The organism is Flavobacterium sp. (genome assembly GCF_030146175.1).
Taxonomy (GTDB): domain Bacteria; phylum Bacteroidota; class Bacteroidia; order Flavobacteriales; family Flavobacteriaceae; genus Flavobacterium.
The window spans coordinates 1-49,291 of sequence record NZ_JASLCE010000019.1 but is presented as its reverse complement, the minus strand read 5'-3'; the positions used below and the strand labels follow the sequence as shown (position 1 = coordinate 49,291).

Sequence of the window (49,291 nt, the reverse complement as noted above, 5' to 3'; positions counted from 1 at the left end):
CAATCAGCATTCCTACCGCTACGGATATCGCCATATCGGCTACGTTAAAAATCGCATTAAAAAAGGTAAAGTGTTTACCTCCCCAAAGCGGTAACCATTTTGGCAGGTTACCTTCCCATATTGGGAAATACAACATATCGACCACTTTTCCGTGGAACCAGGTTCCGTACGGATTGGAAGCAAATAAAGTTGCCGGTTCATGAATACTGTCGTTAAAGATCACGCCATAAAAAACCGAGTCAATAATATTGCCAAAAGCACCGGCCAGAATTAATGCCACCGCTACGATCAGGTAGTTGGAACATTTTTTCTTTACCGAATCATATAACCAGTATCCGATTCCGCAAACGGCTACAATTCGGAATAAGGTTAGAAACAGTTTACCGTAGGCTCCGGGTATTTCGACACCCCATGCCATTCCTTCATTTTCGATAAAATGAATACGGAACCACTCAAAAACATAGACTTCATCGTTGAGCGCGAAATTGGTTTTGATATAGATTTTAGAAAGCTGATCAACAACAAGGACCAGTATTACTAACAAATAAGCTTTTCGTAAAGACATTTTCAATAATTTGACAGCAAAAATAAAAGAATTATATAATAAAAACGCTCCTTACGGAGCGTTTTCGAGATATTTTGAAAAGATTAACGTTGTAAATTTTTCGCTTCGATACTCATCGTCGCATGCGGAACGAGTTTTAATCTTTCTTTACTTATTAATTTTCCGGTAACTTTACAGATACCATAGGTTTTGTTTTCAATTCGGATTAATGCATTTTTTAAATCCCTGATAAACTTTTCCTGACGGATCGCCAACTGAGAGTTTGCCTCTTTCGACATGGTCTCGCTTCCTTCCTCAAAGGCTTTGAATGTTGGTGATGTATCATCAGTACCATTATTCAGGTCATTCAGATACGCACTTTTAATCAGATCCAAATCGGCTTTTGCTTTTTCCATTTTCTTTAAGATGATCTCTCTGAACTCGGCTAAATCAGCGTCGGAATATCTTATTTTTTCATCCACCATAATTTCTTTCTATTTTGAAATTAATACTCTAGTTTTAATGTCATCAAACTCAATTTCTATACCATTGTTGAGTTGTTCTTCAAAAATTAAAGTTTCGGTTAACGTTTCTGCTTTGATATAGTCTTCATTGCTACTGACTGCATTTTCCAATTGCAGGTCTTTTTGCAGATGCACTTTAATTTTGTCCGTTACTTCTAATCCCGAATCTTTACGGATATTCTGGATACGGTTTACTAATTCTCTGGCGATACCTTCTTTTCTTAATTCATCGGAAATCGTAATATCCAATGCCACTGTAATCCCACCGGAATTTGCTACCAGCCAACCCTCGATATCCTGAGAAGAAATCTCAACATCTTCAGTTGTTAAATTAACACTTTTTTCTGATATAACAAGTGTTAACGTCCCTTCTTTCTCCAATTGATTGATTTGCTCCTGAGAAAAATTCTGTATCTCCTTAGAAATCAACCCCATATCTTTACCAAATCGCGGCCCTAAGGCTTTAAAGTTTGGCTTGATTTGTTTTACCAATACCCCGGAAGCATCGTCCAACAACTCGACTTCCTTCACGTTTACTTCCGCTTTAATCAGGTCGGAAACCGCTTCGATTTCAGCACGTTGATCATCGTCAAGCACCGGAATCATTACCTTTTGCAACGGTTGACGCACTTTAATCATTTCCTTTTTACGCAGGGATAATACCAACGATGAAATGGTTTGTGCTTTCTGCATTTTGCTTTCCAACGATTTATTAACAAAGTTTTCAACGTATACCGGAAACTCGGCCAAATGTACACTATCGTAATTTTCCGACTGTGTTGCGTGGGTTAAATCTTTGTAAAGTTTGTCCATAAAGAACGGTGCAATCGGTGCGCTTAATTTGGCTACCGTTAGCAAACAACTGTATAACGTTTGATACGCCGCAATCTTATCTTGCGCATAGTCCCCTTTCCAGAAACGTCTTCTGCAAAGACGCACATACCAGTTACTCAGGTTTTCCTGAACGAAATCGGATATAGCACGCGCCGCTTTCGTCGGTTCGTAATCGGCATAATATTCGTCTACATTTTTAATCAACGTATTTAATTCCGAAAGAATCCACTGATCAATTTCCGGTCTTTCTTCCAACGGCACTTCGGCTTCTGTATAACTAAATCCGTCGATGTTAGCGTATAACGCAAAGAAAGAATACGTATTGTATAGTGTTCCGAAGAACTTACGACGCACTTCCGCTACACCTTCGATATCAAATTTCAGGTTATCCCACGGATTTGCGTTTGCAATCATATACCATCGGGTCGCATCGGGTCCGTATTCTTTTAACGTTTCAAACGGATCGACTGCATTCCCCAATCGCTTGGACATTTTTTGTCCGTTTTTATCTAATACAAGCCCGTTCGAAACTACGTTTTTATAGGCTACTTTATCAAATACCAATGTAGCGATAGCATGTAAGGTGTAGAACCATCCACGTGTCTGATCGACTCCTTCGGCGATAAAATCGGCTGGAAACGCCAACTGATCGTCTACCAATTCTTTATTTTCAAACGGATAATGCCATTGTGCATACGGCATCGCACCACTATCGAACCAAACGTCGATCAGGTCGCTTTCGCGTTTCATCGGTTTACCACTAGCCGATACCAACGTAATGTTATCCACTACGTTTTTATGAAGATCCACCAACTCGTAGTTGGCTTCACTCATATCACCTATCACAAAGCCTTTAAACGGATTTTCATCCTGAACTCCGGCAGCGATGGCTTTTTCAATTTCAGTATATAGTTCTTCGACGGAACCGACAAGCATTTCTTCGGTTTTATCTTCCGTTCTCCAGATTGGCAACGGAATACCCCAATAACGGGAACGCGATAAATTCCAGTCGTTTGCATTTTTTAACCAGTTTCCGAAACGTCCCTCACCGGTTGCTTTTGGCTTCCAGTTGATCGTTTCGTTTAGGTCGAACATACGGTCTTTTACTTCGGTTACTTTGATAAACCAGGAATCCAACGGATAATACAGGATCGGTTTATCGGTTCTCCAACAGTGTGGATAACTGTGTACATATTTTTCGACTTTAAAGGCTTTGTTTGCTTCTTTTAAGTGGATCGCAATTTCGACATCCACCGAGCGTTCCGGCGCTTCTCCGTCGTTATAATATTCGTTTTTAACGTATTTACCACCCATTTCCGTTCCCATTTGTTTGACAAACTTACCTTGTAAGTCTACCAAAGGAACCGGATTTCCGGCATCGTCCAATACCAACATTGGCGGCACTTCCGGTGTGGCTTCTTTTGCTACCTTGGCATCGTCTGCACCAAATGTAGGCGCCGTATGTACGATTCCGGTACCGTCTTCCGTCGTTACGAAATCACCCGAAATCACGCGGAATGCATTTTCCGGATTCTGATACGGTAACGCGTAGTCCAGCAATTGTTCGTAGCGGGTTCCTACCAGCGTCGCTCCTTTTACTTCGGCTAAAACGGTATACGGTATTTTTTTATCTTCCGCTTTGTAATTCGCAAAGTCTTCTTCGTTTTCAGACAGGAAATATTTCCCGGCAAATTGTTTTGCCAATAGCGGTTTTGCCAATACCACATTGATTGGCTCGAACGTATACTGGTTAAACGTTTTCACCAATACATAATCGATTTTCGGACCAACGGTTAACGCGGTATTCGACGGTAACGTCCATGGTGTGGTTGTCCATGCTAAAAAGTGCACCACTCCGAAACCTTGTAAGGCTTCCGGCAATGTTACATCGATCGCTTTAAACTGCGCCACTATAGTCGTGTCGGTCACATCACGGTAACTTCCCGGCTGGTTCACTTCATGCGAGCTCAATCCGGTTCCGGCTTTTGGCGAGTACGGCTGAATGGTGTATCCTTTGTACAACAACTCTTTATTGTAGATCTGTTTTAAAAGCCACCAAACGGTTTCCATATATTTGGATTTGTAGGTGATATACGGATTTTCCATATCCACCCAATATCCCATTTTTTCAGTCAGGTCGTTCCATACATCCGTATAGCGCATCACGGTTCGCTTACACGCTTCGTTGTATTCGGCTACGGTGATTTTGGTTCCGATATCTTCTTTGGTAATTCCCAATTCTTTTTCGGTTCCCAACTCTACCGGCAATCCATGCGTATCCCATCCGGCCTTACGTTTTACCTGGTATCCTTTCTGAGTTTTATAACGACAAAAAATATCTTTAATGGAGCGCGCCATTACGTGGTGAATTCCGGGAAGACCATTTGCCGATGGCGGTCCTTCGAAAAACACAAACGGCTGGTTTCCTTCACGGGAAGTAATACTCTGTTCAAAGATGTTCTGTTTTTTCCAAAATTCAAGCACTTCAGATGCTACTGTTGGCAAATCAAGTCCTTTGTATTCAGTAAATTTCGTACTCATTTTATCGTTTTTTCTAATCAATTTGCGAAAGTAAGGATTTTTGAATAATTCTTAGTTAAGACAATTAGAAAATAGATGGTTTACAAAGACTTTTTGTTGTTTTTTACTGAAAAACTTCTTTGAGTACTTCCAGTGATCGTGGTTTTTTAAATCCGTCGAAATGAAAGGCGTAATAATCGAGTAGTATTTTGAGTAGTATTTGTCGTTCTTTTCCGTTAAAAATCTTTTGATTACTATCAAACTTCAGCTCCTTTAGCTTCTTAAACAACAGTGTTTCGTGTTCCGTCAGACAGGTAATTCCGTGAAAAGGCACGAACATCCCTTCAGTCATTTCAAAAAAGGCATGTTCGTCGTTGGAAACATCCGGATAAAACCCGAGGAATTTGGTGATTTCCATTAAAAGCATCAGGTGAAAATTGGCCACCTCGTCATGCGTATCCAGCCAAAGCAAAGCGGTTTCCAGAAACGCAAACAGGTTTTCGTTCTGCTCTTCTTCCCGGATACAATTATGCAACATTTCGGAGATAAAAATCACAATGGTACTTTTCACCACATCGACATTAACCGACGTATAAGGTGTTGCCAGTTTTACTTCTTTAAACCGTTCGAGAGTTCCTTTATTTTTATGACTGGCTTCAATTTCCAGTAAGGTAAGCGGTTGGAAATAGGCAATTTTCTGATTGCTCTTTTTTCCGGAAAAGGCACTTTGTACAAAATAAGATTTTAGGCCATCCGATTGGGTAAAGCATTTTACAATCAGGCTTTTTTCCTGAAATCGAATAGAACTAAGTACAATTGCTTTTGTTTTGACAAGCATCTTAATTATTGGAATTTTCCGATCGGATTAACGAATCACCATTACTTTTTTGACTTTGGTTTCGGAACCGTCTTCCGATGAGATAAAGATCATATAAACCCCGGAAGCTACTTTATATTTTCCGAATGCCCGCGTATCCCATGTAATCGTTCCACCTTGTGACGTCGTTTCGTATACCAGATTTCCTTCGATATCGGTAATTTTCACATTCGCCTTATCGATTAGTCCGCTAATGTTTACATCGCCTTCAAATCCGGGACGTACCGGATTCGGGAATACATATACATTATTCAGATTTTCATTAGCCTTCGTTGCCGTTCCCTGAAACGAAACCAATCCTTTATCGGTCGCAAAAAACACTTCCCCGGTAACACCATCAATTTCAATATCGTTGATATTATTACTCGGCAAAGGGGAATTCTCCTTTGTAAATTTATGCAATACGCTCTGTCCGTTTGGCGATACCTGAAAGACACCTCCACCGGCAATGGACAACCATTTGTTATTTGATCCGTCGACTGCAATATCCAGGATTACCTGTTGGTAAAAAAGTTCCTGCGCCAAACCGTCTTCCAAGATGATAATGGCATTTGTTGTTAAACTGGTTTCGGTTAAAAAACGATCCACACTCGGTAAAATCCGCAATCCTTTATTCGTTCCGATCCAAAGCTGATTTCGGGTATCAACCGCAACCGTTCTAACATCGTTATCGGCCAGATTTCCGCTATCGGTACCACTCTTGATTGTAATAAACTTATTTCCATAGTTTTCGTTAAACCCGATTAATCCATTACTTACCGACGGAATCCACTTGGTATTGTTTTTATCTACAATCAGCGGTCCGTAGCTATTGGTTTCCGGCTGTACGGTTACATTAGACAAGTCATAAGACACCCATTGATTATCGGCACGAAGCACTTTGAGTCCTTTTGCCACCAAACTATTGGTCATCCAAAGATTTCCTCTTCGGTCGAAAGCAGGACCATTGATACGGATATCATTATTATTAGGCGGCGGCAACGATTCCAGTCCGTTATTACCGGTATTCAGCTGTGTATAAAGTGTAACCAATGCATCATTTTCAATTTTCAAAAGCCCGGAATAATACGAACTCACAAACACCTGATTTTCATTATTCGGATTGAGTGCCACCCTACTGAGTGATTTCGCACCGCTTAACTCTTCATACGGAATCAACGACCAACCACTGCTTTCTTTAAATTTACTGATACCGTAGGCGTCCAATGGATACGGATTATAATACCGGTCGTAATCTCCGTAAAGTGCCCAAAGCGCACTAGGTGCCTTTTTTAGGGAAAAGATTTTATTCCGAACCGGTCCGTCGGGAGTATTATTCTGGAATGTCATACTGTTGGTTGTAGTCGTACTAAACATCCCTTTATCTTTAGTCCCGATAAAAATATTATTCCCCGTCGCTACGCCACAGGTAAATGTGGTAACGATATCCGGTATTTGGGTGATATGCGCCAATAAAACCATCGCCGGATCAAACACATAGACATGATTTGCCGATGTATATACCAGTCGGTCGTTAAAACTCTTAAAATCCACAGCCTGTTGCATGGTCGCATACACTTCCTGAATAGCGGCATTCGTATAACTATAAATTCGGTTATTGGTATTCGCTAACAACAGTCGGTTATTGAATGTTACCGCTCCCAACCACGTTCCGGCATCAAATTCCTGCCATTGGGAAAAATCGATCAGATTCGGATTGGCCACGCTCGCCCGACGAATTCCGTTATTCCGGGTTACCGCGTAAATCATACCATTATAAACCGTGGTTTGCAACACTTCAACTTCCTGACCTGTAGGCCCAATAAAATAGGTATCTCCGAACTCCATCGTAGCCAGATTGTACACGCAAAGTCCGAAATCGCAGGAGATATACAGCTTACCATCGCTTTCGTAAAGATGATTGATTTTTTTCTTGTTCGGTGCTATTGATGGTTTATTTACGATATCCACTACATTAAACACACTTCCGTCTGCCTCGTTAACAACCAGCAATAAACCATTATCATTTCCTACAAACGTCTTATTCTTGGTAACACTAAAATGCATAGCCGTAATGGTTTCGGCTTTAAATCCATTAATAGACGTTGTGGTTTTTAATTCATTCGTTACCAGGCTTTTTGAAAAAACCGCATTTTCTGAAGTCGCAAAAACCCTTATAGGAGTTGCCGCAATATCCGTTACCTCGGCAAACGAAAAAAAGCCTCTCCAAAGTTGGTTTTGTTGTGCAAAAAAAGGAGTTACAAACAGTAGTGCAAGGATGCTATATAATATTTTTTTCATTAACCGCAGATTGATTTACAAATATAGACTAAAACGCAATTATTTCATTTTTTGTATATCGTATATCTGTCATCATTTTAACTTTTACTGCTATTAAAAAATAAAAATTCCCTTTCATCGATTATATTTTCAATATAACGCTTTTTTTTATCACAATGAAATTATGTTTTTATATATTTGTCAGGAAAAGTTATATCTTTTAGTTAAAAATGCGAAGAAAAATTCTACTACTCCTCCTTACCATTGTGCTAGGGAGCAGCACGTCAGTTAAAGCGCAATTCGGATTTTCTCACGAAATAGGAGTTATTGCGGGCCCTGTAGCTTTCCAATCGGATTATGGGGAAAGAGATAACCTGAGCACGGATGCCGGTAATACCGGATACGGGATTGGTATTGTGCATTATCTGAATTTTTCTTACAGATCTGACTGTAGTTGTTATACTCCAGAGACTTACTTTAATGACCATTTCAAATTACGTACTGAATTATCGTACAATAAAACCAAATTAAAACATTTTGGTAAATGGGTTGAAGACAGCCGTCAATCGGTTATGGCGAATCAGCTTAGAGGTATGCGCGGATCGACTGCAGTAACCGATTTAGGAATGCAATTGGAATATTACCCGTTTAGTATTCGTGATTTTTCTGTTACACCGGGCGCCTGGGCACCATTTGTAAGTTTAGGAGCGCATTTTAATTATTTTACTACCGAAGCTTATTCTACTTTAGGTCCCAATTTAGGAACCAATCCAAATGTAACTCCTGAAAAATATATCGGAGCCGTACGTAATGACAGCGGAACTACATGGTCTGTCGTGTCGAGTGTAGGAACCCGATATAAACTAACGGAGTTATCCGATTTAATGATTGACCTTCGTATGCAATATTATTTCTCCAACTGGGTTGATGGTATGAGTCCGGATCCGACACGCTATCCGGAAAACAAACACAACGACTGGTTGGTTTGGTTAAACGTAGGTTACATCTACTATTTAAACTAGTATAAAATTATTTGATCATAAAATAAAAAAACCGGGATTTTGAATCCCGGTTTTTTTATTTATTAGGCTAATGCTTGTTTTAAATCTTCGATCAGATCTTCGATATCCTCTACCCCAACGCTCAATCGAACCAGGTCATCGGAGATACCGATTTCTTTACGTTTGTCTTCCGGAATAGAAGCATGTGTCATTAAAGCCGGGTGATTGGCCAATGACTCCACTCCTCCTAATGATTCTGCCAGTGTAAATACTTTTACTTTTTCCAGGAAGTCGATGGCGTCTTCTTTTTTACCGGATTTGAAGGTAAAGGTTACCATTCCGCCGAAACCACCAATCATTTGTTTTTTGGCAATTTCATGAAACGGATGCGACGGTAATCCCGGATAATATACTTTTTCTACTTTCGGGTGATTTAAAAGGAACTCGGCTACTTTTTCACCGTTCTCACAATGTCTTTGTACACGAAGGTGTAAGGTTTTGATTCCACGCAATACCAAAAATGAATCCTGTGGTCCTAAAGTTGCTCCGGTAGCAAACTGCTGGAAATGCAACTGATCGCCCAATTCTTTATCTTTTACGATTAACGCTCCGGCAATAACATCCGAATGTCCGCCAAGGTATTTTGTAGCCGAATGCATTACGATATCTGCGCCCAAATCCAATGGTTTTTGCAAATACGGTGTGGCAAAAGTATTATCCACTGCAAAAAGGATTTTATGCTTTTGCGTGATGGTAGCAATCGCAGCAATATCCGCCAATTTCATCAACGGGTTTGTTGGTGTTTCTACCCAAACCAATTTCGTATTGGCATTGATAAGCGATTCGAATTTATTCAGATCGTTCATATCCACAAAATGGAAAACGATTCCGGAATCCTTATAAATACGGGTAAACATACGGTAGGTTCCTCCGTATAAATCGTCCATAGCAATTACCTCATCACCGGCTTTTAACGAGCGAAGCACACAATCGGTTGCCGCAAGTCCGGAAGAGAATGCCAAACCTCGGGTTCCGTTTTCAATACTGGCCAAAGCATTTTCCAAAGCCGTTCTTGTCGGGTTTGCTGCGCGACTGTATTCGTATTCATTTAAAGGAACACCCGGGCTGGTTTGCACATAGGTCGATGTCTGATATACCGGTGGCATAACGGCTCCCGTACTCGGGTCGTGATGCTGTCCTCCGTGTATTGCTTTTGTATTAAATTTCATATCTTTTTTCTGATTTTTATCGTATAAACTAAGCAAATTTACTTTTTATTTTCTGTCAACCGCACAGAAAGCCGTACCTTTATATATTATTAACACATTTTTACCATGAAACAGATCGTTTATTTTCTACTTATCGGACTTTTCGTTGTTAGCTGCGAAAAAAAGGAATTGCAATTCGAAAATATCGCTTATGAAAAGCAGAGCAAAAAGCCGTGTGATTCTACGTGCACTCAGGTAAAAATAAATGTTCCGATAGCCGAAAACAGCCCGGTTGTCGAGGACAGTATTAATAATGCGGTATTCAATACCGTTCGTGAAATTGTCTATTTTGGAGAACAACCGTATACGGCTTCCAACTATCAGGAATTGATGGAAAATTTTGTAAAATCGTATAACGATCTGATCGCTCAGTTTCCAAACGACAAAATGCCAGCCTGGGAAGCAACCGTTGAAGGTAAAGTCGTTTACCATTCGGAAAACATTATCAACATTACCTTAAAACATTATACGTTTACCGGAGGTGCCCATGGCTATTCCGGTGTACGTTCGATAGTATTGAATGCCGAAACCGGAAAAACCATCCCTGAAGAAGGCTTTATAAAAGACAAAAAAGGTTTTCAGGCGTATGCCGAAAAGAAATTCCGGGAAAAATTCAATATTCCGGCCGGAAAACCGATTAATGAAAACGGCTTGATGTTCGAAAACGAAGTCTTTCAACTTCCGGAAACCTATATCTTTTCCGAAAAAGGATTGGTTTTATACTATAACACCTATGAAATCGCTCCGTATGTCGATGGCCCGAGAGAATTGCTATTACCGTATGATAGTATAAAACCGTACCTGATTCTTAAATAAATTTTCGGATACTCATCATAATACCGACATGAATTCCTTCGTGATAATGGTTAAATTCAATAGCCTGTTGCGCATTGGTAATCACAAAACCCGACATGGTGGTAAAATCGGTATAGTCACGGAAAATCCCGGCATTATAATCGGCTTCCGTCTGATCGATTGTTGCCGTTAGCAATTGTTTGATTGTTTCAACTTCATCGGCTGTCACATCGGCTTCCGGTTTGGTTCCGCGTTTATAGGCATCCACCATCGCATCCGAAATCTGCATTGGCAATCCCGACAATTTATAGACCAGCATTTGCTGTACCACTACGATGTGTGCTATATTCCAGATTAGGTTATTACTAAAACCTTCCGGAACTTTATTCAATTGCTCAAGCGTATTATTTTCCAATACATCCAGTAGTTTCCGACGGTTCATTCGGGTGATTTCAAAGCTTGTTTTCATGTTTTGTTTTTTCGCTAATGTAGGCAAAAGTCCTATTCGAAAAACGGCACTGTTCCTTTTTTACCAACTAAAATATAGACGGCTATATCTATTATTTCTTTCGTTTATCGTTACTTTTGCAGTTGTATTATAGTACGGAACATACCATGAGAAAAATATACTATTTAAAAACCTGCGATACCTGTAAACGCATCTTAAAAACAATTCCCAATCTGGACACGTTTGTATTGCAGGACATCAAAGAAAGCCCAATTACAGTAAAACAACTGGAGGAAATTCATGCGCTAACCGGCAGTTACGAAATGCTGTTTAGCAAAAGAGCCAAACTCTATAAAGAAATGGGACTTAAAAACGAAACCTTATCCGAACCGGATTTTAAACGGTATATCCTGGAACACTACACTTTTTTAAACCGTCCGGTTATTTTGGCCGACGGAAAAGCATTTGTAGGCAATAGTCCGAAAGTAGTCGAAGCAGCGATTGCTTTTGTAAGCTAAATGAGCAAACGAACCTATGCATTGATTGCTGCCTGGACGGTAGCTATCATTTATGGTGTGACGTTTACCATTGCCAAAGATGTGATGCCGGCGCATGTCGATGCGTTCGGTTTTATTTTTATGCGCGTTGGCGGTTCGACGGTTTTATTCTGGCTCACCGCACTCGGAATGGCACTTGCCAATCCGTCGCAAAACCAGAAAATCGACTTAAAAGATTTCCCAAGAATTATCGCTGCAGCATTTTTTGGCGTGGCTTTTAATATGCTGACATTTTTTAAAGGACTGAGTTATACTTCTCCGATTATGGGTGCCGTATTAATGGTTACCACGCCGATGATCGTACTCGTTTTATCGGCTTTTATCATGAAAGAAAAAATGCAGCGTCAAAAGATCTTCGGCATTATCCTCGGATTGGCCGGAACCTTACTTTTGATTTTATACGGTCGATCCATGATCAATGCGCCAAATGCCGCTTTGGGTAACTTTCTGGTCTTTGTCAACGCCGTTTCCTATGGTTTTTATCTGATTCTGGTTAAAAAATTGATGGATAAATACAGTGCTTATGCCTTTGTAAAATGGATTTACCTGTTTGGATTTCTGATGGTAATCCCATTTGGCTGGCAGGAATTTCGTCAAATCGACTGGCCTTCCGTTCCATTTGACATTTACTGGAAAATCGGTTTTGTAATTGTGATCTCAACGTTCTTAACCTATCTGTTAAACCTGCTATCCATGCGGGAATTAAAGCCTACTACGGTAGCCGTTTTTATTTACCTGCAGCCTTTTTTCGCTTCCGTTTTTGCGATCGGACTTGGGAAAGACGAATTAAGCTGGGTTAAAATCGGATCGTCTTTACTGATCTTTACCGGGGTTTATCTGGTCACACAGAAAAAAGTAAAACCAACGGAATCAAAAGGCTTTGATTAAGTTTTTTAACAGACTAAACTCTTTTTAGTACATTTGTAGCTATTACATTTTTATATGATACAATCGATGACGGGTTTTGGTAAAGCATCTTTGCAATTGCCAACCAAGAAAATTACCATAGAAATCAAATCCTTAAACAGCAAAGGTCTGGATCTTAATGTTCGTATGCCGTCTGTTTTCCGCGAAATGGAACTGGGTCTTCGCAACCAGATTGCACAACAGCTGGAACGCGGTAAAGTAGATTTCTCGATGTATATTGAAGTAACGGGAGAAGAGACTTCTACCAAAGTGAACGCTCCGATTGTAAAAGCGTATATCCATCAGATGCGGGACATTTTACCGGAAGCCGATGCTACGGAATTGATGAAAATGGCCGTACGGATGCCCGATGCTTTAAAAACCGAAAGAGACGAAATTGACGAAAACGAATGGCAACAAATTCAGTCGGTTATTAACGATGCATTGGTAAACATCAATAATTTCAGAAAAGACGAAGGCGCCTCTTTGGAAAAAGAATTCCGTTTGCGAATTGGCAATATCCGTTCGTTTATGGAACAGGCACTGCTATTGGATCCGGAACGAATCCAACTCATTAAAGAGCGTTTGCAAAATGCCATTACCGAATTGCAAGCCAATGTTGACGAAAATCGTTTTGAACAGGAATTAATCTACTATCTGGAAAAACTGGATATCACCGAAGAGAAAGTTCGTTTGGGTAACCATTTGGATTATTTTCTGGAAACCCTTTCAGGAAATGAAGCCAACGGACGTAAACTTGGTTTTATCACCCAGGAAATGGGACGTGAAATCAACACTATGGGTTCTAAATCCAATCATGCCGGTATGCAGAAATTGGTAGTACAGATGAAAGACGAATTAGAAAAAATTAAAGAACAAGTACTAAACGTTTTATAACTACGGTACCCAACAATACAACAATGAATACAGGAGGAAAATTAATTGTTTTCTCGGCACCATCGGGTTCGGGAAAAACAACCATTGTCAGACATTTATTAGGAAAAGACGATTTAAACCTGGAATTTTCCATATCGGCTACGTCCCGCGCACCGAGAGGTGAAGAGATCGACGGAACCGATTATTACTTTATTTCACTCGAAAATTTTAAAAAACACATCAAGGCCGAAGATTTCCTGGAATGGGAAGAAGTATACCGCGATAATTTTTACGGTACGCTAAAAGCCGAAGTGGAACGTATCTGGGCCAAAGGGAAAAATGTTATTTTCGACATCGATGTAGCCGGCGGATTGCGTATTAAGAAAAAATTCCCGGAGCAAACGTTAGCTGTTTTTGTAAAGCCGCCAAGTATTGACGAGCTTAAAATCCGTCTGAAAAAGCGCTCCACCGAAAGTGAAGACAAAATCAACATGCGTATCGCCAAAGCTTCGGTAGAACTGGCTACGGCACCACAATTTGATCGAATCATTAAAAATTACGATCTCGATACCGCCAAACAGGAGGCCTACGAGCTGGTTCGTGATTTCGTACAATAAGCAACGTAATTCCCATGAAAATAGGGCTTTATTTCGGAACCTTCAATCCCATTCATATCGGACACCTGATCATTGCCAATCATATGGCCGAAAACACCGATATGGATCAGATATGGATGGTTGTAACGCCACATAATCCGCACAAAAAGAAAAATAGTTTGCTGGACGATTACCATCGCCTGCAAATGGTTTTTCTGGCAACCGAAGACTATCCCAAAATAAAGCCTTCCGATATTGAATTCAAGCTGTCCCAACCTAATTATACGGTAAACACGCTCGCACATTTACAGGAAAAATTTCCAAATCATGAATTTTCCCTGATTATGGGTGAAGACAACCTGAATTCACTTCACAAATGGAAGAACTACGAAGTAATCCTTCAAAACCACACTATTTTTGTTTATCCGCGCATTTCATCCGAAGTAATCTCCGGTGAATTTATCAACCATCCGAAAATCCATAGGGTTGGCGCTCCGGTAATTGAATTGTCTTCCACGTTTATTCGAGACAATATCAAAAACGGTAAAAACATCAAACCAATGTTACCGATTAAAGTATGGGACTATATCGACCACAATCTTTTTTATAAAAAGTGATTGTATTAATGTTGCTCTTCATCCAGACAATTGGATTTACAAATACTAAAAAACATCGCCCAGTTACTACCCGGAAAGTTCTCCCCTTTTGCCCAGGCGGTTTCACTTTGACCCGGTCTGGACACTTCGGCATGTGCTGCAATACAAAAGCAATCGCCTAATCCAGACTTAGCAATCGTATACACCACCTGTTGTACTCCCGAAGGGTTATTTGTAGCCAATGGGAATTTCCCCGGAATCGGGTTTCCGGTTTTGGTTTGTGGAATCAGATTACAATCGCCCACATACAAATGCGTTGCCTTTATCTTCCAGTCATTTATCGCATTGTAAATTACATACACATTATTCGCATCCATTTTTACATAAACATTCCCGGCAAGGTAAAATTGACCCGCCATCAGATCGGTAGTATAACAGGCGTTGGAAACATCAAAAACAAGATTTTCTGTTTTGTTCATTTCAGAATCCGGAGTATTGGAAACAACCGGTTCGTTTTCGCAGGCAGCCATTAACAACAAGGCGCTGCAAAATAGCAGTGAGCGTACTATTGTTTTCATCATCAACTATTTAATTGGTTATACACAAATTTACACACAAACATTCAAATACTTAAAAACCAGAGCATTATATCGACAACGCTATTAAAACAACCGACAAACGGCAGTTTATTTTATCATTATATTAACGTCATTTGCTAGCGCGTTAAATACCTTTGTTAAAAAATATACTATGTTAAACTTCGAATTATATAACCCGACCAACTTAATTTTTGGGAAAGGGCAAACGGAAAAACTAGGTCAGTTGGTTCCGAAAAACAGCAAAATTTTACTGGCTTATGGTGGCGGAAGCATCTTTAAAAACGGTGTTTACGATCAGGTTAAAGCCGCTTTAGAAGGTTTTGAAATCGTAGAATTTGGCGGTATCGAACCGAATCCGCGCTACGAAACCCTGATGAAAGCCGTAACGGTAATCCGCGAACAAAAACTGGATTTTATTCTGGCTGTTGGTGGTGGTTCGGTTATCGACGGTGTAAAATTTATATCGGCTGCCGTACATTTCGACGGAAACCCAATGGAAATCCTTCACAAAAGATTATTGATCAAAGAAAATGCAATGCCGTTTGGAACGGTATTAACCTTACCGGCTACAGGAAGTGAAATGAACTCCGGAGCGGTAATCACGATTAACGAAACACAGGAAAAACTATCGTTTGGCGGTTCGGCTTTATTCCCTAAATTTTCCATCTGTGACCCTACGGTTATTGCGTCCTTACCAAAACGTCAGTTACAAAATGGTGTGGTTGATGCCTTTACCCATGTTATGGAACAATACCTTACCTATCCGCACGACGCTTTATTACAGGATCGTATCGCCGAAGGTATCTTACAAACCTTAGTCGAAATCGGACCGGATGTGGTAGAGAATCCAACCGACTATAAATTGGCAGCCAACTTTATGTGGAGCTGTACGATGGCTTTAAACGGATTAATCCAAAAAGGAGTTCCAACCGATTGGGCAACGCATATGATCGGACACGAACTAACCGCCTTATACGAAATCGATCATGCCCGAACACTGGCTATTATCGGTCCGAACCTATACCGTGTGCTGTTTGAAACCAAAAAAGAAAAATTAGCACAATACGGCGAACGCATCTGGAATGTAAGCGGCGAAACCGTAGAAGAAAAAGCCACTCAGGCAATCGAAAAAACCGTACAATTTTTCCATACGATGGGAATGGATACCAAAATTTCCAATTATACCACCGACTATGAAAAAACAGCCGATTTTATCGTAGACCGTTTTCAGGAAAGAGGATGGAAAGCCATGGGCGAACGTCAGAACATCACCCTTGAAAAAGTACGCGAAATCGTAGAAATGAGTTACTAATCCTTTCCGAATGCTAAAAAACGAAAGGCGCTCCCGAAAAATCTGGAGCGCCTTTCTTCACCAAAAACAAAAAATAGTAACTTATTTTTAACTTAACTTGAGTTCCTCCTGTTTAACACGCTTTAGTCCGCCTTCTTTAAGGTACTGGATAAATCCTCTTCCCTGAAATTCGTAGGTCGTACCCGAAGCCTGATGAAACAATCGAATTCTACTGTCATTAATAACGGTTAATCGAAACGCTTCATTGCCCCAGAAATCATAATCTAATGTTAAAGTTTTCGCATAGGCATTTCCCGGCACATTATAGATTCCGTAGCCTCCTGTAAAATCCCAATAAATGTTATTTACCGGTGTTCCGGAAGCATCCTGCGACGATCTGAAATTATTTCCACTGGATAAAAACTGAACAAAGTTTTCATGATCAAAATCGTTTAAAGCACCATACTGACTGGTATATACTTTTTCCCAGGCTTTGTATTCCTGTAGGAAATAGGTAATGTTATCGTAAAACAAACGGTTGTAATCAAATCCGTTTCGTTGGTAACCGACCAGATAATAGGACGTATTCTGATTTCGGTCGTACAAACGGATTTCATTCGCACTCAATCGGGTTACTTCCAGATTATATTGTCCGTAGACATTGTGAAAAAATCGGATGGCATCCGGATAAAAATCATAATAACCCACATTTATTCCATAGCCGTTTCCGGTAGAACCGATTCCGACCAGGTTGTTATTGGCAAAAAGATTTCCGTTGACAAACGAGATCGTAAAAGCCCGTGACAAAAACGGAATATCTCCGTTTCCGGTTGTCCGGTCATAATCCACATACCATAATTCATAACGATGCATCAGTTGTGGAAGTGTTTCATTTCCGCCAACATAACCGTCGTCATAGTTAATAGAACAAGACGATAACAGTATGGGTGCGATTAGTAAAGCTAAAAGTAATTTTATCGTTTTCATAACTTCGGGGTTTTGTTATAACACGATAACCAATTTGCGTGCCACTTTTCTTTTTCCGGATTTTCGAATCGGATTTTAACAGTGGGAAGCACTTTTGCAGCCTATACTTTGTACTTCCTATGTTTTTAAGTACATTTGGATTCATAAATTAAAATCGATAATGAGTGACCATCCAAAATTTGCAGTAATAGGCGGGGGAAGTTGGGCTACGGCCATTGCAAAGATGTTATGCGTAAACCTTTCGGAGATAGCGTGGTACATGAGAAGTACCTATGCTATCGAACATATCAAACAAAACAGACACAATCCGAATTACCTGAGTTCTGTTGAATTCGACACTACTAAATTACTTTTAACCAACGACATAAACGAGGCGGTTGCTTATGCCGATTATGTGATTTTTGCCATTCCATCGGCTTTTTTAAGTGGTGAACTGGAAAAACTAACGGTTAGCCTTGAAAACAAGATCATTTTTTCGGCGATTAAAGGAATTGTTCCGGAAACCAGTCTGATCGTTGGCGAACATTTCCATAAAACCTATAATATTCCATACGACAATATTGGCGTGATTACCGGTCCGTGTCACGCAGAAGAAGTGGCTTTGGAGCGTTTATCGTATCTGACGATTGCTTGTGGCGATATGAAAACCGCCAAGGTAATGGCTAAAAATTTGAACAGTCATTATATTAAAACCAAAATTTCGGACGACATTGTCGGTACCGAATATGCCGCGATGCTAAAAAACATCTACTCCATTGCCGCCGGAATTGCACACGGTTTGGGCTATGGTGATAACTTTCAGGCTTTATTGATGAGCAATGCCATCCGCGAGATGAAAAAGTTTATCAAGAAAGTACACAAAATGAAGCGCAACATCAACGATTCGGCTTATCTGGGCGACTTACTGGTAACCGGATATTCTGTTTTTTCCCGTAACCGGATGTTTGGAAACATGATTGGAAAAGGCTATACGGTAAAATCGGCGCAAATGGAAATGAGTATGGTTGCCGAGGGTTACTATGCGACTAAAAGTGCCCATAAATTAAACGAAGAATACAAAGCCAAAACGCCAATTATAGATGCCGTTTACGATATATTATACGAAGGAAAAGAACCTAAAAAAGTATTTAAAAAACTGACGGAAAAATTGGATTAAAAAATTTTATTTTTACCCGTTTACGCTAAAAATACCGTTCTCAGAATCCTAAAAAGACTTTAAACTGTTGACAACCAGTATTTTAAAATCTTTTTAGGATTCTTTTTTATTTGTAAACACATACAAAACAAACAGCATAACCTTTTCAAATACAACAACTTACATTCTTTTCCCTTGGGTAAAAAAAGAAGTCTTATTTTCGCAAAAACTAAAAAAAACCAACAATGGATCATTTAATCAATCATCCGGGTATTCTAACCGCTTTTTCCATTATTATTTTTGTCATGTTGCTACTCGATCTTGGTGTTTTTAACAAGAAGAGTCATGTGGTTTCCAACCGCGAAGCACTTATCTGGTCTATCGTATGGATCTCGCTGGCCATGGGCTTTAGCGGGGTTATTTATTACTTTATGGGATTGGAACAATTCACCCAGTTTCAATCGGCCTACTGGATCGAAAAGGCGCTATCGGTCGACAACCTCTTTGTGTTTATTCTCGTTTTCGGATTTTTTAATGTTCCGAAAGAACTACACCACAAAGTACTTTTTTGGGGAATCATTGGTGCGTTAGTATTCCGGGCGATTTTTATTTTCACCGGTGTGGAATTGATCAACATGACCTACTTACCGGAAATGGATCTTTTTGGTCATGCTGTCCGAATTAATGTAGTGTTGTCTATTTTTGGTATTTTCCTGGTTATTGCCGGTATCAAATCCTGGTTTGCCGAAGATGGTGACGACGGTGACAAAGATTTTACCAAAAGTCCCGGTGCCCGATTAATCCATCGCTTTTTTAAAGTGAGCGAAAACTACGATGGTGATAAGTTTTTCACGATTGAAAACGGAATCAAAATGGCGACACCGCTATTGGTAGTCGTTGCAGTAATCGAATTTACGGATCTTATTTTTGCGGTCGATAGTATTCCGGCGATCTTCGCCATTGCTCCGGACGATCCTTTTATTTTATACACGTCGAATATATTCGCGATTTTAGGCCTTAGAGCGCTTTATTTTCTTTTAGCCAACTTCATGTATATGTTTAGCCGATTAAAGTACGGATTGGCCGTTATTTTGAGTTTTATCGGTATTAAAATGCTTATCTCACCATTCTTTCATATTTCCTCGCCGGTTTCTTTACTAATCGTAGGTAGTATTTTGATTTTATCGGTTGTGGCTTCACTACTTTTCCCTGTAAAAGAGTAAAAAAAGAATTTTATATATACTATAACACCTGACAGGTTTTCGAAACCTGTCAGGTGTTTTTTATTTAGACAAGTGTTTTTATTTTATCTGAATTTCATCAATAAAAATATAGGCATCACCACCCGCACCCTGATGCCATTCCGGTAATTTCCCATAATTATAGGCTACTATTTTCACATAACGCGCCGTACTGTTTTTCAACCCTGCTTTAAACGAACGGATCGTCACGTCTGTATTTTTAGCATCGAGCGTATTAGTTACCGTAGCTACCGGTTTAAAGTTTATATTGTCGTCCGAAAGGAAATACTCCACCTTAACCGGCATTAGAATCCAGGCGCGGCTATCCTGTAAAAAACGAGCATCGATTTGCGAAACCGATTGTACTTTTTTCAGATCGATCACCGCTTCAAAATTTTGTCCCTGATAGCCTTGCCAATCCCCTTTTCTCCAGTTTTCGGTACCGAGAATTCCATCTATCAATCCATCCGGTCCGCCGGCGTGGTATTGCGGATGGTTTTTCGAAGCAATGTTCACCGTCCAATCGTTTTCTTTTTTAAAGTACGATGCTTCTACAGTCGCACTTTTCTTTCCGTTATTTTCGGCATAGGCACGAATAACCGTCGATTTTCCAATCGTAACCGGTTTGGTATACGGAACGAATTGCTTTTGCGAAGCGGAACTATCCGAATAATACAATTTATCCTCCTTATTTCCGGAACGAATCGTGATGGTTTGTTTGTCTTTAAACGCTTTGCTTTCAGCTTCAATTACCGGAACCGGCACGATCTTATCCGACGCACTGGTATTCACTACTACAACATCCGCATTCAATCCCAGATTTTCAAGGCTGTCTGCTGTTGTTTTTTTGGTAATGGTTCGTGTGGTTCCATCTTCCAGATGAATCAGTACTTTATCAAAATACGGTGTGGTTGTACTCCATACCGGTAGTCCCGGTGTAACCGCATAAATCCCCATACTACTCAAAACATACCAGGCACTCATTTGTCCGCAATCTTCATTTCCGATCAATCCGTCCGGGGTATTTTTATAGAACGTATCCAGAATGTATTTTACTTTTTCGGCGGTTTTTTCCGGCTTTCCAATCGCATTATACAAATACGCCATATGATGACTCGGCTCATTCCCATGTGCATATTGTCCGATCAAACCGGTAATATCGACCTGTTCCCTGCCGGTTGTTTCCGAAGGTGCCACAAACATCGCGTCGAGTTTTCCCTCAAACGCATCCTTCCCGCCATAGGCTTCAATCATACCCGGAACATCCTGTGGCACAAAAAAGGAATACTGCCAACTGTTTCCTTCGGTAAAATTGTTGTTCACTTCCCTCGGATCAAAAGGTTTGTCCCAACCACCGTTTTTCTTCGGACGCATAAACCCGGTCTGATTGTCAAAAATATTTTTCCAGTTTTGCGAACGCTTGATAAAATAATGATAGTCGTCTACTTTGTTTAACAACATCGCCATTTGCGCGATACACCAGTCATCGTAGGCATATTCCAGCGTTTTGGAAACACTCTCGTGTTCGTCGTCAATGCTGATAAAACCATTTTTTTTGTAGGCCTCCAATCCCAGGTGATCCAGCATCGCACTATGTTTGGCTGCCTGAAACGCTTTTTCATAATCAAACCCTTTGATTCCTTTTGCCATCGCATCGGCGAGTACCGAAACCGAATGATACCCGATCATACAATCGGTTTCATTGGAGGCCAGTTCCCAAACCGGCAAACGACCGCCCTGCTCGTATTGTTTGATAAACGTATTGCAATAATCGGCTGTTCTTTTTTTATCAATAAGCGTGTACAGCGGATGCGCACCCCTGAATGTATCCCAAAGCGAAAAGACGGTATAATACTCGAACCCTTCGGCTTTGTGTAATTCGTTGTCACGTCCGCGATACAGCCCATCCACATCCATAGCGATGTTGGGTTGCATCATGGTGTGGTATAATGCGGTATAGAAAATTGTTTTTTTGTCTTTATCGGAAGTTGTAATTTCAATTTTGGATAGCTCTTTATTCCAAAGGGTTTCCGCCTGTTTTTTTACGGCATCGAAATTCCAGTCGGGCATTTCGGCCAGCAGGTTTTTTTTAGCACCTTCATAACCCGTAGGCGATAACGCTACTTTTACCAGAATCTTTTCCCCTTTTTTTACTTCTTTCGAAAAGCTTATCGCCAGTTGGGATCCGGCAAAAAAAGTATCGGTATTTTTGGGTGGTGCGAATCCGTTATTGCGGACATTGGTAATTTGCATCGGCACGCTGAATACCATTCGTGCATACACATATTGATCCCTTGCCCAGGCTTCACTTCTGCGAAGGATTTCAATGGTTTGGTTGTCGATTATCCGAACATCGCCCATTAACAATTTGTCGCGATGGTTCAGATCCAGAATAATATTTGCCTTACCCGATTGATTAAACGTATATTCCTGTAAGCCTACACGAGTAGTAGCGGTTAAGCGGACATCAATATTGTGGTTATCGAGTTTTACGGCATAATAGCCAGCCGATGCTTTTTCATTTTTATGCGAAAAAGGCGAGCGATACTGATCACTATTTAGTTTCGGTTTCCCCATAGTAGGCATCAGCATGATATCGCCAAAATCGGAAACTCCGGTACCGTTTAAGTGGGTATGTGAAAAGCCATAGATAACCGAATCGGAATAATGGTAACCGCTACATCCGTCCCAACTACCGTCGATACGGGTATCGGGCGAAAGCTGTACCATTCCAAACGGAACCGTTGCACCGGGAAAGGTATGACCATGACCTCCGGTTCCTATAAAAGGATTTACGAATTGTGCGTAGTTATTTTTTTGCGAAAACAGCGTGGCTGTCTGTAGTAAAAGGAAGCAAAAAAGAATCTTTCTCATGCGGATGGTGCTGTAAATTTTCCATAAAGTTGAAAAATTTTCGCGAACAGACCAATTTCCACACCAAAATTACTTCCCTAAAATCCCTCTTTTTGTCAACACCGGAAGATCGACTAAAGCTTTATCATTAATCGTATTGGTACGGAAGACATAGGTTTTATCGAATAATTTCCCATCCTGAAAATAGGTTACCATAAACTCATTGTTCAATTGCAGGACATTGTTTTCCAGCAATTCGATTTTAACAGACGCGTTTGGCGCTACTTCTTTAAAAGCGTGACGGAAGGTTCCGGTTTTACGGTCTTCTCCGTTTATTTTCCCATAGGCTCTGGAAACCACCAGTGCCATTTCCAATTTTACATCGCTGTCGTTAATCAGGTGGGCATACCATGAATTTTCCATAAAGTCGTCGTTCCACTCCTGAATAGCGGCTACATAAACATTTTCAACTTTTGGGATCGTGATATCTTTTTTCATTTTTTAACGGGGTATAATAGTGTAAAAGCGAATAGTGTGACCTATTCGCTTTTTATTTTTTAAATGCTGGATTTGAATTGTTCTAAGAATCGGACGTCATTTTCGTAGAACATACGAATGTCTCCGATTTGGTATAACAACATGGCAATTCGTTCGATACCCATACCGAACGCGAATCCGTTGTATTTATCGGCGTCGATTCCGCAGTTTTTTAAAACGTTCGGATCAACCATTCCACATCCCATGATTTCCAACCAACCGGTACCTTTGGTGATACGGTAATCGGTTTCAGTTTTTAATCCCCAGTAAATATCCACTTCGGCACTTGGCTCGGTGAATGGGAAGTACGATGGACGCAGACGGATTTTCGATTTTCCGAACATCTCTTTTGTAAAATACAACAAGGTTTGTTTTAAGTCGGCAAACGAAACATTCTGATCGATATACAAACCTTCCACCTGATGAAAGATACAGTGTGAACGGGATGACACCGCTTCGTTACGGAACACTCTTCCCGGAGAAATGGTTCGGATTGGCGGTTTGTTATCTTCCATATAACGCACCTGAACGGACGATGTATGGGTACGCAATAAGATATCCGGATTGGTCTGGATAAAGAACGTATCCTGCATATCGCGCGCCGGATGGTATTCCGGTAAATTTAACGCGGTAAAGTTATGCCAGTCGTCTTCGATTTCCGGACCTTCGGAAACGTTGAATCCGATATTGGAAAAAATATCAACAATCTGATTTTTCACAATTGAAATCGGATGGCGTGATCCGATCACCAAGGGTTCACCCGGACGAGACAAATCGCCGTAAATGCCTTTGGTTTCTTCTTTGCTTTCTAAAGCATCCTGAATGGATTTTACTTTATCTTCCGCGGTTGTTTTCAGCAGGTTAATCACCTGACCGAATTCTTTTTTCTGATCGTTGGGAACATTTTTAAATTCAGCAAACAAGTCTTTAAGAAGGCCTTTGCTTCCTAAGAACTTGATACGGAATGTTTCCAGGGTTTCTTTATTATCTGTAGTAAAAGCCTGCGCTTCGCCAATGTATTCTTTTATCTTATCAATCATCGTTCTATCAATAAAGGGCAAATTTACGGATTTTGGATTCAGCTTCTACAGCTTTTGCCGATTAATTTACCGGTAAATTGTGCCTTTTGTCCATTTTTTGTTTTATTCGATCAATCCTTTTTCGAGGAAATAATTCACAATGGCCTCTTTCATCAACACCGATTGTTCGCCGGCTTTTAAGGGCGGCAATTGTTCTTTTACCGTATAATGCGGCCAGCCGTCTTCATCAAAAAAAGAAAATTCATAGTAACCATAAGGCTCCAACAGACGACAGATCGCGATATGCATCAGATTGATCTTTTCGTCTTTTTTGAATTTTGTTTTAATTTTTCCCAGTTCCTGAACGCCGATCAGGTAAATGATCGCGTCCAGATCCAACATTTCGCCATCGGCAAAACGTTCGGATAATATCTTGACCAGCGTATCCCAACGCTGTTTTAATTGTTCGTCTCTTGACACTTTTTATTTATTGAATTTTTTTATATTCTATTATCGTTTTAGTAAACTGAGTACTCGTACTTGCAAACGTTTTTATAATCTCCGTTGGAAAGCCCCCTTCATTGTATTGCATTTCATAATAAATCGTCTCGATAGGCTCCGTACTCGTTTCATTTGCATATTGTTCCTCTTTGGTGACACCGTTTTTACTATGCATATCCATGGATCTATAATTTAGCATATATTTTAAATACGGATTCATATCACTCAAAGGATTCTTTTTATCATCGTAGAAATACCTGCTCTTTATTTTATTCGTCTGACCTAAAGCAGAGGTCAGTTTTTCTATCCGATTACCATTTTGATCGAATGTAAGCTCCTGAAGAGAAGTTGCATTACCCGATGTTATTTTTATGGTTTTCAAAACGTCATTTTCATAAGAAAGCGCTGTTATTCTATTTCCTGTGGTGGAATACATATGTACCAGGTTATCCCCGCTATAACCCACTGTTGCACTGCTTCCAAGGCCAAAAACATGATTATCAGCTATATAAAATCGTTCGATTTTATTACCTGCATAGCCAAAACGTCCAACAAGTTTGTCTCCGAAATCTGTTATTTTATCCAACTCACCAGTATCTTCATCATAACTGAAATATATAATACTCGTATCAAAAATTTGAGAATTATAATATCTGAATTCTGTGATTTTTTTTATTCTGTATTTTGGCGTACCATTACCGGTATTACCATTATCACCACTAGCACTATCATCACTCGAACACCCAATTGCAGCTATACATAAAACTGCTAAAAATATTTTTTTTATCATAATTAAGGTTGTTTTTCGTTTTTTTGCAAACATAACAAATTTATATTAGCCACTATGTCTTTCTTTGATATTCTACTTGCCGCTGTTTTACTCTACGGATTTATCCAAGGCTTTCGCCAGGGATTATTCACCGCTTTTGCTTCCCTGATCTCTTTGATTGTGGGCATTATTCTGGCTATCAAATTTTCGCATTTGGTACGTTCGGTTATCGAAAATCATGTTTCCTGGAATCCGAAATATATTGAAGTAACCGCCTTCGGACTTACGTTTGTCCTCGTTGTTGTGGGCATAATCCTGCTGGCCAAATTATTTACCGGAATTGCCAGTTTTGCTCAGATGGGTTGGCTAAATACAATTGCCGGGGGACTTTTCGGAATCTTAAAAATGGCTTTAATCCTGAGTATATTACTGAATCTTTTCCAGAAAATCAACATCAATAATTATTTCCTTTCGCAGGAAACGATGGATAATTCGTTGTTTTACAATCCGATTCAGAAAACCTCACAACTGATTTTCCCAAGTGTTCAGGAATGGTATGAGGACTTTAAAACGATCGATGCCGACAAAGAGACTTCATCGGCATCGTAATCATTACTTTGACGGGTTATTTTAATTATAGCTAATAACTATTTTAGACAATAACGACTGATTTGCATCGTTAACTTTTCGGATTTCGGTTGGATATCCTGCCGGATTGTATTGTATCTGATAAGACGTTGTCCCTACAATATCATTAGATGCTGCGCTGGCATAACGTTGTTGGGTAATTCTGTTGTTTTGATCCATTGGATTAAAGCTTTCGAATTCCAATAGATATTTTAAATACGGATTCATTCCTGAGAAAGGATTTTTCTTATCATCGTGAATATATCTGCTTTTAGATACGGTAGGTGTATATTTTGAAGAAGATCGCACTTCTACCACATTGTTTTGATCAAAAGCATATTCTTCTCCTTCGTAAAAGTCCCATTGGTTATTATTGTACGTTGATACGGTGTTGGATTTTAAAACGTCATTTACATATTGGTATTCTGTTTTTTCTCCTTCGTTAGCTACCCGTATCAGTTTCGCACCATCGTATGTTACCGAACTGGCTGCAATAAGTTGATTGTTACGATATGTATTCATTTGGGTGATTTTATCGCCCGCGTAAAGAAAATCTATTTTTACATTGTCTGCTGTATAAATAAGGCTCTTTAGTATATTGCCTTCATAGACAAAATTTCCGGTTTTTGTAAGCGTTGTAGAACCTCCGTAATTTATTATTTCCGTAATGTTCTTAATTTTTAATCCGGATGATGTTCCGCTGGCGTCGCTACTGCTGTCACTTGAACAAGCCGCTAAGCTTACACATAAGACTGCAAAAAGTATTCTTTTCATTGTTTTGTTTTTGTTTGTTTATTTTTCACAAACGTATGAAATTTCACCAGTCTTCCAACAAAACTTTTAAAATTTTACTCATTCCGCTACAGCCACGAGGCTTTGTCGAATAATCATATCTTTTGTAGGACAGAAAAATATTGGGAATAAAAATGCCGGTAGTAGTACCGGCATTTTATATGATTATTTAAGTTCTTTAATAGCATCTTTTTCGATCCAGCCTTCCGTATCATCAGTCAGTTGGATTTTCCGCCAGTTATCGAGCGATTCGAGAACAAAGACTTTAGCTCCTTCATGTAATACAAAGGCATCTGAAGCAGTTGCTTTGGGCTCACTTTTTACCGGAACAACCTCAGCAAAAACAATAGCCGGTCGTTCGCTGTTATAATTATCTTTTTCCGCAATAGCCGCCGATACACTGATCAGCATCGACAATAACACAACAAACATTCCGAAGAAAAAGATTCGCTTTACCACGGTTTGACTGGCAAAATAATAGCCAATAAAACACAATAGGAAAAAAGCAGACGATCCAACGGCAATCCACGCCCATTCTTCATAATGGAATACGTCCAACAGATCGTTAATCATTTTGGAAAAACCTACTTTCGGCACGACTTTAATCTCATCGATGGTCATTTTTTGTGCAAAATGCAGGTTTGTCTGCGCCGCATGATCTTTCGGATTTAGCAACAACGCCTTTTCATAATTGTAAATAGCCGGTGCTACTTTATGCATCTTATAATAGGCATTTCCCAAGTTAAAATACAACTCGGCCGATTGTTTTCCGGATTGAACCACCTGTTCATAACTGGCAGCTGCCTCTTCGTATTTTTCTTTTTTATAGAAATCATTTCCTTTATCAAAAGCAGTCTGTGCCCAAAATACCTGGGAAACTAAAAGGACGATATACAATAGCTTTTTCATAGCGATTAGTTCGTGATTTGTTTTTCCAGTCCGGAAATTACGGTTACAGCTTTATCATAATCCTGTTGCATGGTTCCAACCGAAGCCGGCGTATAGCGTGCAAATTCGCAGCTATCCATCAATCCTAAAAAGTTTTGAACCGTTTCAGGAGTCGCTTTTCTGGATAATAGCAATTCCTGGATATTCTCTTTACTCATCTCCGAAGTCTCAATATTCAATTTTGCTTTTAAGAAATTGTGCAGGGCTTTTTCCATTGCCACATAAAAGGCTTCTTTATTACCCATTTGCTTATTGGCTTCCGACAGGAATCGTTTGGCCAGTTTATTCGACTGACGGATTTTGTTTCCAACCACATCGCCATCGATCGCTTCTTTTTTCTTACGCGCCAATACAATTATCGGAATGATCAGGAATGGTGCCATCAATAAGGAATAGAACAAACCGGAACCTAAGAATCCTTTTTGATGTATGCTGGTCAGATTGGTTTTTAGTTTGATAAACTGAAACTGATCGTTTGCCACCACATTTTGTTTTCCGGGTACCGAAGCCACCTGGTTATCACCTGAAGTTGGCGACGGTCCGTCCATCACATTGACCATTATTTCCGGCGTATTGATTGTCTTATATTTATTGGCGCTCAGATCGAAATAGGAGAAAACCATTGGTTTGATCAGATAGTTTCCTTTGTATTGCGGAATGATTGCATACGTATCCGACACTTCACCCTGCATACCGGAAAGCGGTGTGGTTACTTTTTCTTTATGCTCCGGATCGTACATTTCGAGCGCACTTGGCACTACCGGTTTTGGAAGGTTAAACAATTTCAGGTTTCCTTTTCCGGAAACACTCACCACCAGATTCAACGATTCGCCTGCTTTTAATGTGGTTTTCGACGGTGTAACTTTAAAATCGAAATCCCCCACGGCACCGGTAAAATCGATTGGTTTTCCGGCTTCCGGCAAGGTGCGTACATTGATCGATTTGGCTCCGGCCGAAACCGTTTTATTACCGCTGGCATATTCCATACGCCCGAAGAAATCACGGCGCCCGGTTGGTAAGTCGACCTCAATATCCAGTGAAAGCGGTTCTATTTCGAGTTTTCCGGCTTTTTGCGGATATAACACGGTTTTGCGCAACACCACATAACGATAGTCTTCACCATTGTATTTTCCGTTTTCCACAACCAGTTTTTTGATATCGATATTCTGGCTCCAGAAATCGTTGTATTTCGGACTGGCCATTTCGCGCCAGTTTCTCACACTGGCCGTATTGCTCACATATAATTTATACACCACCGTTATCGGTTCGTTGATATACGGATTGGTTTTGGAAATTTCGGCTACAAGATGAATTCCTTCGCCGGTTTTTTGTTGCGGATAATATGGATTTACTTCTTCCTGTACCGCATTGGTAACCGTTACTTTTACCGGATTCGTTTTATAAATTTTCCCTTCGATTTCAATAGAAGCCGATTTAATGATCGCCGGTCCTTTTTTTAACGGCATCAGAAAATAGGAAAAGGATTTATTAAATGATTTTTTTCCGTTAATCCACGAATAGCTCACCGCCTGATTCGGGCCACCTACAACCCGGAATCCTTCAAAAGCCGGTGGGCTGAAATTATCCCCGTCTTCGTTCATTGTAAAATCAATACGAAGGCGTTCGTTAATCCCAAGGGTATTCTTACTCACGGTTGCTTCAAACTGCACCTGAGCAAAAAGCCCCTGAAAGCATAATAATAGCAGAAAAATAACTCTATTCATTGTTGTTTTGTGTCACTACTTAGTTTGTCCGACAAGGTATACTTTTTTGTCCGATTACCAATCTTTTTCATTTTTAACAGGACTTCCTTTGACTTCTCTTGCCTTCACTTTGTCCTGAATTTTCTTCTCTTCGTTATTTAAAGCGTCCAACATATTTTCCATTCGTTGTTTGGAAGCGCCACTTGGTTTTGGCTGGGCGTTCTGTTTGTCTTTGTCGCCTTTATCTCCGTTTTTGTCTTTCGGATCGCCTTTATCGTCTTTTTTATCCTGACCTTTATCTTTATTCTGGTCTTTTTTATTGTCGCCTTTATCTTTGTCTTTATCCTTATCTTTCTGATCCTGCTGATCTTTATTCTTATCCTTGTTTTTGTCTTTATTATTATTTTTCGGCGGATTTTCTTTTAACTTCTGTTTGGCCAATGCATAATTATAACGGGTTTCCTCGTCATACGGATTATTCCGCAATGCGTCTTTATAGGCTTCCACCGCTCCCGAATAGTTTTTTTCCAACATAAAAACGTTACCAAGGTTGTGCATTGCTTTGTGCTTTTGCTTTTTCCCTTTGGCATTTTCAATCGCCTTCATATACGCAAACTTCGCTTCCCCGGGTTGGTTTTGCCTGTAAATGGCATTCCCGAGATTATAGGATGAAGTCGCTCGTGTTGGCACTTTAGATTGCGAGATACGATAATCCGCTTCGGCTTCCGAATAGTTTTTTTCGCCGAAAGCTTCATTGCCGCGCGGCAGGTTCCGGTCTTTGACCTGAGCCGCCATTACCAATGAAAACAACAGAAAATAACAACTAAACCACTTCTTCATTATTCTTTTTCATTAAATAAATTCAACTTTTTAACCCAGGCTGTTTTGCGTTCCAGTAGGAAAACATCCAATAATAATAGTGCAAATGCAATGCCTAAAAACCATTGGTATTGCGATTGAAAATCGGCTATCTGCTGACTTTCGAAGTCGGTTTTTTCCAGATTGTCCAATCCGTTTTTCACAAACTCCACTACTTCTTTGGTGTTTCCACCATATACATAACCGCCATTAGCGCTTTTCGCTATATTTTTTAAGGTTTCCGGGTATAATTTCGTCACCACGGTTTCCCCTTTGGAATCTTTTTTATAGCCTTCTATTTTGCCCTGATTTCGCAACGGAATCGGCCCGCCTTTTTCGGTTCCGACACCGATGGTCAGGATTTTGATTCGCTTTTCTTTGGCTTCTTCCACCGCATCTTCAAAACCTTCTCCGTGGTCTTCCCCATCGGAAATCAACACGATCAGTTTACTTGTTTGCGGATCATCAAAATAAGAGGTTGCCAGTTTAACCGCTTCCGACAAGGCGGTTCCCTGCGAGGACACCATATCGGTATTCATACTTTGCAGGTACATTTTAGCCACGCTATAATCGGTTGTAATCGGCAAAACCGGATAGGCACTTCCGGCATATCCTACAATCCCGATACGATCGCTTCCCAATTGGTTGATGATCTGAGAAACCAACTGTTTACTCTTTTCCAAACGATTGGGTGCAATATCTTCTGCCAGCATACTTTTGGAAATATCCACAGCAAAAACGATATCCACTCCTTGTCGTTTTACGGTTTCCATTTTGGTTCCGATTTTCGGGTTGATCAAGGCCAGAATGATTCCCGCCAATGCCAATAGTAACACCACCAGTTTTAATACCGGTTTAAAAATGGATTTCTCCGGGCTTAATTTTTTAATCAGTTCGAGGTCACCGAATTGTTTTTGCTTTTTCCGTTTCCAATAGAGATTGATCAGGAAAAGCAATACCAAAAACGGTATCACGCCCAACAGGTAAAAATATTTTGGTTCTTCAAATTGCCACATAATCAGATAAAACTTCTAAAAATAGTTTTTCGTAATAAAATTTCCAAAACCAGTAAGCCTAAGGCCAGGAATACAAGCGGTCTGTATTTCTCATCATAGTTGAAATAACGCATTTCTTCTATTTCGGTTTTTTCCAGTTTATTGATTTCGTTATAGATATTTTCCAGGCTCTTATTACTGGTCGCTCTAAAGTATTTTCCATCGGTGGTAGCTGCGATTTCTTTCATCAGCTTTTCATCGATTTCCACCTGCATCATGCGGAACAGGAATTGCCCGTTTGGTGCAATCGCATAGGGAAACTCCGCCATCCCGTTCGTTCCGATTCCAATGGTATAGACTTTAATGCCGTATTCTTTGGCGATTTCGGATGCCATTCTCGGATCGATAAACCCGGCATTATTCACACCATCGGTTAACAGGATCACTACTTTACTTTTGGCTTTACTATCTTTTAATCGGTTAACGGCAGTTGCCAATCCTACCCCAATTCCGGTTCCGTCCTGTAATACATTGTCGTACTTTACGCCTTTTAAGGCTTCAAGCACCACGGCTTTATCACTGGTTACCGGTGTTTTGGTATAACTTTCGGCCGCATACACCACCAATCCGATCCGGTCGTTCGGACGTTCTTTTACAAACTCGGAAGCCACACGTTTCAGTGCTTCCATTCGGTTGGGTTTTAAATCTTTGGCCAGCATACTTCCGGAAACGTCAATTGCCATTACAATATCGATTCCACTGGTGGTACGGGTTTTATTGGTTACATCGGTCGACTGCGGACGCGCTAAAGCGACAATCATCGCGCTTAACGCTAGTATGCGCAGTACAAACAACAACGGTTTTAACTTTGGTAAAATCGAGGTTGTTCCTTTAAATCCTTTTACCGAACTGATTTTTAAGGTCGCCGATTGTTTTTTTCTTTTCCAGAAATACCACGCGATTACGACCGGTATTACCAAAAACAGCCAAAAAAACTCGGGATGTAAAAAAGAGATATTCTTCATCATTCGGTTACTTTTCTAAGTTCAATGGATTTCACAATCCTGTCGGCTATTTCTTTTGCATTTTCGTCTCCCTCGCGGTATACCAGTGCAATTTCCTGTATTCCGAATTTTTGGGAGAAGATAATAATCTGGTATTCCATTCGTTCGTCTTCGTTTTTCGCCGGATTAAAGATCGTCATCGTTCCATAACCTCTTTTTCCGGTAAATCCGTCTTTGATTTCAAAATCATCCGTTTTTACGATGATTCCTTTGGCTCCGACTGTTTTTTCAAATCGGGTAATATTCTCATTCAGAATGGCATCGTTATCCGCGCGAAGTGAATCTTTAAACGTGGTTGTATTCACGGCGATACTAAAATTATCGATCAGGCTTCCGTACAGGAATTTCTGAGTTGACTTAATATTGGCCGGTAAATTCGTCTGAACGCGTTCGTCGCTAAATCGTTTTAACACTTTTGGCGTTTCGATAATCACCGACGGTTCTCCATATTCGCTTTTTACCCATTCGCCTTTTAAAAGGTCTTTGGTACTGTGACCGATTAGTTTGTCTTTAATAAAATCCAATCCGTCGGTCGACAGGAAGTAGGTAAAGGCGGCAATAAAAAGCACAAGACTTGTCGCTGTTGAAATCAGGATTCGTCGTACTTTTTGTTGTTTTAATAATCGTTCTTGTCGTAATCGTTCGTCAACAATCGCCTGTTCTACTTCTTTCGGGATGGATTTTTCGATGGTAAAGATGATCCCTTCAATGTTTTTACGGTCGGAGGCAATTTCGAAATCCAGCGGTTTGGATTTGGCGAATTTTACCAGATCGGCATTTTTAAGGATTTTTTCAAAGGTTTCGAACGTATCCTTTTTGATGCCCATTTTCTTTTTGATCACCGCTTCTTTCAAGGCGGTAAGCAATTCGGCCGTCGTACTTTCCATCGCCGGAACCTGAATGGTTTCCTCGATATAGGTACGCGTGATATCGGTCATTTCGGAATAATAGGATTTTACATCCCCATTTTGCCAAAGCTCTTTTTTCTCCAGATTTTGAAGCAGATTCGTTGCTTTTTCAATAGGTGTCGCATAAATCTCTTCTACTTTTCTGTCTTTGTTCTGATAGCGTTTTAGCAACCAGTTCACCAAAAACCCGGCACCAATTATCAAAGCCAGAATAATACTGTATTTCCAAACGTTGCTGATTGGTTTTTTAACCGTGATCACCGGTTTGATATCGTACATCTGTTGTTTGGTCGTATCGACCACCACACCCATAACCTGAATCGCCAGCGAATCGGTCAGGAACTGTTTGTTATTGATGATCACCGGTAATTGCGGTACCGTATATTTTCCGGTATCAAATTGCGTCAGGCCGTATCTTTTGATTAACTCGTAACGGTTTGCTTTTTTGATGGTATCCACCGGATAGGATTCCAGTACTTCCAGATAGCCAAATGTTTTACTATCCGGGAAATAGACCTGTGTCGTACTGTCTACTGTTGTTTTTAACGTCAGGTTAAACTGCGATCCTATTTTGATCTTTGTCGAATCTACCGTAGCCTGCACCGGTTTTTGCTGTGCGAAAACCACAGTACCGAGCATTAAAAACAGCAGTATGTAAAACTTATTCTTTATCATTTCTAGGTTCTTGCTTTAAAATAACCCAATAACTTGGTTACATAAGATTCGTCCACACGGGTACTAACCGTTCCGGAACCACAACGGGAAAACGTTTCTTTAAAATATTTTACGTTTTCCAGATAGTGTTTTTCGTATTCTGTCCGAACCGATTTCGAATTGGTATTAACCAATAAGGTTTCGCCGGTTTCGGCATCTTCCATATGTACCATTCCGATGTTTGGCATTTTTTCTTCGCGGACATCGTATACCCTTACTCCGGTTACATCGTGTTTTTTTCCGGCAATTTTCAGCGTTTGCTCGTAATCGGAAGTCATAAAATCCGAAATCACGAATACGATGGCTTTCTTCTTCATAACACCTGACAGGAATTTCAACGCCTGCGAAAAGTCGGTTTTTTTGCTTTTTGGCGTAAACTCGATCAGTTCGCGAATGATGCGCAACACGTGGGATTTCCCTTTTTTAGGCGGAATAAACAATTCGATCTGATCCGAAAACAAGATCAATCCGATTTTGTCGTTGTTTTTTGTCGCCGAAAAAGCTAAGGTTGCCGCGATTTCGGTTACCACATCCTTTTTAAGCTGGTTACGGGTTCCAAAACTTTCCGATCCACTGATGTCGACCAGCAACATCATCGTGAGTTCACGTTCTTCTTCGAAAACCTTGATATACGGTTCGTTATAACGTGCCGTTACATTCCAGTCGATCGCACGAACATCGTCGCCAAACTGATACTGGCGCACTTCCGAAAACGTCATCCCCCGTCCTTTGAAGGACGTATGGTATTCGCCCGAAAAGATATGATCGCTCAGTCTTCGGGTTTTGATTTCTATTTTTCGTACTTTTTTTAAAAGCTCTTTGGTATCCATTCTAAGAGTGATTACAGATTAACGATTCGATCCTTTTGTCTGGCAATAGGGTTAAAAATCAGTTATCTATATTCTAAGGCACTTCGATTTCGTTTACAATTTTATTGATGATCTCTACAGAAGTGATGTTTTCGGCCTCTGCTTCGTAGGTAATTCCGATTCTGTGACGCAACACATCGTGAACCACGGCGCGAACATCTTCCGGGATTACATAACCACGGCGTTTGATAAAGGCATAACATTTAGCCGCTGTAGCCAGGTTGATACTTCCCCTTGGAGAAGCTCCGAAGCTGATCAATGGTTTTAAATCGGCCAGTTTGTATTTTTCCGGATAACGGGTAGCAAAAATGATATCCAGGATGTATTTTTCAATTTTCTCGTCCATATAGACTTCGCGAACCGCTTCCTGTGCTCTTCGGATCTGATCCAAAGAAATCACCGCGTTCACTTTTTCGTAGCTTCCTTTCAGGTTTTGACGGATAACCATACGCTCGTCTTCCATTTTAGGATAGTCGATTACCGTTTTTAACATAAAACGATCGACCTGCGCTTCCGGTAACGGATAGGTTCCTTCCTGTTCCACCGGGTTTTGGGTTGCCATTACCAGGAATGGTTTGTCCAATTTAAAGGTTTCGTCGCCAATGGTTACCTGTTTTTCCTGCATGGCTTCCAGTAATGCCGATTGCACTTTTGCCGGAGCACGGTTAATCTCATCCGCTAATACGAAATTGGCGAAGATCGGTCCTTTTTTTATCGAGAAGTCATTTTGTTTGATGTTATAGATCATGGTTCCCACTACGTCCGCCGGTAAAAGATCGGGCGTAAACTGAATTCTGCTGAAAGAACCTTGAACCGCTTGCGACAGGGTATTGATGGCTAATGTTTTTGCCAATCCCGGAACTCCTTCCAAAAGGATATGTCCTTGTCCTAAAAGTCCGATTAATAATCGTTCTACCATGTGCTTCTGACCTACAATCACCTTGTTCATCTCCATTGTCAGCAGATCGATAAAAGCACTTTCTCTCTCTATTTTTTCATTAATTGCTCTAATGTCTAAAGTAGCTGTGGTGTCGTCCATTTTTATGTTTTTTTGAGCCGTGAAATTAAATAAGTTATTTTAACACTGCAAATTGAAAATTTATTTAGTGTTTTGTTGTTAACAATTGGTTAAAAGTCTTGGTAACCGTTTCTTTTTAAGCCTGAATTATGATTTTGTTTTTATATTTTTAAGATCTGAAATTTAATTACCATGAAAACAGTTCTTATCACGGGTGCTACAAGCGGAATCGGAAAAGCGACAGCTGAGCTTTTGGCCCGTCATCAATATCGTCTGATTATCTGTGGACGAAGAAAAGAAATTCTCGAAACATTAGAAAGCGATTTAGCAAAACATACACAAATTACGTCACTTGTCTTTGATGTGAAGGACAAAGATTCGGTTTTCAAAGCCATTTCGTCCCTTCCGGAGGACTTTTCAAAAATCGACATTCTGATCAATAATGCCGGAAATGCCCACGGACTGGATCCGATTCAAACCGGAAACACCGATGACTGGGATGCGATGATCGACATTAACGTAAAAGGATTGTTGTATGTTTCGAAAGCGATAGTACCACAAATGACCGAACGCAAATCCGGTCATATTATCAACATCGGATCGACCGCTGCAAAGGAAGTTTATCCCAACGGAAACGTTTATTGCGCGAGCAAACACGCTGTTGACGCGATTACGCAGGGTATGCGGATCGACCTGAATGCTTTCGGAATTAAAGTTGGCGGTATCCATCCGGGCATGGTTCACACGGCTTTTTCGGAAGTGCGTTTTAAAGGCGATACCGATCGTGCCGATAACGTATACAAAGGTTTTCAGCCTTTACTGGCCGAAGATATCGCGGATATTATCCACTTTGTAATTTCGAGACCGTATCATGTTAACATTGCCGACCTGATGGTCTTATCGACTGCTCAGGCTACGTCTACAATCGTAAATAAAAATTTATAAAGTTCGTTTCATTCGATGATTAACAAGCGCCTGCTTATCAAAAACCTATTGGCTCATAACGATGAGAGCAGCTTCTATGACAAAAAACGTCAGCTGAACCTGCATACCAAAGAAGGCAAGGCGAAGTTTTTAAAGCACATTTGTGCGTTATCGAATTCCAACCCTACGAACAATTCCTATATTGTGGTTGGTGTGGAAGATCAGGACAACGAAATTGTGGGCGACGACTTTTTCGACGACAGCCGGATTCAGAATCTGGTCAATGCTTTTTTGGATAATCCACCGCGGATTCAGTACGAAAACGTTCCGTTTCCGCATTTACCAAAAGACAAGGTTGTCGGATTGGTTACGATTCGACCCACGCATAAAATGTCCTCTTTTAAAAAAGCGATTTATACCATACCGGCCAAAGCCATTTTTATGCGACGCGGCAGCAATTCGATCCCGATTGACGAGCCGGATTTTTCACAGGAACCCGCAGCGAGTTCCAATACCGAAACCGTTATCAGTATCGAAAACAACTCCCGTAACAGCATTGAATATACGTTGGAAGGCGTTATCGATTTTATGAACAACCGGCACAAGGACATGAATCCCGAGTATAAGGTTTTTAAGGAATTCTTCATTGTTTGCTGGGCCGGAAACAAAAAGAAAATACGGGACACGACTTTTTTATCCCGGGTTGATATCGAATTAATCAACGAACAGGTCAAACTTTTTTATTCGGCATTAGACGAAGTGACGGTAGATTATTCGGACGATTGTTTTAGGATCACCGAATACCTGCTTTTAGGATTAAACGACAAAACGAGTTATTACCCGTTGGAACAAGTCAGCATCCGGTTTTATGACAATGGTTATTACAAGATCGACAACCAGATGCTTTTCGAGCCACCGGAATTTAACCGGAAAATGTTATTTCATATTTATAACTCCAATTTGGCATTAATCCGTAAATTGCAAAAAGGTTTACCGTTGTCCGAACGCGAGAACAAAGACCTGGAAAACCTGCCTTCGACCCTAATGATCTGTTATCTGAATGGATTTGACGAGGCCAAACAAAAACTTATTGATGCCAAATTGCTCCTTAAGGCGCACGATAATCCTACGGTTTATGTGTCGTTTAAAGAAGCCATGCGCATTTTACGAAAAATGAAATACGGAATGAATAATGAGTAGAACGTTAGTTATTGGAGATATACACGGCGGACTGAAAGCGTTACATCAGATTCTGGAGCGCGCCCAGGTTACTACAAACGATAAATTAGTGTTTTTAGGCGATTATATCGACGGATGGAGTGATTCGCCTCGTGTAATCGATTTTTTAATTGAACTGGACAAAACCCACGATTGTTTTTTTATCCGCGGCAACCATGAAGAAATGGTTTTACGCTGGTTAACAGCCGGCGACGACAATGCCGAATGGCGTATCCACGGTGGACAATCGACTGTAGATGCTTATCAGGATCTCGACATTCACACCAAAGACCGTCACGTAGGTTTTCTGGCGCGTTTAAACGACTATTATATCGACGAACAGAACCGACTGTATGTTCATGCCGGTTTTACGAATCAGAAAGGGGTTTATTACGAGTTTTTCCGCGGGATGTTCTGTTGGGATCGAACGTTATGGGAAACGGCCATGTCGTTAAACCCGGCGCTTTCGAAAGACGATTTGTTTTACCCAAAACGCCTTACGTTATATCACGAAATCTTTATCGGTCATACGCCGGTAACCCGAATTGGTGAAACCGTTCCGGTAAACAAAGCCAATGTTTGGAATGTCGATACCGGAGCTGCGTTTAAAGGCCGGTTAACCATTATGGATGTCGATACCAAATCCTTTTGGCAAAGTGATCCGTTACACGAACTTTACGCCAACGAAAAAGGACGTAACTAAGTGTTTCGTCCAATTTTTATACTTTTGTAAAAATTTTGAGACATGAAAAAACACATTATTCTTTTAGGCGTACTATTGAGCGGCCTTTTTGCCAATGCACAATCCAAGAACGAGGTTAAAGTTAATATTTTAAATACGCTCGTACTGGCATCAGTGGAATTAGGCTACGAGCATTTCCTGGACAACAACCAGTCTATCGGGGTTGAATTTCTGATTAACGATCGTTTTTCCTATACTACTGAAAAGAGTGGTGGTGCTAAAGAATTTAAAACCAATAGTATTCTAGCCTCTTATAATTTTTATTTAGGAGCCAATGGCGAAAGCAATTCCGGTTATTACCTATCGCCATTTTTAAAATACCGTTTTGGTGATTTTAACGAAAAAGAAGTCATCGACGATGTGGAAGTAACCCTCACTACCGATATGAACAGTTTTATCATCGGTTTTGGAACCGGATACAAATGGGCCTGGAACAATAAATTTGCGATTGCTCCGTATGCTAATATCGGACGTAACTTTAGCCGTGCGGTAAACGATCGTTTTAGCGCGCTTGAATTTAACGCCGGAGTAAGTATCGGGTATCGTTTTTAAAACTTTAAATGCTACACCTGACAGGTTTTGGAAACCTGTCAAGTGTTAGAAATCTAAATAACATATCTGGTCATCAGGTGTTAAAAATAAAAAAGGGCTGTCTATTTTTGTAGACAGCCCTTTTTCTATAAGAGATGTATCGATTAGAAATCAAACTTGATACCTTGTGCCAATGGCAACGCTGTTCCGTAGTTGATGGTATTCGTTTGTCTTCTCATATACGCTTTCCACGCATCAGATCCTGACTCACGTCCTCCTCCGGTTTCTTTTTCACCACCAAAAGCACCACCGATTTCAGCACCAGATGTTCCGATGTTTACGTTTGCGATACCACAATCAGAACCCGCCTGAGAAAGGAATAATTCCATTTCTCTCATGTTGTTGGTAAAGATCGACGAAGATAATCCCTGAGGCACTCCGTTTTGCATAGCGATCGCTTCTTCGATAGTTGAATATTTCATCACATATAAGATCGGCGCGAATGTTTCTTCCTGAACGATATGGAATTCATTTTTCGCTTCGATGATACATGGTTTTACATAGCATCCGCTTTCGTATCCTTCACCTTCTAAAACACCACCTTCAACGATAATGTTTCCTCCTTCCTGTTTTGCTTTTTCAATAGCATTCAGGTAATCGTTAACCGCACCTTTGTCGATTAGCGGTCCAACGTGGTTGTTAGAATCCAATGGATTTCCGATTTTTAATTGTCCGTATGCATTTTTCAATACACTGATTGTTTTGTCGTAAACGCTATCGTGAACGATTAAACGTCTTGTAGAGGTACAACGTTGTCCGGCAGTTCCTACCGCTCCGAATACCGCTCCAACCAATACCATGCTGATATCGGCATGTTCTGAAACGATAATGGCGTTGTTTCCTCCTAATTCCAAAATAGTATTTCCGAAACGCTCCGCTACGGTTTTAGATACGTGACGTCCGATTCTTGTAGAACCTGTGAACGATACCAATGGAATACGTTTGTCGTTATTGATTAAATCACCAGACTCATTACCTACTACTAAGCAGCTAACACCTTCCGATACATTGTTGTTGCGCAATACTTCAACAATGATATTCTGACAAGCTACCGCACACAAAGGTGTTTTTGAACTTGGTTTCCAGATACAAACGTCTCCACAAACCCAAGCCAACATTGAGTTCCAGCTCCATACGGCTACCGGGAAGTTAAAAGCAGAGATAACCCCTACTACTCCAAACGGATGCCATTGCTCGTACATTCTGTGCATTGGTCTTTCGGAATGCATGGTTAATCCGTAAAGCTGACGGGATAATCCTACTGCGAAATCACAGATATCGATCATTTCCTGAACTTCACCTAAACCTTCCTGAAGGCTTTTACCCATTTCGTAAGAAACCAGTTTCCCCAGGGGTTCTTTATATTTTCTAAGTGCTTCACCCATTTGGCGCACAATTTCTCCTCTTTTCGGAGCCGGGATCAATCGCCATTCTTTAAAAGCTTCTTCAGCCGTTTTCATGGCTGCTTCATAATCTTCTTTCGTTGATGATTTTACTTTTCCGATTAATTCTCCGGTTGCAGGAGAATACGATTCGATAATTTTACCATTTGAAAACCAGTTTGATCCGGTTGATGTTCCTTCGTTTATTTCTTTAAGCCCTAATTGCTGTAGCGCTTCCTGAATACCGAATTGGTCAATTGCTGTTGCCATTATTCTAAGTTATTTTCGTGTGTTTTTATTTTTCACAAAGTTACTGTTTTTTGTTTAGCATTATAAAGGATTAACTTTTACGCTTATGTTTCCGCAACAATAACCTTTGTATTTTTTTATTTTTTTGCGACAAAACGCGGATCGGATTCCATTACGGTTCCACATTTCTCGCAGGTTCGTAGGGTTTCTGAGTTGTAAAAATGCTGGAAATGCGGCAGGAAGTCTTTCTCGATATCATTTAATTCGAAATACACTTCGTATAATTTATGGTTACAATTGTCGCAATGCCATAGTAATCCGTCGGTAAACCCTTTTCCGGCTCTTTTCCGTTCGATTACCAATCCGATGGAACCTTCACTTCTCACCGGTGAGTGCGGTATTTTTGCCGGATGCAGGTACATATCGCCGGCTTTGAGCGGCATTTCCTTTCGCACACCTTCTTCCTGAATTACGATTTTAATATCGCCTTCCAGTTGGTAGAAGATTTCTTCCGTTTCATTATAATGATAGTCTTTTCGCGCATTAGGACCGGCTACGATCATTACAATAAAGTCGTTAGCGTCTACATATATATTTTTATTGCCAACCGGCGGTTTTAACAAATGCCGGTTCTCATTAATCCACTGATTAAGATTAAAAGGGGGTTGGATTGCCATAGGTTGAATGTTTGTACTAAAGTACAAAAAAGGAAAAAGGCAGGTTAAAAAAACCTGCCTTTATTATTACTTCACTTCTTTAATCAGATAAATGTACACCGGAAAGTGGTCACTAAATCCGACTTCACCATTGGAGTTACGCAACGGATAGCCTTTGTATTGCCCTGAACTCTGGATCAGATACGGTTTATTAAACACACCTGCTTTCCAGAAACGCAATGACGAATAATCTTTACGGATCAATGGTTCGCTAATGATGATCTGGTCGAATAAATCCCATGCATCACGGTAGGCTAATGTACCGATACCGTCTTTAGACATTTGCTCCATCGGGTTAAACATTCCGAATTCTTTAACGTCATCTTTTTTCCCTTTGGCACCTAAAGCTTCTTTTACACTCTTATTATAAGGACCATCGTTCAAGTCACCCATAGTAATTACTTTAGCATTCGGGTTGATTCGGTATAGGGAATCGATAATTTTTTTGTTTAAAGCACCGGCAGCTTCACGGAACGGGCTACTTTTTTTCTCACCTCCGGAACGCGATGGCCAGTGATTTACGATAACGCTGATTTCTTCACCGTCTAATAATCCGGTTACCAATAATTGGTCACGAGTATATATTCTTCTGGTTTTGGTATCCAGATTCACATTAACTTCTACCTTGTCATCACCTTCTTCTTTGTCTTTTTTATTCAGACCTTGCTCGTTTTCATATATATATAATGGTATATTTTTATAGCTTAACGGCTTAAAGTGTTTCTTCTGATATAAAAAGCCCACATCAATTCCCCTTTTGTCCGGAGAGTCAAAATGGATCACACCATAATCTTTTTCGATCATTCCCGGTTGCTTTACCAGGTCTTCCAATACCCCTCTGTTTTCAACTTCGGCACATCCTACGATTACCGGAGCATGTGGATTTTCACCGGTTCCGATTTCCGGAATAACACGACTTAAATTAGCCAGTTTTTTCTGATACTTTGCTCTGGTCCAGCGTTGTGTACCGTTAGGCAACCACTCCTCGTCATTGTTCGGCCCATTGATTGTATCAAACAGGTTTTCCAGGTTGTAAAACGCAACAGTGTACACTTTGAATTTTTTGTTTTGCGCGTAAATCCCATTAAATGAGAAACATACAATTAAAAGCGCGATGAAATTTCTAATTTTCATGTAAGGTATATTAAATTAACATCAAGTTTGAGACAAACTCCGGGCCAAAAGTAAATAATATTATTAAAAGATGTACATTTGCAGGCTGTTAAGTTTTTATTAAGACTTGGCAAACAAAAAATTAACTTAATTTTATTTATGAAAAAACTTGTATTTAGTATTTTATTTGTACTGCAAGCCGTTTTTGTTTGGTCACAACATTCCCCAGCACTAAAGGGAAAAGTTGTTGATTCTAAAACGCAAAAACCATTAAGAAATGTTGTTGCGACCATCTTAAGCACTAACCAGTCTGCTTTAACAGATGCAGCGGGTGTTTTCTCTTTTGATGTAGCAACAGAAGGACAACAAAAGTTAACTGTAGGAAGTACAGGGTACACTACCCAGACTTTTACACTTAGCATTGTGAAAGGGCAATCTTTGGATTTGGGTGTGGTTTTCTTGGAAGAAGACATTACATCTGAGCAACAACTAAGCTTGATCACCATCACAGAAAATGATCTTGGAGATGACAACAGTGGTTCCGAGAGTACTGCAGGTTTGCTACAGGCATCCCGCGACACTTACCAACAAGCTGCTGCTTTCAACTGGGGTCAGGCAAGATTCCGAATCAGAGGTTTGGATAACGAGTATGGTACTACTATGATTAATGGTATCGTAATGAACAAACTTTTTGACGGAAGACCACAGTGGAGTAACTGGGGAGGTCTTAATGACGCGACCAGAAACCAGGAGTTCACTATGGGATCTGCTCCTTCCGATTATACCTTTGGTAACATTTTAGGTACACAGGAGATAAACACTAGAGCTTCTTTTTACCGTCCTGGAACACGTGTTTCGTTTTCAGGAACAAACTCAAACTACAGCTGGAGAACTATGGCAACTTATGCTTCCGGAATGAACAAAGACGGATGGGCATTTGTGGTTTCAGGATCCAGAAGATGGGCTAAAGAAGGTTACTTCGAAGGAACAGATTATTCTGCTAATTCCCTTTTCGCAAGTATCGAGAAAAAATTCAATGACAAACACAGTATTAACTTTACTTCTATCTACGCTCAAAACAGCAGAGGTAAAAATTCACCAAACACTCAGGAAGTTACTGACTTAATGGGTACAGAGTACAACTCGTATTGGGGATGGCAAAATGGTAAAAAGAGAAACTCAAGAGACAAAAACGTTGATGAGCCAATCTTAATGTTGAGCCACTACTGGAAAATAAACGAGAAAAACACGTTAAACACGAATGTTTCTTACCAATCAGGAGGAATCGGGAATTCCAGATTAGACTATAACGGAGGAAACAACCCTGATCCAACGTACTACAAAAACTTACCAAGTTATTATTTAAACTTACACAATATTCCAGCTGACGGTTCTTTACCAACGCATACACCAAACTATGCACAGGCTGATATCGCAAGAACGGATTTCATCAACAACAGCCAGATCAACTGGGAAAGAATGTACCATGCAAACGAAATCAACAAACGCAGTATCTATGCTTTGTATGAAGACCGTATGGAAGATGTTACCCTGACTGCCAACTCTATCTTAAACTCTCAATTATCGGATAACATTACTTTAAATGCAGGAATTAACTTCCGTTCATTAAAATCGGAAAACTTCCAGAAAATGTTAGACCCACTTGGAGATTATGGTTTTATTGATACTGATTTATTCTACGAAGGAAACGGTTTTACAGCTGGTCAGTCTCAAAGTGACTTAAACAACCCGAACCGCGTTGTTAACGCTGGTGACCGTTACGGATACAACTACATCATGCGCGCTATCGTTGCGGATGCATTTACACAGTTTAAATTTACATACAACAAATTCGATTTCTATTTAGCACAAACATTCTCTCAGACAAGATACCAGAGAGAAGGTCTTTACAGAAACGGATTATATGCGAACAACTCATTTGGAAAAAGCGACAAGTTAGAATTCAACAACTACGGATTTAAAGGAGGACTTACGTATAAAATCACTGGAAAACACATGTTAAGTGTTAACGCTGCTTATATGACTAAAGCACCTATGTTGCGAAATGCATTCAACAACGCTCGTTTAAACAACAGTATCGTTAGTGGATTAGAAGATGAGAAAATTTCAAGTGTTGATGCAAGTTATATCATCAGAGCACCAAAATTAAAAGCACGTTTAACCGGATTCTACTCTAAAATCGAAGATGCAACTAAAGTTGGTTTCTTCTATGCAGAAGGTTTAGGAGCTATCGAAGATGGTGGTAACGACAGTGAGAATGACTTTGTGGCTGAGATCACAAAAAATATCGACAAACAAAACATCGGTTTAGAGTTAGGTTTAGAGTACCAATTGTCTAAAACAATTAAAGTTACCGGTTCTGCTTCATATGGTCAATACATCTACAGCAACAACCCAACGGTACTTCTTAACATCGATTCACGTCAGGCAGCGGGTCTTAACCCGATTGTTAACTTCGGTGATTCTTACCTTAAAAACTACAGACAAGGTGGTATGCCACAACAGGCTTACTCTCTTGGAATTGAATATAGAGATCCTAAATTCTGGTGGATCGGAGCCAATGCAAACTACTTAGATGACAGTTATGTTGAAGTAGATCCATTAATCCGTACAAACAACTTCTTTATGCAACCTGGAGGTTCTGGAGTATCGTATCCGGAAGTTACAGAAGACAGAGCACGTCAGTTATTAAGCCAGGAGAAATTCGATTCTTTCATGTTGGTTAACCTTACAGGTGGTAAATCATGGAGAATTAGCGGAAATACTTTAGGTTTCTTTGCAAGTGTTAACAACATCTTTGATGTTACTTACAAAACTGGAGGTTTCGAACAAGCTAGAAACGCGAACTACAGAGAGTTAAATATGGATTATGCCAGCGGTACCCGTTCATTCGGATCGAAATATTTCTACGGTTACGGCAGAACGTATTTCGTAAATGTTTACTTAACATTCTAATTTAAACCAGTAAAGAAGAACTCACATGAAAAATTTTAATATAAAAACACTTTGTGTTGCTTTGGTTGCCTTAGGTGCTTTGAGCAGCTGTACTAAAGAAGACGATACTAATTTGCCACCAATTGTTCCGGCTATCTATTTTGAAGATTTCCAGACTGCTGTGGCCAATACGCCATTTGATTTTGAAGGATGGACTAACTTCGCACAGGTAGGTACTAAAAAATGGATTGAAAACGGATATCAGGGTAACGGATATGCCGAGTTTACACCATTTAACAGCGGACAGGCATCGAATGTTGCCTGGATCGTAACACCGGGAATCAACATCGACGGAGCCATTAAAAAACGTTTAACTTTCGACGTGGCACAACACCACGTAACCGATTTGGTAAACAATAAATTAGAAGTTTTTATTTCTACCGATTATGATGGAACTAACGTAACGGATGCTACCTGGACTCAGGTATCCTTTACGCCACCTTTAGCGGGAAGCACACATAACTACGACTTTTTTAAAGCGGGTGCAATCAATCTTGCTAACTATTCCGGTACAATTTACATCGGATTTAAAGCAACCGGAGGTACTGCTACAGCACTTTCCGGAGCTTATATGATTGACAACGTAAAAATATTCTAAGCTAAAAAATACAACGATGAAAATTTCAATTAAATCCCTTTTATTCGCATCACTTTCAGCTGGAATATTATCCGGCTGTGTGAATGGCGATCATTATCCTAAAGCGGATAGCCCTTGTTATACCTTAACACCGACAAAAACAGTTGCTGATATTTTTACAGTTGCTACCGGTACTCCGACGCAAATTACAGCCGACGATGTTATCGAAGCTTATGTAGTATCGAGCGATGAAGGTGGTACATTTTACAAAACGGTTTCTTTAGAGACACTTGACAAATCAAGAGGTTTCAGTATTCCGGTTGATATGTATAACATCTACACCGAATTCGAACCGGGAAGAAAAGTATACGTAAGCCTAAAAAACCGTTATATCGCGATTGCACACAGTTCATTGGTAATTGGTGATTTATACCAAGGAAATGCCGTAGGACGTTTGGTACCGGAAGAATTCAGAAGAACAGCGAAAGCGTCTTGTGATTTCGTAAATGAAGATGAATTAGTATCACACATGACTATTGCTGAGGCATTAAACAACAACCACATTAACAAACTTATCGAGTTTGACAATGTTCAGTTTAACGATGCTGCAATGGGATCGACTTATTATGATGCTAACAGTACGGCTACCATCGGTGGTGCAACCAACTGGAAACTTACAGACAATACCGGTCATGAAATTATTTTCAGAACAAGTGAGTTCGCTAAGTTTGCTGCTAAAATGGTACCTAACAAAAGTGGAAAAGTACGTGGTGTATTAACAAAATACAACAGTGATTTCCAATTCCTTGCTCGTACAGAAAGAGATATTATGTTGGAAAACCCAAGATTCTATATCAGTACTGCTCAGGGAGGAACAAACATTCAGTTTAACGGATCTTTCACCGAAGATTTTACAAGTTATGCGGTTAACTTAACAGCTTTCCCTAAATATGTAAACGATCAGACTATTGGAGGAAGATACTGGCAGTTAAAACAGTTCCCGGCTAATACCGGAAACAAATACATCGAAATGACTTCTTTCGGAAGTGGTGGTGTAACAGCTAAAACGTATTTCTTTGTACCTGTTGATTTTACAGCTGCCAATACATTTGCATTCAAAACATTGGCTCGTTTTTATCAGGGTAATGTATTAAAAGTATACTATGTAACTGCTGCTAACTATACTGCTGGTGGACCAATTAACCTGGCTAACTTTGTAGATATTACCTCTTCATTCAGTATTTCTACACCGGCTACAGGACAATCGGCTTCAACATTCCAGTCTAGTGGTACCTATAACATTCCTGGTAGTTTAACAGGTAACGGTTATTTTGTTTTCGAACATTCGGGAACACCAACTATTACAACTACAATGCAGGTTGATGATATTACAGTAAACTAAAAAATAGAATCTTATATTTTTAAAGCAGCCAATTGGCTGCTTTTTTTATTTCCTCTAAATACTTCACCTCTTCGCTCTTTACACCTGACAGGTTTCCAAAAACCTGTCAGGTGTAGCTATTAATACACGGATTGCAAATCCGCGCCAACATGAAGATAAATGAGGTTTCTAAAAGTACTGGTAAAACAAAATCTGCCACCACATGATCTATACTACTTAAAACACCATTTTTAAGCCTTCTGTCGCATTATTTCACACGAAACAACAAAACTCTTATCAACAATAAAGACACCTCTAAAAAGACATCCAAAAAAGGCGACCAATTGGCCGCCTTTACTTTTTCACACCTCTTTCGCTTCTTCATCTTTTACACCTGACAGGTTTTGAAAACCTGTCAGGTGTAGTACAAATTGCACGGATTACAAATCCGCGTCAACGCGAAGATAAATGAGGCTTCTAAAAGTACTGGCAAAACAAAATCTCCACCACATGATCCACATCATTTAAAACACTATTTTTAAGCCTTCTGCCGCATTATTTCACACGCAGTAATAAAATACCTACCAACAACAAAGACACCTCTAAAAAGATAAATAAAAAAGGCGACCAATTGGTCGCCTTTACTTTTTTACACCTGACCGGTTTTTAAAAACCTGTCAGGTGTTATATTACTTCTTAACAATCAGGAATTCTGATCGTCTGTTTTTCGCGTATTCTTCTTCGGTACAGTTATCACCACAGTTTACTTTAGGCTCACTTTCTCCGTAACCTTTTCCGGAGATTCTGTCCTTAGCAATTCCTTTGGAGATAATATATTGTACTGTCGATTTTGCACGACGGTCGGATAAATTCATATTGTATTTATCGCTACCTCTGCTATCAGTGTGGGATTTAACCATAATCACCATAGCTGCGTTATTTTTCATTACCTGAACTAACTTGTCTAACTCAAAAGCACCTTGTTGGGTAATATTGCTCTTGTCGTATTCAAAGTAGATATCGTTTAAGATAACTTCTGTTTCAGTAACAATAACATCAATTGGCTGTAAGTCGGCGCTGATGTTTACAATACCACCTTTGGTTTTGCTAACCGGGAAGTTGTTGCTTTCATAACCGTCTTTCGCTACTTGAATAGTGTACGCTTTATCACACTCAACCGCATACGATACCGTACCATCGGCTTCAGTTGTTTTAGTAGAGATGATGTTGTTCTTCTCGTCTAAGATCGCTACACGAGCACCTGATAATTTAGCACCTGTTTTCGCGTCTCTAACCAAAGAAACCACTTCCACACCACAAACCGGAATCGCCATATAGATGTTGTCCACACCCG

General features: G+C 40.1%; 45 protein-coding genes. 18 read left to right on the top strand and 27 right to left on the bottom strand.

Features of this window, described 5'->3' with window-relative positions:
• The 5 genes from Q1R07_RS02195 to Q1R07_RS02175 all read right to left on the bottom strand — a co-directional run.
• Window positions 1–565 (bottom strand): lipoprotein signal peptidase (locus Q1R07_RS02195; RefSeq protein WP_300485555.1); only part of this gene is annotated, 565 nt, incomplete at its 3' end.
• Window positions 566–648: 83 nt separating this feature from the next.
• A complete protein-coding gene (locus Q1R07_RS02190; RefSeq protein WP_136404069.1) occupies window positions 649–1,029 on the bottom strand; it encodes a TraR/DksA C4-type zinc finger protein in 381 nt (126 codons plus the stop codon).
• A 9-nt stretch (window positions 1,030–1,038) separates the two neighbouring features.
• Window positions 1,039–4,443: an isoleucine--tRNA ligase gene (ileS, locus tag Q1R07_RS02185; RefSeq protein ID WP_300485550.1), complete on the bottom strand. Its 3,405-nt coding sequence runs from the start codon at window positions 4,441–4,443 to the stop codon at window positions 1,039–1,041.
• Window positions 4,444–4,546: 103 nt separating this feature from the next.
• On the bottom strand, window positions 4,547–5,260 hold the full coding sequence (gene recO / locus Q1R07_RS02180) for a DNA repair protein RecO (RefSeq protein ID WP_300485548.1): 714 nt from the start codon (window positions 5,258–5,260) through the stop codon (window positions 4,547–4,549).
• A gap of 27 nt (window positions 5,261–5,287) precedes the next feature.
• Complete coding sequence (locus Q1R07_RS02175; protein ID WP_300485545.1) at window positions 5,288–7,579, bottom strand: two-component regulator propeller domain-containing protein; 2,292 nt, start codon at window positions 7,577–7,579, stop codon at window positions 5,288–5,290.
• A 209-nt stretch (window positions 7,580–7,788) separates the two neighbouring features.
• Between Q1R07_RS02175 and Q1R07_RS02170 the strand changes: the two genes are divergently transcribed.
• Entirely contained in the window at window positions 7,789–8,580 is a 792-nt protein-coding gene (locus tag Q1R07_RS02170; RefSeq protein WP_300485541.1) for a glutamate dehydrogenase, read from the top strand.
• A 62-nt stretch (window positions 8,581–8,642) separates the two neighbouring features.
• On the opposite strand, the gene Q1R07_RS02165 is transcribed toward Q1R07_RS02170, so the two are convergent.
• The gene (locus Q1R07_RS02165; protein ID WP_300485538.1) at window positions 8,643–9,824 is read right to left on the bottom strand and encodes a cystathionine gamma-synthase; all 1,182 of its coding nucleotides are present in this window, start codon (window positions 9,822–9,824) and stop codon (window positions 8,643–8,645) included.
• A gap of 69 nt (window positions 9,825–9,893) precedes the next feature.
• Here Q1R07_RS02165 and Q1R07_RS02160 point away from each other — a divergent pair, with 69 nt between their 5' ends.
• Window positions 9,894–10,643, top strand: a complete 750-nt coding sequence (locus Q1R07_RS02160) for a DUF3298 and DUF4163 domain-containing protein (RefSeq protein ID WP_300485535.1) — start codon at window positions 9,894–9,896, stop codon at window positions 10,641–10,643.
• Here Q1R07_RS02160 and Q1R07_RS02155 read toward each other — a convergent pair.
• Window positions 10,636–11,091: a DinB family protein gene (locus Q1R07_RS02155; protein ID WP_300485533.1), complete on the bottom strand. Its 456-nt coding sequence runs from the start codon at window positions 11,089–11,091 to the stop codon at window positions 10,636–10,638. The two genes, Q1R07_RS02160 and Q1R07_RS02155, sit on opposite strands and share 8 nt — an antisense overlap.
• A gap of 146 nt (window positions 11,092–11,237) precedes the next feature.
• On the opposite strand from Q1R07_RS02155, the gene Q1R07_RS02150 reads away from it, so the two are divergent.
• The 5 genes from Q1R07_RS02150 to nadD are packed head-to-tail and all read left to right on the top strand — an operon-like array spanning window position 11,238 to window position 14,622.
• Window positions 11,238–11,588 carry an ArsC/Spx/MgsR family protein gene (locus tag Q1R07_RS02150; RefSeq protein ID WP_300485531.1) on the top strand — a complete coding sequence of 117 codons (351 nt, stop codon included), beginning with the start codon at window positions 11,238–11,240 and terminating at the stop codon, window positions 11,586–11,588.
• Window positions 11,589–12,515, top strand: a complete 927-nt coding sequence (locus Q1R07_RS02145; protein ID WP_300485528.1) for a DMT family transporter — start codon at window positions 11,589–11,591, stop codon at window positions 12,513–12,515.
• A 54-nt stretch (window positions 12,516–12,569) separates the two neighbouring features.
• Entirely contained in the window at window positions 12,570–13,430 is an 861-nt protein-coding gene (locus tag Q1R07_RS02140; protein ID WP_300485525.1) for a YicC/YloC family endoribonuclease, read from the top strand.
• Between the two features lie 23 nt (window positions 13,431–13,453).
• Complete coding sequence (gene gmk / locus Q1R07_RS02135) at window positions 13,454–14,026, top strand: guanylate kinase (protein ID WP_300485522.1); 573 nt, start codon at window positions 13,454–13,456, stop codon at window positions 14,024–14,026.
• A gap of 14 nt (window positions 14,027–14,040) precedes the next feature.
• On the top strand, window positions 14,041–14,622 hold the full coding sequence (gene nadD, locus Q1R07_RS02130) for a nicotinate (nicotinamide) nucleotide adenylyltransferase (RefSeq protein WP_300485518.1): 582 nt from the start codon (window positions 14,041–14,043) through the stop codon (window positions 14,620–14,622).
• A 5-nt stretch (window positions 14,623–14,627) separates the two neighbouring features.
• Here nadD and Q1R07_RS02125 read toward each other — a convergent pair whose 3' ends face one another.
• Complete coding sequence (locus tag Q1R07_RS02125) at window positions 14,628–15,182, bottom strand: hypothetical protein (protein WP_300485513.1); 555 nt, start codon at window positions 15,180–15,182, stop codon at window positions 14,628–14,630.
• A gap of 169 nt (window positions 15,183–15,351) precedes the next feature.
• Between Q1R07_RS02125 and Q1R07_RS02120 the strand changes: the two genes are divergently transcribed.
• Window positions 15,352–16,512, top strand: a complete 1,161-nt coding sequence (locus Q1R07_RS02120) for an iron-containing alcohol dehydrogenase (protein ID WP_300485510.1) — start codon at window positions 15,352–15,354, stop codon at window positions 16,510–16,512.
• 87 nt (window positions 16,513–16,599) lie between these two features.
• On the opposite strand, the gene Q1R07_RS02115 is transcribed toward Q1R07_RS02120, so the two are convergent.
• Window positions 16,600–17,478, bottom strand: a complete 879-nt coding sequence (locus Q1R07_RS02115) for a nicotinic acid mononucleotide adenyltransferase (protein WP_300485506.1) — start codon at window positions 17,476–17,478, stop codon at window positions 16,600–16,602.
• Window positions 17,479–17,638: 160 nt separating this feature from the next.
• Here Q1R07_RS02115 and Q1R07_RS02110 point away from each other — a divergent pair, with 160 nt between their 5' ends.
• Both Q1R07_RS02110 and Q1R07_RS02105 read left to right on the top strand, forming a co-directional pair.
• The gene (locus tag Q1R07_RS02110; RefSeq protein WP_300485503.1) at window positions 17,639–18,634 is read left to right on the top strand and encodes an NAD(P)H-dependent glycerol-3-phosphate dehydrogenase; all 996 of its coding nucleotides are present in this window, start codon (window positions 17,639–17,641) and stop codon (window positions 18,632–18,634) included.
• A 224-nt stretch (window positions 18,635–18,858) separates the two neighbouring features.
• Complete coding sequence (locus Q1R07_RS02105) at window positions 18,859–19,836, top strand: TerC/Alx family metal homeostasis membrane protein (protein WP_300485501.1); 978 nt, start codon at window positions 18,859–18,861, stop codon at window positions 19,834–19,836.
• A gap of 78 nt (window positions 19,837–19,914) precedes the next feature.
• Here the strand turns inward: Q1R07_RS02105 and Q1R07_RS02100 are convergent, their stop codons facing one another.
• The 5 genes from Q1R07_RS02100 to Q1R07_RS02080 form a co-directional block, all read right to left on the bottom strand.
• Window positions 19,915–22,728, bottom strand: coding sequence for a GH92 family glycosyl hydrolase (locus tag Q1R07_RS02100; RefSeq protein ID WP_300485498.1), 2,814 nt, complete (start codon window positions 22,726–22,728; stop codon window positions 19,915–19,917).
• Window positions 22,729–22,797: 69 nt separating this feature from the next.
• A complete protein-coding gene (locus Q1R07_RS02095) occupies window positions 22,798–23,205 on the bottom strand; it encodes a hypothetical protein (RefSeq protein WP_300485495.1) in 408 nt (135 codons plus the stop codon).
• 59 nt (window positions 23,206–23,264) lie between these two features.
• On the bottom strand, window positions 23,265–24,284 hold the full coding sequence (pheS, locus tag Q1R07_RS02090; protein ID WP_300485492.1) for a phenylalanine--tRNA ligase subunit alpha: 1,020 nt from the start codon (window positions 24,282–24,284) through the stop codon (window positions 23,265–23,267).
• A 102-nt stretch (window positions 24,285–24,386) separates the two neighbouring features.
• Complete coding sequence (locus Q1R07_RS02085) at window positions 24,387–24,743, bottom strand: hypothetical protein (protein WP_300485489.1); 357 nt, start codon at window positions 24,741–24,743, stop codon at window positions 24,387–24,389.
• A gap of 7 nt (window positions 24,744–24,750) precedes the next feature.
• The gene (locus Q1R07_RS02080; RefSeq protein WP_300485487.1) at window positions 24,751–25,587 is read right to left on the bottom strand and encodes a hypothetical protein; all 837 of its coding nucleotides are present in this window, start codon (window positions 25,585–25,587) and stop codon (window positions 24,751–24,753) included.
• A gap of 21 nt (window positions 25,588–25,608) precedes the next feature.
• On the opposite strand from Q1R07_RS02080, the gene Q1R07_RS02075 reads away from it, so the two are divergent.
• Window positions 25,609–26,142, top strand: coding sequence for a CvpA family protein (locus Q1R07_RS02075; RefSeq protein WP_300485484.1), 534 nt, complete (start codon window positions 25,609–25,611; stop codon window positions 26,140–26,142).
• A 21-nt stretch (window positions 26,143–26,163) separates the two neighbouring features.
• On the opposite strand, the gene Q1R07_RS02070 is transcribed toward Q1R07_RS02075, so the two are convergent.
• The 9 genes from Q1R07_RS02070 to Q1R07_RS02030 form a co-directional block, all read right to left on the bottom strand.
• Window positions 26,164–26,934, bottom strand: coding sequence for a hypothetical protein (locus tag Q1R07_RS02070; protein WP_300485481.1), 771 nt, complete (start codon window positions 26,932–26,934; stop codon window positions 26,164–26,166).
• 183 nt (window positions 26,935–27,117) lie between these two features.
• A complete protein-coding gene (locus Q1R07_RS02065) occupies window positions 27,118–27,861 on the bottom strand; it encodes a tetratricopeptide repeat protein (RefSeq protein ID WP_300485478.1) in 744 nt (247 codons plus the stop codon).
• 5 nt (window positions 27,862–27,866) lie between these two features.
• Complete coding sequence (locus Q1R07_RS02060) at window positions 27,867–29,624, bottom strand: BatD family protein (protein ID WP_300485475.1); 1,758 nt, start codon at window positions 29,622–29,624, stop codon at window positions 27,867–27,869.
• A 54-nt stretch (window positions 29,625–29,678) separates the two neighbouring features.
• Window positions 29,679–30,443, bottom strand: a complete 765-nt coding sequence (locus tag Q1R07_RS02055) for a tetratricopeptide repeat protein (protein ID WP_300485472.1) — start codon at window positions 30,441–30,443, stop codon at window positions 29,679–29,681.
• On the bottom strand, window positions 30,443–31,477 hold the full coding sequence (locus Q1R07_RS02050; RefSeq protein WP_300485469.1) for a VWA domain-containing protein: 1,035 nt from the start codon (window positions 31,475–31,477) through the stop codon (window positions 30,443–30,445). The genes Q1R07_RS02055 and Q1R07_RS02050 overlap by 1 nt, the downstream gene beginning before the upstream one ends.
• 2 nt (window positions 31,478–31,479) lie before the next feature.
• Window positions 31,480–32,481 (bottom strand): VWA domain-containing protein, encoded by a 1,002-nt coding sequence (locus Q1R07_RS02045; protein ID WP_300485557.1) that lies wholly within the window; start codon window positions 32,479–32,481, stop codon window positions 31,480–31,482.
• Window positions 32,481–34,103, bottom strand: coding sequence for a hypothetical protein (locus Q1R07_RS02040; protein ID WP_300485466.1), 1,623 nt, complete (start codon window positions 34,101–34,103; stop codon window positions 32,481–32,483). Before Q1R07_RS02040 ends, Q1R07_RS02045 begins: the two co-directional genes overlap by 1 nt.
• Window positions 34,104–34,105: 2 nt before the next feature.
• Window positions 34,106–34,972, bottom strand: a complete 867-nt coding sequence (locus Q1R07_RS02035) for a DUF58 domain-containing protein (protein ID WP_300485464.1) — start codon at window positions 34,970–34,972, stop codon at window positions 34,106–34,108.
• A gap of 73 nt (window positions 34,973–35,045) precedes the next feature.
• On the bottom strand, window positions 35,046–36,050 hold the full coding sequence (locus Q1R07_RS02030; protein WP_136404041.1) for a MoxR family ATPase: 1,005 nt from the start codon (window positions 36,048–36,050) through the stop codon (window positions 35,046–35,048).
• 171 nt (window positions 36,051–36,221) lie between these two features.
• Between Q1R07_RS02030 and Q1R07_RS02025 the strand changes: the two genes are divergently transcribed.
• Genes Q1R07_RS02025 through Q1R07_RS02010 form a run of 4 tightly spaced genes read left to right on the top strand, consistent with a single transcriptional unit; the run spans window position 36,222 to window position 39,465 of the window.
• Complete coding sequence (locus tag Q1R07_RS02025) at window positions 36,222–36,974, top strand: SDR family NAD(P)-dependent oxidoreductase (protein WP_300485458.1); 753 nt, start codon at window positions 36,222–36,224, stop codon at window positions 36,972–36,974.
• 15 nt (window positions 36,975–36,989) lie between these two features.
• Window positions 36,990–38,153, top strand: a complete 1,164-nt coding sequence (locus tag Q1R07_RS02020; protein WP_300485455.1) for an ATP-binding protein — start codon at window positions 36,990–36,992, stop codon at window positions 38,151–38,153.
• Complete coding sequence (locus tag Q1R07_RS02015) at window positions 38,146–38,874, top strand: metallophosphoesterase family protein (RefSeq protein ID WP_300485452.1); 729 nt, start codon at window positions 38,146–38,148, stop codon at window positions 38,872–38,874. Before Q1R07_RS02020 ends, Q1R07_RS02015 begins: the two co-directional genes overlap by 8 nt.
• A 42-nt stretch (window positions 38,875–38,916) precedes the next feature.
• Entirely contained in the window at window positions 38,917–39,465 is a 549-nt protein-coding gene (locus tag Q1R07_RS02010; RefSeq protein WP_300485449.1) for a DUF3575 domain-containing protein, read from the top strand.
• Between the two features lie 143 nt (window positions 39,466–39,608).
• Here Q1R07_RS02010 and Q1R07_RS02005 read toward each other — a convergent pair whose 3' ends face one another.
• The 3 genes from Q1R07_RS02005 to Q1R07_RS01995 form a co-directional block, all read right to left on the bottom strand.
• On the bottom strand, window positions 39,609–41,156 hold the full coding sequence (locus Q1R07_RS02005) for an aldehyde dehydrogenase family protein (RefSeq protein WP_300485446.1): 1,548 nt from the start codon (window positions 41,154–41,156) through the stop codon (window positions 39,609–39,611).
• 116 nt (window positions 41,157–41,272) lie between these two features.
• Entirely contained in the window at window positions 41,273–41,812 is a 540-nt protein-coding gene (locus tag Q1R07_RS02000) for a 3-hydroxyanthranilate 3,4-dioxygenase (RefSeq protein ID WP_300485444.1), read from the bottom strand.
• 66 nt (window positions 41,813–41,878) lie between these two features.
• A complete protein-coding gene (locus Q1R07_RS01995; protein WP_300485442.1) occupies window positions 41,879–42,985 on the bottom strand; it encodes an endonuclease/exonuclease/phosphatase family protein in 1,107 nt (368 codons plus the stop codon).
• A gap of 138 nt (window positions 42,986–43,123) precedes the next feature.
• Here Q1R07_RS01995 and Q1R07_RS01990 point away from each other — a divergent pair, with 138 nt between their 5' ends.
• Genes Q1R07_RS01990 through Q1R07_RS01980 form a run of 3 tightly spaced genes read left to right on the top strand, consistent with a single transcriptional unit; the run spans window position 43,124 to window position 47,958 of the window.
• Window positions 43,124–45,940: a TonB-dependent receptor gene (locus Q1R07_RS01990; RefSeq protein WP_300485440.1), complete on the top strand. Its 2,817-nt coding sequence runs from the start codon at window positions 43,124–43,126 to the stop codon at window positions 45,938–45,940.
• A gap of 25 nt (window positions 45,941–45,965) precedes the next feature.
• The gene (locus tag Q1R07_RS01985) at window positions 45,966–46,577 is read left to right on the top strand and encodes a DUF5017 domain-containing protein (protein ID WP_300485439.1); all 612 of its coding nucleotides are present in this window, start codon (window positions 45,966–45,968) and stop codon (window positions 46,575–46,577) included.
• A 16-nt stretch (window positions 46,578–46,593) separates the two neighbouring features.
• Complete coding sequence (locus tag Q1R07_RS01980) at window positions 46,594–47,958, top strand: DUF5689 domain-containing protein (protein ID WP_300485437.1); 1,365 nt, start codon at window positions 46,594–46,596, stop codon at window positions 47,956–47,958.
• A gap of 668 nt (window positions 47,959–48,626) precedes the next feature.
• On the opposite strand, the gene Q1R07_RS01975 is transcribed toward Q1R07_RS01980, so the two are convergent.
• Window positions 48,627–49,291, bottom strand: a 665-nt coding sequence (locus tag Q1R07_RS01975) for an OmpA family protein (protein WP_300485436.1), incomplete at its 5' end; no start/stop codon positions are given.

Coding starts and splice junctions, on each gene's coding strand:
- Q1R07_RS02190 (WP_136404069.1), bottom strand. CDS start 1,029: ATGGTGGATGAAAAAATAAGATATTCCGACGCTGATTTAGCCGAGTTC.
- ileS (WP_300485550.1), bottom strand. CDS start 4,443: ATGAGTACGAAATTTACTGAATACAAAGGACTTGATTTGCCAACAGTA.
- recO (WP_300485548.1), bottom strand. CDS start 5,260: ATGCTTGTCAAAACAAAAGCAATTGTACTTAGTTCTATTCGATTTCAG.
- Q1R07_RS02175 (WP_300485545.1), bottom strand. CDS start 7,579: ATGAAAAAAATATTATATAGCATCCTTGCACTACTGTTTGTAACTCCT.
- Q1R07_RS02170 (WP_300485541.1), top strand. CDS start 7,789: ATGCGAAGAAAAATTCTACTACTCCTCCTTACCATTGTGCTAGGGAGC.
- Q1R07_RS02160 (WP_300485535.1), top strand. CDS start 9,894: ATGAAACAGATCGTTTATTTTCTACTTATCGGACTTTTCGTTGTTAGC.
- Q1R07_RS02155 (WP_300485533.1), bottom strand. CDS start 11,091: ATGAAAACAAGCTTTGAAATCACCCGAATGAACCGTCGGAAACTACTG.
- Q1R07_RS02150 (WP_300485531.1), top strand. CDS start 11,238: ATGAGAAAAATATACTATTTAAAAACCTGCGATACCTGTAAACGCATC.
- Q1R07_RS02145 (WP_300485528.1), top strand. CDS start 11,589: ATGAGCAAACGAACCTATGCATTGATTGCTGCCTGGACGGTAGCTATC.
- Q1R07_RS02140 (WP_300485525.1), top strand. CDS start 12,570: ATGATACAATCGATGACGGGTTTTGGTAAAGCATCTTTGCAATTGCCA.
- gmk (WP_300485522.1), top strand. CDS start 13,454: ATGAATACAGGAGGAAAATTAATTGTTTTCTCGGCACCATCGGGTTCG.
- nadD (WP_300485518.1), top strand. CDS start 14,041: ATGAAAATAGGGCTTTATTTCGGAACCTTCAATCCCATTCATATCGGA.
- Q1R07_RS02125 (WP_300485513.1), bottom strand. CDS start 15,182: ATGATGAAAACAATAGTACGCTCACTGCTATTTTGCAGCGCCTTGTTG.
- Q1R07_RS02120 (WP_300485510.1), top strand. CDS start 15,352: ATGTTAAACTTCGAATTATATAACCCGACCAACTTAATTTTTGGGAAA.
- Q1R07_RS02115 (WP_300485506.1), bottom strand. CDS start 17,478: ATGAAAACGATAAAATTACTTTTAGCTTTACTAATCGCACCCATACTG.
- Q1R07_RS02110 (WP_300485503.1), top strand. CDS start 17,639: ATGAGTGACCATCCAAAATTTGCAGTAATAGGCGGGGGAAGTTGGGCT.
- Q1R07_RS02105 (WP_300485501.1), top strand. CDS start 18,859: ATGGATCATTTAATCAATCATCCGGGTATTCTAACCGCTTTTTCCATT.
- Q1R07_RS02100 (WP_300485498.1), bottom strand. CDS start 22,728: ATGAGAAAGATTCTTTTTTGCTTCCTTTTACTACAGACAGCCACGCTG.
- Q1R07_RS02095 (WP_300485495.1), bottom strand. CDS start 23,205: ATGAAAAAAGATATCACGATCCCAAAAGTTGAAAATGTTTATGTAGCC.
- pheS (WP_300485492.1), bottom strand. CDS start 24,284: ATGATTGATAAGATAAAAGAATACATTGGCGAAGCGCAGGCTTTTACT.
- Q1R07_RS02080 (WP_300485487.1), bottom strand. CDS start 25,587: ATGTTTGCAAAAAAACGAAAAACAACCTTAATTATGATAAAAAAAATA.
- Q1R07_RS02075 (WP_300485484.1), top strand. CDS start 25,609: ATGTCTTTCTTTGATATTCTACTTGCCGCTGTTTTACTCTACGGATTT.
- Q1R07_RS02070 (WP_300485481.1), bottom strand. CDS start 26,934: ATGAAAAGAATACTTTTTGCAGTCTTATGTGTAAGCTTAGCGGCTTGT.
- Q1R07_RS02065 (WP_300485478.1), bottom strand. CDS start 27,861: ATGAAAAAGCTATTGTATATCGTCCTTTTAGTTTCCCAGGTATTTTGG.
- Q1R07_RS02060 (WP_300485475.1), bottom strand. CDS start 29,624: ATGAATAGAGTTATTTTTCTGCTATTATTATGCTTTCAGGGGCTTTTT.
- Q1R07_RS02055 (WP_300485472.1), bottom strand. CDS start 30,443: ATGAAGAAGTGGTTTAGTTGTTATTTTCTGTTGTTTTCATTGGTAATG.
- Q1R07_RS02050 (WP_300485469.1), bottom strand. CDS start 31,477: ATGTGGCAATTTGAAGAACCAAAATATTTTTACCTGTTGGGCGTGATA.
- Q1R07_RS02045 (WP_300485557.1), bottom strand. CDS start 32,481: ATGAAGAATATCTCTTTTTTACATCCCGAGTTTTTTTGGCTGTTTTTG.
- Q1R07_RS02040 (WP_300485466.1), bottom strand. CDS start 34,103: ATGATAAAGAATAAGTTTTACATACTGCTGTTTTTAATGCTCGGTACT.
- Q1R07_RS02035 (WP_300485464.1), bottom strand. CDS start 34,972: ATGGATACCAAAGAGCTTTTAAAAAAAGTACGAAAAATAGAAATCAAA.
- Q1R07_RS02030 (WP_136404041.1), bottom strand. CDS start 36,050: ATGGACGACACCACAGCTACTTTAGACATTAGAGCAATTAATGAAAAA.
- Q1R07_RS02025 (WP_300485458.1), top strand. CDS start 36,222: ATGAAAACAGTTCTTATCACGGGTGCTACAAGCGGAATCGGAAAAGCG.
- Q1R07_RS02020 (WP_300485455.1), top strand. CDS start 36,990: ATGATTAACAAGCGCCTGCTTATCAAAAACCTATTGGCTCATAACGAT.
- Q1R07_RS02015 (WP_300485452.1), top strand. CDS start 38,146: ATGAGTAGAACGTTAGTTATTGGAGATATACACGGCGGACTGAAAGCG.
- Q1R07_RS02010 (WP_300485449.1), top strand. CDS start 38,917: ATGAAAAAACACATTATTCTTTTAGGCGTACTATTGAGCGGCCTTTTT.
- Q1R07_RS02005 (WP_300485446.1), bottom strand. CDS start 41,156: ATGGCAACAGCAATTGACCAATTCGGTATTCAGGAAGCGCTACAGCAA.
- Q1R07_RS02000 (WP_300485444.1), bottom strand. CDS start 41,812: ATGGCAATCCAACCCCCTTTTAATCTTAATCAGTGGATTAATGAGAAC.
- Q1R07_RS01995 (WP_300485442.1), bottom strand. CDS start 42,985: ATGAAAATTAGAAATTTCATCGCGCTTTTAATTGTATGTTTCTCATTT.
- Q1R07_RS01990 (WP_300485440.1), top strand. CDS start 43,124: ATGAAAAAACTTGTATTTAGTATTTTATTTGTACTGCAAGCCGTTTTT.
- Q1R07_RS01985 (WP_300485439.1), top strand. CDS start 45,966: ATGAAAAATTTTAATATAAAAACACTTTGTGTTGCTTTGGTTGCCTTA.
- Q1R07_RS01980 (WP_300485437.1), top strand. CDS start 46,594: ATGAAAATTTCAATTAAATCCCTTTTATTCGCATCACTTTCAGCTGGA.